The 55,476-nt window shown below is 64.6% G+C and carries 57 protein-coding genes and 1 pseudogene (1 of these 58 only partly in view); 21 read left to right on the top strand and 37 right to left on the bottom strand.

Annotated elements, in window-relative coordinates; all coding sequences use genetic code 11:
• The 5 genes from ureC to ureG all read left to right on the top strand — a co-directional run.
• On the top strand, positions 1-180 hold the 3' portion of the coding sequence (gene ureC, locus GL284_RS11810) for an urease subunit alpha (RefSeq protein WP_155044834.1). Its footprint begins 1,521 nt before the window's first position; the window shows 180 of its 1,701 coding nt (coding positions 1,522-1,701); its start codon lies beyond the left edge, outside the window; its stop codon occupies positions 178-180.
• 105 nt (positions 181-285) lie between these two features.
• Complete coding sequence (locus GL284_RS11805; protein WP_196216769.1) at positions 286-495, top strand: hypothetical protein; 210 nt, start codon at positions 286-288, stop codon at positions 493-495.
• 19 nt (positions 496-514) lie between these two features.
• Positions 515-961: an urease accessory protein UreE gene (locus GL284_RS11800; protein WP_155044833.1), complete on the top strand. Its 447-nt coding sequence runs from the start codon at positions 515-517 to the stop codon at positions 959-961.
• Positions 958-1,584, top strand: a complete 627-nt coding sequence (locus tag GL284_RS11795; RefSeq protein WP_196216770.1) for an urease accessory protein UreF — start codon at positions 958-960, stop codon at positions 1,582-1,584. Before GL284_RS11800 ends, GL284_RS11795 begins: the two co-directional genes overlap by 4 nt.
• Entirely contained in the window at positions 1,581-2,204 is a 624-nt protein-coding gene (gene ureG / locus GL284_RS11790) for an urease accessory protein UreG (RefSeq protein WP_155044831.1), read from the top strand. Before GL284_RS11795 ends, ureG begins: the two co-directional genes overlap by 4 nt.
• Positions 2,205-2,251: 47 nt before the next feature.
• Here the strand turns inward: ureG and GL284_RS11785 are convergent, their stop codons facing one another.
• The 4 genes from GL284_RS11785 to recA form a co-directional block, all read right to left on the bottom strand.
• Positions 2,252-3,046: a class II glutamine amidotransferase gene (locus GL284_RS11785; RefSeq protein ID WP_155044830.1), complete on the bottom strand. Its 795-nt coding sequence runs from the start codon at positions 3,044-3,046 to the stop codon at positions 2,252-2,254.
• Positions 3,047-3,113: 67 nt separating this feature from the next.
• Positions 3,114-3,398: a DUF1330 domain-containing protein gene (locus GL284_RS11780; protein WP_155044829.1), complete on the bottom strand. Its 285-nt coding sequence runs from the start codon at positions 3,396-3,398 to the stop codon at positions 3,114-3,116.
• The gene (gene alaS / locus GL284_RS11775) at positions 3,395-6,052 is read right to left on the bottom strand and encodes an alanine--tRNA ligase (protein WP_155044828.1); all 2,658 of its coding nucleotides are present in this window, start codon (positions 6,050-6,052) and stop codon (positions 3,395-3,397) included. The genes GL284_RS11780 and alaS overlap by 4 nt, the downstream gene beginning before the upstream one ends.
• 162 nt (positions 6,053-6,214) lie before the next feature.
• Entirely contained in the window at positions 6,215-7,285 is a 1,071-nt protein-coding gene (gene recA / locus GL284_RS11770; RefSeq protein WP_155044827.1) for a recombinase RecA, read from the bottom strand.
• 244 nt (positions 7,286-7,529) lie between these two features.
• Here recA and GL284_RS11765 point away from each other — a divergent pair, with 244 nt between their 5' ends.
• Entirely contained in the window at positions 7,530-8,141 is a 612-nt protein-coding gene (locus tag GL284_RS11765; RefSeq protein WP_155044826.1) for a hypothetical protein, read from the top strand.
• On the opposite strand, the gene GL284_RS11760 is transcribed toward GL284_RS11765, so the two are convergent.
• The 4 genes from GL284_RS11760 to guaB form a co-directional block, all read right to left on the bottom strand.
• Positions 8,130-10,175 carry an ATP-binding protein gene (locus GL284_RS11760; protein ID WP_155044825.1) on the bottom strand — a complete coding sequence of 682 codons (2,046 nt, stop codon included), beginning with the start codon at positions 10,173-10,175 and terminating at the stop codon, positions 8,130-8,132. The two genes, GL284_RS11765 and GL284_RS11760, sit on opposite strands and share 12 nt — an antisense overlap.
• A gap of 60 nt (positions 10,176-10,235) precedes the next feature.
• Positions 10,236-11,381 carry an RsmB/NOP family class I SAM-dependent RNA methyltransferase gene (locus GL284_RS11755; protein WP_155044824.1) on the bottom strand — a complete coding sequence of 382 codons (1,146 nt, stop codon included), beginning with the start codon at positions 11,379-11,381 and terminating at the stop codon, positions 10,236-10,238.
• Positions 11,382-11,444: 63 nt separating this feature from the next.
• On the bottom strand, positions 11,445-12,212 hold the full coding sequence (locus GL284_RS11750; RefSeq protein ID WP_155044823.1) for a lysozyme family protein: 768 nt from the start codon (positions 12,210-12,212) through the stop codon (positions 11,445-11,447).
• A 99-nt stretch (positions 12,213-12,311) separates the two neighbouring features.
• On the bottom strand, positions 12,312-13,760 hold the full coding sequence (guaB, locus tag GL284_RS11745; protein ID WP_155044822.1) for an IMP dehydrogenase: 1,449 nt from the start codon (positions 13,758-13,760) through the stop codon (positions 12,312-12,314).
• Between the two features lie 258 nt (positions 13,761-14,018).
• On the opposite strand from guaB, the gene GL284_RS11740 reads away from it, so the two are divergent.
• Positions 14,019-15,155, top strand: a complete 1,137-nt coding sequence (locus GL284_RS11740; RefSeq protein WP_155044821.1) for an OmpP1/FadL family transporter — start codon at positions 14,019-14,021, stop codon at positions 15,153-15,155.
• A 94-nt stretch (positions 15,156-15,249) separates the two neighbouring features.
• On the opposite strand, the gene GL284_RS11735 is transcribed toward GL284_RS11740, so the two are convergent.
• The 10 genes from GL284_RS11735 to GL284_RS11690 form a co-directional block, all read right to left on the bottom strand.
• The gene (locus GL284_RS11735; protein ID WP_155044820.1) at positions 15,250-15,951 is read right to left on the bottom strand and encodes an aspartate/glutamate racemase family protein; all 702 of its coding nucleotides are present in this window, start codon (positions 15,949-15,951) and stop codon (positions 15,250-15,252) included.
• Between the two features lie 126 nt (positions 15,952-16,077).
• Positions 16,078-17,481 (bottom strand): UDP-N-acetylmuramoyl-L-alanine--D-glutamate ligase, encoded by a 1,404-nt coding sequence (murD, locus tag GL284_RS11730; protein ID WP_155044819.1) that lies wholly within the window; start codon positions 17,479-17,481, stop codon positions 16,078-16,080.
• Positions 17,482-17,567: 86 nt separating this feature from the next.
• Positions 17,568-18,650 (bottom strand): phospho-N-acetylmuramoyl-pentapeptide-transferase, encoded by a 1,083-nt coding sequence (mraY, locus tag GL284_RS11725; RefSeq protein WP_155044818.1) that lies wholly within the window; start codon positions 18,648-18,650, stop codon positions 17,568-17,570.
• Positions 18,650-20,035, bottom strand: a complete 1,386-nt coding sequence (locus tag GL284_RS11720) for a UDP-N-acetylmuramoyl-tripeptide--D-alanyl-D-alanine ligase (RefSeq protein WP_155044817.1) — start codon at positions 20,033-20,035, stop codon at positions 18,650-18,652. The genes mraY and GL284_RS11720 overlap by 1 nt, the downstream gene beginning before the upstream one ends.
• Positions 20,032-21,501: a UDP-N-acetylmuramoyl-L-alanyl-D-glutamate--2,6-diaminopimelate ligase gene (locus tag GL284_RS11715; protein WP_155044816.1), complete on the bottom strand. Its 1,470-nt coding sequence runs from the start codon at positions 21,499-21,501 to the stop codon at positions 20,032-20,034. Before GL284_RS11715 ends, GL284_RS11720 begins: the two co-directional genes overlap by 4 nt.
• Positions 21,502-21,530: 29 nt before the next feature.
• Complete coding sequence (locus GL284_RS11710; RefSeq protein WP_155044815.1) at positions 21,531-23,339, bottom strand: peptidoglycan D,D-transpeptidase FtsI family protein; 1,809 nt, start codon at positions 23,337-23,339, stop codon at positions 21,531-21,533.
• Complete coding sequence (ftsL, locus tag GL284_RS11705) at positions 23,336-23,725, bottom strand: cell division protein FtsL (RefSeq protein ID WP_155044814.1); 390 nt, start codon at positions 23,723-23,725, stop codon at positions 23,336-23,338. Before ftsL ends, GL284_RS11710 begins: the two co-directional genes overlap by 4 nt.
• Complete coding sequence (gene rsmH, locus GL284_RS11700; RefSeq protein WP_155044813.1) at positions 23,725-24,699, bottom strand: 16S rRNA (cytosine(1402)-N(4))-methyltransferase RsmH; 975 nt, start codon at positions 24,697-24,699, stop codon at positions 23,725-23,727. Before rsmH ends, ftsL begins: the two co-directional genes overlap by 1 nt.
• Before the next feature lie 3 nt (positions 24,700-24,702).
• Positions 24,703-25,209, bottom strand: coding sequence for a division/cell wall cluster transcriptional repressor MraZ (gene mraZ / locus GL284_RS11695; RefSeq protein ID WP_341870365.1), 507 nt, complete (start codon positions 25,207-25,209; stop codon positions 24,703-24,705).
• A 647-nt stretch (positions 25,210-25,856) separates the two neighbouring features.
• Positions 25,857-26,981: an Mrp/NBP35 family ATP-binding protein gene (locus GL284_RS11690; RefSeq protein WP_155044812.1), complete on the bottom strand. Its 1,125-nt coding sequence runs from the start codon at positions 26,979-26,981 to the stop codon at positions 25,857-25,859.
• A gap of 325 nt (positions 26,982-27,306) precedes the next feature.
• On the opposite strand from GL284_RS11690, the gene GL284_RS11685 reads away from it, so the two are divergent.
• Together GL284_RS11685 and GL284_RS11680 are read left to right on the top strand one after the other, a co-directional pair.
• The gene (locus GL284_RS11685) at positions 27,307-27,519 is read left to right on the top strand and encodes a DUF1127 domain-containing protein (protein WP_155044811.1); all 213 of its coding nucleotides are present in this window, start codon (positions 27,307-27,309) and stop codon (positions 27,517-27,519) included.
• A 621-nt stretch (positions 27,520-28,140) separates the two neighbouring features.
• Positions 28,141-28,917 carry a 23S rRNA (adenine(2030)-N(6))-methyltransferase RlmJ gene (locus GL284_RS11680; protein ID WP_155044810.1) on the top strand — a complete coding sequence of 259 codons (777 nt, stop codon included), beginning with the start codon at positions 28,141-28,143 and terminating at the stop codon, positions 28,915-28,917.
• On the opposite strand, the gene GL284_RS11675 is transcribed toward GL284_RS11680, so the two are convergent.
• The 4 genes from GL284_RS11675 to gatC are packed head-to-tail and all read right to left on the bottom strand — an operon-like array spanning position 28,912 to position 31,846.
• On the bottom strand, positions 28,912-29,523 hold the full coding sequence (locus tag GL284_RS11675) for an N-acetylmuramoyl-L-alanine amidase (RefSeq protein WP_341870366.1): 612 nt from the start codon (positions 29,521-29,523) through the stop codon (positions 28,912-28,914). The genes GL284_RS11680 and GL284_RS11675 overlap by 6 nt on opposite strands.
• A complete protein-coding gene (locus GL284_RS21870; RefSeq protein WP_155044808.1) occupies positions 29,520-30,053 on the bottom strand; it encodes a hypothetical protein in 534 nt (177 codons plus the stop codon). Before GL284_RS21870 ends, GL284_RS11675 begins: the two co-directional genes overlap by 4 nt.
• Before the next feature lie 24 nt (positions 30,054-30,077).
• Positions 30,078-31,562 (bottom strand): Asp-tRNA(Asn)/Glu-tRNA(Gln) amidotransferase subunit GatA, encoded by a 1,485-nt coding sequence (gene gatA, locus GL284_RS11665; RefSeq protein ID WP_155044807.1) that lies wholly within the window; start codon positions 31,560-31,562, stop codon positions 30,078-30,080.
• A complete protein-coding gene (gatC, locus tag GL284_RS11660) occupies positions 31,559-31,846 on the bottom strand; it encodes an Asp-tRNA(Asn)/Glu-tRNA(Gln) amidotransferase subunit GatC (protein WP_155044806.1) in 288 nt (95 codons plus the stop codon). The genes gatA and gatC overlap by 4 nt, the downstream gene beginning before the upstream one ends.
• 121 nt (positions 31,847-31,967) lie before the next feature.
• Here gatC and GL284_RS11655 point away from each other — a divergent pair, with 121 nt between their 5' ends.
• The gene (locus tag GL284_RS11655; protein WP_155044805.1) at positions 31,968-32,660 is read left to right on the top strand and encodes a metal-dependent hydrolase; all 693 of its coding nucleotides are present in this window, start codon (positions 31,968-31,970) and stop codon (positions 32,658-32,660) included.
• Positions 32,661-32,820: 160 nt separating this feature from the next.
• Here the strand turns inward: GL284_RS11655 and GL284_RS21785 are convergent, their stop codons facing one another.
• From GL284_RS21785 to GL284_RS11600, 12 genes are all read right to left on the bottom strand, one after another.
• On the bottom strand, positions 32,821-32,955 hold the full coding sequence (locus GL284_RS21785) for a hypothetical protein (protein ID WP_255453260.1): 135 nt from the start codon (positions 32,953-32,955) through the stop codon (positions 32,821-32,823).
• A gap of 108 nt (positions 32,956-33,063) precedes the next feature.
• Positions 33,064-33,846: a succinate dehydrogenase iron-sulfur subunit gene (locus GL284_RS11650; RefSeq protein ID WP_155044804.1), complete on the bottom strand. Its 783-nt coding sequence runs from the start codon at positions 33,844-33,846 to the stop codon at positions 33,064-33,066.
• 57 nt (positions 33,847-33,903) lie between these two features.
• Complete coding sequence (locus GL284_RS11645) at positions 33,904-34,215, bottom strand: hypothetical protein (RefSeq protein ID WP_155044803.1); 312 nt, start codon at positions 34,213-34,215, stop codon at positions 33,904-33,906.
• Between the two features lies 1 nt (position 34,216).
• Positions 34,217-34,570 carry a hypothetical protein gene (locus GL284_RS11640; RefSeq protein ID WP_155044802.1) on the bottom strand — a complete coding sequence of 118 codons (354 nt, stop codon included), beginning with the start codon at positions 34,568-34,570 and terminating at the stop codon, positions 34,217-34,219.
• A complete protein-coding gene (gene sdhA / locus GL284_RS11635) occupies positions 34,570-36,372 on the bottom strand; it encodes a succinate dehydrogenase flavoprotein subunit (RefSeq protein ID WP_155044801.1) in 1,803 nt (600 codons plus the stop codon). The genes GL284_RS11640 and sdhA overlap by 1 nt, the downstream gene beginning before the upstream one ends.
• Before the next feature lie 9 nt (positions 36,373-36,381).
• The gene (locus tag GL284_RS11630) at positions 36,382-36,771 is read right to left on the bottom strand and encodes a succinate dehydrogenase, hydrophobic membrane anchor protein (RefSeq protein WP_155044800.1); all 390 of its coding nucleotides are present in this window, start codon (positions 36,769-36,771) and stop codon (positions 36,382-36,384) included.
• Between the two features lie 12 nt (positions 36,772-36,783).
• Entirely contained in the window at positions 36,784-37,179 is a 396-nt protein-coding gene (gene sdhC / locus GL284_RS11625; RefSeq protein ID WP_155044799.1) for a succinate dehydrogenase, cytochrome b556 subunit, read from the bottom strand.
• A 369-nt stretch (positions 37,180-37,548) separates the two neighbouring features.
• Entirely contained in the window at positions 37,549-38,583 is a 1,035-nt protein-coding gene (locus GL284_RS11620) for a MaoC family dehydratase (protein ID WP_155044798.1), read from the bottom strand.
• A complete protein-coding gene (locus GL284_RS11615) occupies positions 38,580-38,786 on the bottom strand; it encodes a DUF1737 domain-containing protein (protein WP_155044797.1) in 207 nt (68 codons plus the stop codon). Before GL284_RS11615 ends, GL284_RS11620 begins: the two co-directional genes overlap by 4 nt.
• 1 nt (position 38,787) lies before the next feature.
• A complete protein-coding gene (locus tag GL284_RS11610; protein WP_155044796.1) occupies positions 38,788-39,336 on the bottom strand; it encodes an NnrU family protein in 549 nt (182 codons plus the stop codon).
• Positions 39,337-39,378: 42 nt separating this feature from the next.
• Entirely contained in the window at positions 39,379-40,218 is an 840-nt protein-coding gene (locus GL284_RS11605; protein ID WP_155044795.1) for an HpcH/HpaI aldolase/citrate lyase family protein, read from the bottom strand.
• Positions 40,219-40,300: 82 nt separating this feature from the next.
• Entirely contained in the window at positions 40,301-41,035 is a 735-nt protein-coding gene (locus GL284_RS11600) for a sulfite exporter TauE/SafE family protein (protein WP_155044935.1), read from the bottom strand.
• 189 nt (positions 41,036-41,224) lie between these two features.
• Between GL284_RS11600 and mdh the strand changes: the two genes are divergently transcribed.
• The 11 genes from mdh (at position 41,225) to GL284_RS11545 (ending at position 53,165) form a co-directional block, all read left to right on the top strand.
• On the top strand, positions 41,225-42,187 hold the full coding sequence (mdh, locus tag GL284_RS11595) for a malate dehydrogenase (RefSeq protein WP_155044794.1): 963 nt from the start codon (positions 41,225-41,227) through the stop codon (positions 42,185-42,187).
• Positions 42,188-42,438: 251 nt separating this feature from the next.
• Complete coding sequence (sucC, locus tag GL284_RS11590; RefSeq protein WP_155044793.1) at positions 42,439-43,632, top strand: ADP-forming succinate--CoA ligase subunit beta; 1,194 nt, start codon at positions 42,439-42,441, stop codon at positions 43,630-43,632.
• A 4-nt stretch (positions 43,633-43,636) separates the two neighbouring features.
• Positions 43,637-44,251, top strand: coding sequence for a hypothetical protein (locus GL284_RS11585; protein WP_155044792.1), 615 nt, complete (start codon positions 43,637-43,639; stop codon positions 44,249-44,251).
• Positions 44,252-44,253: 2 nt separating this feature from the next.
• On the top strand, positions 44,254-45,138 hold the full coding sequence (sucD, locus tag GL284_RS11580) for a succinate--CoA ligase subunit alpha (RefSeq protein WP_155044791.1): 885 nt from the start codon (positions 44,254-44,256) through the stop codon (positions 45,136-45,138).
• Positions 45,139-45,309: 171 nt separating this feature from the next.
• Entirely contained in the window at positions 45,310-45,633 is a 324-nt protein-coding gene (locus tag GL284_RS11575; RefSeq protein WP_155044790.1) for a hypothetical protein, read from the top strand.
• Positions 45,634-45,751: 118 nt separating this feature from the next.
• Positions 45,752-48,721: a 2-oxoglutarate dehydrogenase E1 component gene (locus tag GL284_RS11570; protein ID WP_155044789.1), complete on the top strand. Its 2,970-nt coding sequence runs from the start codon at positions 45,752-45,754 to the stop codon at positions 48,719-48,721.
• A 1-nt stretch (position 48,722) separates the two neighbouring features.
• Positions 48,723-50,264 (top strand): 2-oxoglutarate dehydrogenase complex dihydrolipoyllysine-residue succinyltransferase, encoded by a 1,542-nt coding sequence (odhB, locus tag GL284_RS11565; protein WP_155044788.1) that lies wholly within the window; start codon positions 48,723-48,725, stop codon positions 50,262-50,264.
• Between the two features lie 126 nt (positions 50,265-50,390).
• Entirely contained in the window at positions 50,391-50,648 is a 258-nt protein-coding gene (locus GL284_RS11560) for a hypothetical protein (protein WP_155044787.1), read from the top strand.
• Positions 50,648-51,037: an MAPEG family protein gene (locus tag GL284_RS11555; protein ID WP_155044786.1), complete on the top strand. Its 390-nt coding sequence runs from the start codon at positions 50,648-50,650 to the stop codon at positions 51,035-51,037. The genes GL284_RS11560 and GL284_RS11555 overlap by 1 nt, the downstream gene beginning before the upstream one ends.
• Before the next feature lie 97 nt (positions 51,038-51,134).
• A complete protein-coding gene (lpdA, locus tag GL284_RS11550; RefSeq protein WP_155044785.1) occupies positions 51,135-52,529 on the top strand; it encodes a dihydrolipoyl dehydrogenase in 1,395 nt (464 codons plus the stop codon).
• A gap of 144 nt (positions 52,530-52,673) precedes the next feature.
• The gene (locus tag GL284_RS11545) at positions 52,674-53,165 is read left to right on the top strand and encodes a lytic transglycosylase domain-containing protein (RefSeq protein ID WP_155044784.1); all 492 of its coding nucleotides are present in this window, start codon (positions 52,674-52,676) and stop codon (positions 53,163-53,165) included.
• A gap of 45 nt (positions 53,166-53,210) precedes the next feature.
• Here GL284_RS11545 and GL284_RS11540 read toward each other — a convergent pair.
• The 3 genes and pseudogenes from GL284_RS11540 to GL284_RS11530 all read right to left on the bottom strand — a co-directional run bounded on the left by GL284_RS11540 (position 53,211) and on the right by GL284_RS11530 (position 55,320).
• A pseudogene (locus GL284_RS11540) lies at positions 53,211-53,980 on the bottom strand (isocitrate lyase/PEP mutase family protein).
• A gap of 66 nt (positions 53,981-54,046) precedes the next feature.
• Positions 54,047-54,484 (bottom strand): GNAT family N-acetyltransferase, encoded by a 438-nt coding sequence (locus GL284_RS11535; protein ID WP_155044783.1) that lies wholly within the window; start codon positions 54,482-54,484, stop codon positions 54,047-54,049.
• A complete protein-coding gene (locus GL284_RS11530) occupies positions 54,481-55,320 on the bottom strand; it encodes an AAA family ATPase (RefSeq protein ID WP_155044782.1) in 840 nt (279 codons plus the stop codon). The genes GL284_RS11535 and GL284_RS11530 overlap by 4 nt, the downstream gene beginning before the upstream one ends.
• Positions 55,321-55,476: the final 156 nt, after the last annotated feature.

The raw sequence follows: 55,476 nt of genomic DNA, 5'->3' as shown, positions 1-55,476 counted from the left end.
AAAACGGCGGTCGCGGTGCGCGGCACGCGCGGCATCGGCAAGGCCGACATGGTGCTGAACAACGCGATGCCCGCAATCGAGGTCGACCCCGAAACCTATGAAGTGCGCGCCGATGGCGAGTTGCTGACCTGTCAGCCCGCGACCGAGCTGCCTTTGACGCAGCGCTACTTCCTGTTCTGACGCTGCAACGCAGCATTGCAAATTTTGAAATGGTTGGCAGGGCTTACATGCGCTATCTATCACTCTATGGGAGGAAACCGTCAGATTATACCGACAGGGTTTCCAATGCACACGACCGAATTTACCCCCGCCCTTCCGCGTTTCTTCGATGGCATGATCGCTGCGATGCAGCGCGCGTTCCGGCATTATGTGAACGTTCATTCGCGCCGCGATCAGATCGCCTCGCTGGAAGCACTCAGCGATCAACAACTGGCCGCCATGGGTCTGACCCGCGACCGGATCGTTCAGCACGTCTTCCGCGACCGTCTTATCTGAACCGCTTTGGGGGTGGGTCATGAACCTGCCCCTGCAAGCCCGCGCGGGTTCCATCCTGCGCGCAACCCCTGCGGACGACGCGGTGGTTTTGGACTATGAAGGCCGCTTTCTGCGCCGCAAACGCCTGACCTCGCGCGCGGGCGTGTCGTTTCTGGTCGATCTGGCCGAAACGATCAGCCTTGAAGCGGGCGATGCCTTCCAACTGGATGACGGCCGGCTGATCGGCGTCGTCGCCGCGATGGAGCCGTGCCTGCGGATCCACGGCCCTCTGCCGCGGCTGGCATGGCATATCGGCAACCGCCACACCCCTTGCCAGATCGAAGCCGACCACCTGCTGATCCGCGCCGATCATGTCCTGGAAGGCATGTTGCGCGGCCTTGGCGCGCAGGTGACGCCGACCATGGCGGCGTTCAACCCCGAAGGCGGGGCCTATGGCCATGGCCGCACGATGGGACATTCGCATTGATGCAGGCGCGGCTTGCGCTGATCCAATGGCTGTCTCCGGCGTTTCCGACCGGGGGCTTTGCCTATTCGCACGGGCTGGAACAGGCGATGGCCGACGGGCTGCGCGATGCGGCGGGCGTTGGCGATTGGGTGGCGCAGGTGCTGCGCCATGGCGGCGGCTGGACCGATGCGGTGCTGCTGTCGCTGGTGCTGCGCGGCGGCGATGCGCAGGCGCTTGGCGACGAGGCCTGCGCCATGGCCGGATGCGCCGAACGCCTGACCGAGACGACGGATCAGGGCCGCGCCTTTGCCGCCACCGTATCGGCGACGGGCCATGACATGCCCCCCCTGCCCCTGCCGGTCGCGGTCGGGCTGGCGGCGCGTGGCCTTGATCTGCCGGTGGCCGAGGTCATCGCGCATTACCTGCACGCCTTTGCCGCAAACCTGATTTCTGCCGCCACGCGCTTCCTGCCTTTGGGTCAGGCGCAGGCGCAGGTGACGCTGGCCGGGCTGCACGGGGCGATTGCGGATATCGCGGCGCAAGCGGCCGTCGCCGGGCCCGAGGCGTTGACAACCACCTGCCTTGCCGCCGAACTGGCAGCGATGCGGCATGAAACACTGGACGTAAGGATATTCCGGACATGAGCAATGGCCCTCTGCGCGTCGGCATTGGCGGTCCCGTCGGTGCGGGCAAGACCACGCTGACCGAACAACTGGCCCGCGCGCTGGCGCCGCGCCTGTCGATGGCGGTCATCACCAACGACATCTATACGCGCGAGGATGCCGAGGCGCTGATGCGCGCGCAGGTTCTGCCCATCGAGCGCATCCGCGGCGTCGAAACCGGCGGCTGCCCGCATACCGCCATCCGCGAGGACGCCAGCATCAACCTGTCGGCCATCGCCGATCTGAATGCCGCGATCCCGGATCTGGACCTGATCCTGATCGAATCCGGCGGCGACAATCTGGCAGCGACCTTTTCACCGGAACTGGCGGATCTGACGATCTATGTCATCGACACCGCCGCCGGGCAGGACATCCCACGCAAGCGGGGACCGGGCTTGGCGCGCTCGGACCTGCTGGTGGTCAACAAGACCGATCTGGCGCCGCATGTCGGCGTCGATATCGCCTTGCTGGAAAGCGATGCCCGCGCGGCACGCGGCACGCGGCCTTTTGTGCTGGCGCAGATGCGCCATGGCAAAGGCGTGGCCGAGGTGGTGGATTTTCTGGTGACCGAGGGGGGGCTGGAATTGCGCGCGCCCGTTTGACGGCTGGCGGGCGGCGCGCTTGCATGAGTATTTGAGGAACGAAGAAATCAGGCGGCGGCGCGCAAGGCGGCGGGGTTGAACGGCGTGACCGTCAGGCTGTCGCCCTGAAACACGCAGAAGCTTTGGGCGGGGATTTCCTGCCAGCCTTCCTCATCGCTTTCCAAAGGCTCGGACACCACCGCGCGACCGCCCCGCGTATCCGACCAGCGGTGATAAAGCGTCGGCGCGTGATCGTCGCTGGCATAGCGCAGGGCATAAAGCCGCTGACCGTCCGAAAACGCGGCGGTCAGGCGGACATGTGGCGCGGTGCCACGATCGCGGGCCAGCGTCTCGAACTTGGCGGTGGCGCGGGACATGGCGGCGGCGGGGTCGGTTTCCAGTCCCTCGGCCAATGCCATCAGAAACAGCGCCTCACTGTCGGTGGCGCCTTTGCGGTGCTGGTAATAATCGTCGGGAATCAGCGCATCGGCATGGCGGCGATAGCTGTCATAACCGCCGAACTGGCCGTTATGCATGAAGCTCCATTTGCCGACGACAAAGGGATGGCAGTTGTTGCGGCTGGTCGCCGTGCCGGTCGAAGCGCGGACATGGGCCAGAAACAGATGCGATTTCAGCGTGGCGGTCAGGCTGCGCAGATTGCTGTCGGACCATGCCGGCATCACGTCGCGATATTGCCCCGGTTCGGGCCGGTCGCCATACCATGCCAGTCCGACGCCATCCGCATTCACCGCCGTATGGCAGCGTTGCGCGCCATGGCTTTGCCGGACCAGCGAATGCCCCGGCCTGCAGATCACATCCTCAAGATAGATAGGCCTGCCGATATAGGCTGCCCAGCGACACATGACCGTCCCCCGTGCTTTTTTGTAACTCTAGCACGAAAGTCGCAGGATGCACCCGAAACCGTCAGGCTTAGTTTTCCTCGACGATCACCAAATCGCGTTCTGCCGCATTTTTGGCATGTTCCAGCGCAGCCTGATATTCAGCCGAGCGATAGCAGGCCACAGCGTCTTCAACGCTGGGGAAGCGCGCGACGACATTGCGGGCGCGGTCATTGCCCTCGAGCTGGACGTAGCGCGAGCCGCGGGCCAGGAAGACCCCGCCATGCGCGGCAATCGCCGGGCCGGCCAGCTTGGCATATTCGCCATAAGCCTGGGCATCGGTCACGTTGACATGGGCAATCCACAATGCGGTCATGCTTTCTCTCCGATCAGCGTTTCAATGGCGGCGATGGCGCTGTCGGCGGCGTCAAGGCTGGGCGCGCCGCCCTGTGCGCGGTCCGGGCGGCCACCGCCGCCCTTGCCGCCAAGCGCTGCGGTCGCGGCCTGCACCAGCTCGACCGCGGTGACACGGGCGGTCAAGTCCGGCGTGACACCCGCAGCCACGGTGGCCTTGCCATCCGCATCGGCCAGAACGACCACGGCGCCCGAGCCAAGCCGCGCCTTCATCTCATCGACCAGCGGGCCAAGTTCCTTGCCGGACACGCCATCGACGCGGCGGGCGATCAGCTTGATGCCGTTGATTTCCTTGGGCGCGTCATCGTTGCCGCCACCCATGGCAAGCTGGCGCTTCAGCTGCGCCACCTCGTTGGCCAGCGATTTGCGTTCCTCGGCCAGCGCGCGGACCTTGGTCACCACCTCGCCCGCCTGCGCCTTCAGGACGCCCGCGATCTCGGACAGTTCACGGTCGACGCGGCGCAGTTCGGCCATGGCAGCCTGCCCGGTCAGCGCCTCGATCCGGCGGATGCCGGCGGCCGAGGCGGTTTCCGAGGTCAGCGCGAACATGCCGATATCGCCGGTGCGCCCGACATGCGTGCCGCCGCAAAGCTCTAGCGAATAGGTCGCGCCGTCATTGCCCTTGCCAGATCCGGGAAGCTGGCCCATCGATACCACGCGCACCTCGTCGCCGTATTTCTCACCAAACAGCGCCTGAGCGCCAAGGGCGCGGGCGTCGTCGGGGGTCATGATGCGGGTATCGACCGGGGTGTTCTGGCGGATGAAATCGTTCACCTCGGCTTCGACCTGGGCGATTTCTTCGGCCGTCAGCGCCTTGGTGTGGCTGAAATCGAACCGCAGCCGGTCGGGCGCATTCAGGCTGCCGCGCTGTGCGACGTGATCGCCAAGCGCGCGGCGCAGCGCCTCGTGCAGCAGGTGCGTGGCCGAGTGATTGGCGCGGATGGTGCTGCGTCGGTCGTGATCGACCGAAAGCTGCGCGCCCTGCCCCGCCGACAGCGTGCCCAGCGTGACCTCGGCCACATGGATGAAGACGCCGCCGGTCTTTTTCGTATCGGTGACGCGGGCCGCGCCGGTTTCGGTCTTGATCAGTCCGGTATCGCCGACCTGACCGCCGGATTCGCCATAGAAGGGCGTCTGGTTGACGACGATCTGGATCTGGCTGCCTTCTCCGGCCTGCTTGACGGGCGCGCCGTCCTGCACCAGCGCCAGAATCTGGCCCTCGGCGATTTCGGTGTCATAGCCCAGAAACTCGGTTGCGCCGTGCTGTTCGGCCAGATCCAGCCAGATCGCCGCATCCTTGGTTTCGCCCGAACCGGCCCATGCGGCGCGCGCCTTGGCCTTCTGTTCGGCCATGGCCGTGTCGAAGCCTGCCGTTTCCACCGCGCGGCCCTTTTCGCGCAGCGCATCCTGCGTCAGATCAAGCGGGAAGCCATAGGTGTCATACAGCTTGAACGCCGCCTCGCCCGGCAGATCGGCGCCTTCGGGCAGCCGCGCCAATTCGTCATCCAGCAGGCGCAGACCGCGGTCCAGCGTCTGCTTGAAGCGGGTCTCCTCAAGCTTCAGGGTCTCTTCGATCAGGGCCTGCGCGCGGCCAAGTTCGGGATAGGCCGTGCCCATCTGGCGCACCAGCGCCGGGACCAGCTTGTACATGACCGGATCCTTGGCGCCCAGAATATGCGCGTGGCGCATGGCGCGGCGCATGATCCGGCGCAGCACATAGCCGCGACCTTCGTTCGAGGGCATGACGCCATCGGCAATCAGGAAGCTGGTCGAGCGCAGGTGGTCGGCGATGACCCGGTGATGCACCTTGCCGGGTCCATCGGGATCGTTGCTGGTGGCATGGGCGCTGGCCTCGATCAGGCTGCGCATCAGGTCGGTGTCGTAATTGTCGTGCTTGCCCTGCAGAAGCGCGCCGATGCGCTCCAGCCCCATGCCGGTGTCGATCGACTGCATGTCCAGCGCGCGCATCGAGCCGTCCTCGAACTGCTCGTTCTGCATGAAAACGAGGTTCCAGATCTCGATGAAGCGGTCGCCGTCTTCGTCGGGCGAGCCGGGCGGACCGCCCCAGATGTGATCGCCGTGATCGAAAAAGATCTCGGTGCAGGGGCCGCAGGGGCCGGTCGGACCCATGCGCCAGAAGTTGTCGTCGGTGGGAATGCGGATGATGCGGTCATCGGTCAGGCCCGCGACCTTTTTCCAGATATTCGCGGCCTCATCGTCGGTGTGATAGACGGTGACCAGCAGCTTGTCCTTGGGGATGCCGAAATCCTTGGTCAGCAATTCCCAGGCAAAGGGGATGGCATCGGATTTGAAATAGTCGCCAAAGCTGAAATTGCCCAGCATTTCAAAGAACGTGTGGTGGCGCGCGGTATAGCCCACATTGTCCAGATCGTTGTGCTTGCCGCCGGCGCGCACGCATTTCTGCGACGTGGTGGCGCGGTTGTAATCGCGCGTCTCGACCCCGGTGAACAGGTTCTTGAACTGCACCATGCCCGAGTTCGTGAACATCAGCGTGGGATCGTTGCGTGGCACCAGCGGGCTGGATTCCACGACGCGGTGGCCGTTGCGTTCAAAAAAGTTCAGAAAGGTCGAGCGGATATCGTTCAAGCTGGGCATGGCGGGCCTTATCGCAAAGCGGTCTGTCCGGGCAAAACCGGTTTGCCGCCCGGTCTAGCCCCAGCATCGGCCTAAGTCCAGCAATCCCGGCATCGGACGCCACCCAGAAATGCAGACGCGCGGAGCAATTCCCGCGCGTCCCTGTCTGGCCTGTCGCCCGCCTTAATCCTCGGTCAGCGAGTCGTCGCCTTCATCGCTGGCCCCGAAATCCAGACCATGACTGGCGCGGATCTTGTCCTCGATCGCCAAGGCGGCGGCGGGGTTGTCGCGCAGGAACTGCTTAGCGTTTTCCCGGCCCTGCCCGATGCGTTCGTCGCCATAGGAATACCAGCTGCCCGATTTCTCGACCACGCCGGCCTTGATGCCCAGATCGATCAGCTCACCGACCTTCGAGATGCCTTCGCCATACATGATGTCGAATTCCACCTGACGGAACGGCGGCGCGACCTTGTTCTTGACGACTTTGACCTTGGTCGAGTTGCCCACGACCTCATCGCGATCCTTGATCGAGCCGGTGCGGCGGATGTCCAGACGCACCGAGGCATAGAATTTCAGCGCATTGCCGCCCGTCGTGGTTTCGGGATTGCCGAACATCACGCCGATCTTCATGCGGATCTGGTTGATGAAGATCACCATGCAGTTGCTGCGGCCGATGCTGGCGGTCAGCTTGCGCATCGCCTGGCTCATCAGACGGGCCTGGCTGCCCATCTGCATGTCGCCCATATCGCCTTCGATTTCGGATTTCGGCGTCAGGGCCGCGACCGAGTCGACAACGACAAGGTTCACCGCGCCCGAACGCACCAGCGTATCCACGATCTCCAGCGCCTGTTCGCCGGTATCGGGCTGGCTGATCAGCAGCTCATCCAGATTGACGCCCAGCTTGCGGGCATATTGCGGGTCAAGCGCGTGTTCGGCATCGACAAAGGCGCAAACGCCGCCTTTTTTCTGTTCCTCGGCCACGACATGCAGCGTCAGCGTGGTCTTGCCCGAGCTTTCCGGCCCGAAGATCTCGATGATGCGGCCCTTGGGCAGACCGCCGATCCCCAGCGCGATGTCCAGACCCAGCGACCCGGTCGAGGTCGCCTCGATCTCGGCCACGGGATTGTCCGCGCCCAGCTTCATGATCGAGCCCTTGCCGAACTGGCGTTCGATCTGCGCCAATGCGCTGTCCAAAGCCTTCTGCTTGTCTGCCGTGCGCTTGTCGTTCATGTCGAAAAGTGTTGCCCCTGCCATGCCGTCCTCATGCTTATTTCACACCCCGACTGCCGGGGCAATCATTGCCCAACCGCAAAATGTTCACGGCTTGTTCTATTTGCACGCATTTGCCGGAAAAATGCAAGGCCGCTTGATGATTCGCGGCATCTGCCTGCACCGGCCGATGCGGTAATGGTGGCGCAGACTGGTTAAGAAACGGTTTACAGCTTTGGTGCCCGCATGTATCCCTTGCCGCCAAGCGAAATGGGCTGGAAACTGCAACATGCTGATTTTCTGGGAAAAGCGCCTTGTGTTTCTGGCGACCCCAAAGGCCGGATCAACGGCGATCGAGGCGGCGCTGGATTCACTTGCCAATGTGTCCGTTCAGCGGCCTGCCCCGTTGAAGCATACCGATCTGAAAAGCTATCGCAGCCATATCGCGCCATGGTTGCTTGCGGCGACGGGCGAACACTTCACAACCGTGGCGCTGATGCGCGAGCCGATCGACTGGCTGCGCAGCTGGTATCGTTTCCGGCTGCGCGACGATATCGACGACCCCGATCACCACATGGTCGGGGTCAGCTTTGCCGATTTCGCCCGCGACTATGCCGGGCCGCGCAGCCTGACCTCGGGGATCGAGCCGCAGGCGGCGTTCCTGACCGATGGGCCGGATCAGGTGGATTGCATCTTCCGCTATGAGGACATCGCCGAATTCACCGACTTTCTTGAGGACCGGCTGGATTGCGTCATCAGCCTGCCGCGCGTGAACGTGCCGCCCGCCGTCGATGTGTCGCTGGACAGCACCGCCGAGGCCGGATTGCGCGATGCCCTGCGCCCCGATCTTGCGCTTTATGATCAGCTGACAGCCCCCGTGGCGGGCCGATCAGCCCTCTGACGCGGGCGCCATCTCAAGCTGGCGACAGACCAGCGCGGTCAGATCGGACAGCGAAAACGGCTTGGCCAGAAACACCGAGTTGGGAACGGGCTGGTGGCCGTCGGCAAAGACATCCTCGGCATAGCCCGACATGAAGATCACGCGCGTCTGCGGCCGGTCGCGCAAGGCGGTGCGCACCCAAGCCGGCCCGTCCATGCCGGGCATCACGACATCGGTGACGAACACATCGACCTGAAGGCGCTGATCCGTCAGCAATTGCAGCGCATCCTCGGCGCAGGCGGCCTCAAGGACGTTGAAGCCCTGCAGCTTCAGCGCGCGGCTGGCAAAGGCGCGGACCGGGGCCTCATCCTCGACCAGCAGCACGGTCGCGTCGATCTCGCGCCGCGGACGTGCGGCGGGGCGGGCGGGCTCGGGCACCGGCTCCTCGACCATATCGGCGCGGTCATGCACCGGGAAGAACAGCAGGAACGTGCTGCCTTCGCCCACCGTGCTGTCGCAGAAGATATAGCCGCCGGTCTGTTTGACGATACCATAGGCCGTCGAGAGGCCCAGCCCCGTGCCCTCGCCCAGACGCTTGGTGGTGTAGAACGGCTCAAAGATCTTGGCCTGATCGTCGGGTGAGATACCGCAGCCCTCATCGCGGACCTGCACGCGGACATATTCGCCCGGCGGCAGGATCGCCTTGCCGATCTCGGTCGGGGTGGCCAGCGACATGTTGTCGGTCGTGACCGTGATATCGCCGCCCTGAGGCATCGCATCGCGCGCATTTACCACCAGATTCATGATGACCTGTTCCAGCTGCCGCCGGTCGGCGCGGATCATCCGCAACGAGGGATCGTGATCAAAGGTCAGCACGATGCGTTCGCCCACCAGACGGTTCAGCAGATGCGTCAGGTCCGACAGCGTGTCGCGCAGGTCCATGATCTGCGGCTTCAGGGTCTGCTTGCGCGAAAACGCCAGCAACTGCCGCACAAGGGCCGCCGCGCGGTTGGCGTTCTGGCTGATCTGGTCCAGATCGGCATAATCCGGATCGGCCTTGTCGTGGCGCAGCATCAGCAGATCGCAATGCCCGGTGATGGCAGTCAGCAGGTTGTTGAAATCATGCGCAATTCCCCCTGCCAACTGGCCGATGGCCTGCATCTTCTGGCTTTGCACGAATTGCGCCTCAAGCGTCTTCATGGCGCTGGCATCCGACAGAACCGCCGTCACCAAAGACCCGTCGCACCGTCCCAGCGTAACCTGCACGAACCGGTCGGGACCGTCGCCCTTCAGATGCAGCACCTCTGCCGCTCCGGCGCTGCGGCCCGCCGCCACATCCGAGATCCAGTCGCGGATATCGCGGCCCAGACCGTCCAGCACGGCGGAAAGCTGCGTGCCTTCGGCCAGATCGCCCAGCAGATCGCGCGCGGCGTCATTTGCCCGCAAGATCAGCCCGGTCTGATCCAGCGTCAGCAACGGAACCGGCAGCCCGTCGAAGCCACCGCCCACGGATGCTGGCATTTCGGGCGCGGGCCGGGTGTCTGACAGTTCGGCCAGCCACAGCTGCACCTCGGCCCCTTGCGGGCGCGAGACATGGAACCGCCCCGCCTGCCCCAGATCCAGCGCCGAGCGGCCATTGCGCGCCAAGGCGATCGACAGCTCTTGCCAGGCGCGACCCGGCTCGGCGTGGCGGCGCGACAGCAGCCCGTCGACGGAATTTCCCAGAAGATCGCCAAGGTGACGCAAAGCCGGATCGTTCTGCGCCAGGACCCGCCCCTCGGCCGAGATGACCAGCGCCGGACTGGCGTGATCGCCCAGGACGCTGCCCAGCCGCCGCAGATCGCGCCGCACGCCCAGATTGCGCCGCAGATGCAGCGCCGAGATCACACCGCCCAGCAGATACCACGCCATCGCCACGCTGCCCAAAACCAGCAGCAGCGGACCGGCCTGCCCGCGGGGCGCCATCGCCAGCCATGCCGCACCGATCAACAGTGGCAGGGCAAGAAACGGCACCAGAAGCGGCGCTGTCCGCGAAAGCTCGGTCCGTTGGGACATGTTTGACCCTCCCGTGTCGGTTCTTGCCAACCTGCTTATCCGGCGAGGGTTAATCACGGGTTAACGCCGGCGCATCAGGGCAAGAAAGAACCCGTCCGAGGCATCCAGCGGCGTGAACCGCCGCATCGCCACCGGATCAAAGCCCGCACGCTGCACAAAGGCATCCGCCTGCCGCTGGTTTTCCCCCTCCAGCAGCGAGCAGGTCATATAGGCCAGATGCCCGCCCGGCGCGACATGAGCCGCCACGCGATCCAGAATCTGCGCCTGCACCGTCAGCAGATGCTGCAAGGCCGCGTCGTCAAAGCGCCATTTCGCGTCCGGCGTGCGTCGCCATGTGCCGCTGCCCGAACAGGGCACGTCGGCAACCACCAGATCGAACAGGCCCTGCACCTGTCCGGGCTGGGCAAGCCGGATCGCGGCCCCCGCGCGTTTCGCGCGCGCGGGCAGGTCGGACATGCGGCGGGCGTCGATGTCATGCGCCGTGACCTGCGCCCCCTTGGCGGCAAGCGCCAGCGCCTTGCCGCCGCCGCCCGCGCAATAGTCCAGCACGGTTCGGGCCTCGGGCAGCGCCGCGCAGGCCAACTGCGGCGACAGATCCTGCAATTCGACCAGCCCGTCGTGATAGGCCCGCGAATTCGCGACCCGCCGCGCGCCCTCGGTCACGCGCAGGGCCGTGGGCAGATCGCTGGCGGGCTGCGTCTCAATGCCATCCTTTGCCAATGCCTCCTGCGCCTTGGCAGGGGTCGCGCGCAGCGTGTTGACCCGCAGCCAGACCGGCGCACGATCCCGCATCGCCAGTGCAATGGGCGCGGCGTCCTTGCCAAGCGCGTCCTGCCACACAGGCAAAAGCCAATCCGGAAGGTCCAGAGCCTCGGCACCATCGGGCTGACGACCCGCCGTCAGTTCGGCGGCAGACAGCGGCGCGGGCGCATGGCCCTGTCCTGAAAACAGCGCGGCGGGATCCGTGCCCTCATCCCGGCACAGGCCCAGCAGCAAGCCGCGGCCCGTCATCGCCCCACCCAGCGCCGCGCGCGAGCGCAGGCGGCGCAGGCTGTCAAACACCAGATCGCGCACCGCCGCACGGTCCCCCGAACCGGCGAAGCGGCTGTCGCGCGACCAGCGCAGCAACGCGGCCTCGGCCGGGTCGCCGCCCAGAATGCGGTCAAGAATGTCGATGGCGGCTGCAGCGCGGGCGGCGGGGGTCATAGGGTTCGGCCTTGGGTCATCCCCATCCTAGAGGCCAGCGCGGCATCGCTTGTCAATCCCGCGCTAGGGCGGCGGGGCCGCGGCAGTCCCGAAAAGCGGGCCGCGTGTTGCCACCAGCAGCGGCCCTCGTGTGGCCGTCAGCGGCGCGGCCCCGGTGCCGATGGCCGCAAGCGACCCCGGCGTACCGGTCACCCCTGTTCCCAAAGGCGCGCCCAGCAGCATCACCCGTTCCCGCACGCGCACCCGCTTTTCGGACGTGATCGAGGCAAAGCTGTTATAGGTCTCGGGCGAGCCGGTCATGCCCTGAAAGCCCCGGTCGCGCAGCATCGCGCGCAGCGTGTCGAACCGTTCCAGATAGCGCGTGGCATAGACCTGCGTGCGGGAATGAAACATCCCCGCCGCGCGCCGCCAATCGCCGCTTTCGGCATAAAGCCCGGCGACGAAACGCGCGGCATAGCGGGCGTTTTCCAGCGGATCGAACATCTGCGCGACCGAGGCGAAATTCTCTCCGTGCCAGCGATAGTTCAGCTGGAAACAGCCGATGTCGATATTGGTGCGCCCCTGCGCCACGCGATCCTCGGCAAAGGCCACGGCGCTTTGCGGATCGTCGAACCATGTGCCTTCGCCTTCGGCATTCGCGCTCCAGGCCCAGGGGCGGACGACGCCGTCCATGCGGCGTCCGGTTTCGGTCAGCGTCAGCGCCCCCAGGATGTCGATGGGCACGCCATATTCCTGCGCCGCCTGCGCCGCCGCCCATTCGCAGACATCCGCCGAGGGCGCGGCAAAAGCGCGCCATGGCAAAAGCAGAAGAAGAAGGCAAAGGAAGCGCATGGCGGCCCGGATGGATGTCGAATCCAAGCCTTACGCGCGAAGGTTTAAGAAACCCTCAAGACGCCCGGAAAAAAGGGCGGCCGAAGCCGCCCCGAATGCTTAGCCCAAGCGGTAGTTCGGGCTTTCGCGGGTGATCTGCACGTCGTGGACATGGCTTTCCTTCAGCCCCGCGCCGGTGATGCGCACGAACTGGCAACCGCCGCGCATCTCGGCGACGGTGGCATTGCCGGTATAGCCCATGGCGGCGCGCAGACCGCCGACCAGTTGATGGATGACGGTTCCGGCGGGGCCTTTATAGGGCACCTGCCCCTCGATCCCTTCGGGGACCAGCTTGTCGGTCGCCGCATCCTTCTGGAAATAGCGGTCGGCCGAGCCGCGCGCCATGGCGCCAAGGCTGCCCATGCCGCGATAGGATTTGAAGCTGCGGCCCTGATACAGGATCACCTCGCCCGGGCTTTCATCCGTGCCCGCGATGGCCGAGCCGACCATGGCGCAGCTTGCGCCCGCCGCAATCGCCTTGGCGAAATCGCCCGAGAACTTGATGCCGCCATCGGCGATGATCGGCACATCGCCCGCGCCCGAAACCGCATCCATGATGGCCGTCAATTGCGGCACACCCACGCCCGCCACGATGCGCGTGGTGCAGATCGAGCCGGGGCCGATCCCCACCTTCACCGCATCCGCACCTGCATCGACCAAGGCGCGCGCCGCCTCGGCGGTGGCAACGTTGCCCGCGACGACCTGCACCTCATTGGAATGGGACTTGATGCGGGCGACGGCGCGGGCCACGCCTTCGGAATGGCCATGCGCGGTGTCGATCACCACCATGTCGACGCCGGCATCCACCAGTGCCAGACTGCGCTCGAAGCCTTCATCGCCGACGGTCGAGGCGGCGGCGACGCGCAGGCGGCCCAGATCGTCCTTGCAGGCCAAGGGGTTCAGCACGGCCTGTTCGGTGTCCTTCAGCGTCAGCAGGCCGGTCAGCTTGCCGTCGCGATTGGTGATCAGCAGCTTTTCGATCCGGCGTTCCTTCATCAGGCTGATCGCCTGAGCGCGGTCGGCGGGCTCATTCAGAATGGCCAGATTTTCGCCGGTCATCACCGCGCTGACCGGCGTGCGGTCGTCGCTGGCGAACCGCATGTCGCGGTTGGTGACGATGCCCACCACGCGGCCGGTTTCGTCGACGACCGGAAAGCCGGTGACGTTATAGCGGTCCTGCAACGCGCGCGCATCGCCAATGGTCTGATCGGCGCGCAGCGTGATCGGATTGTAGACGATGCCGGATTCAAACCGCTTCACGCGGCGCACTTCCGAGGCTTGCTGATCGGCGGTCAGATTGCGGTGGATCACGCCGATGCCGCCCGCCTGTGCCATGGCAATCGCCATGCGGCTTTCGGTCACGGTATCCATCGCACTGGACAGCAGCGGGATGTTCATCCGGATCTGCTTGGTGACATAGGTCGTCACATCGGCGGTCGAGGGCATCACCGAGGAAGCCGCAGGAACGAGAAGAACATCGTCGAAGGTCAAAGCCTCACGAATCTGCATGGGTGCATCCTATCAGGGGTTCGTTTGGCAGTTTCCCATTTCACGGGTCGCGCGGAATGTCCAGCCTGTGCGCGCAGCATTTCCGGCCTGTCCGAAACGGCCACTGTCACCCGAATGTGACGGGTCGCGCGGAACACTCGTTAAAATTGAATAACCTTAGGACGCTGCGTCAAAGCACAGCTACGATTGACGCAGACGGACCTGCTGCATCACGCTTGGCCCAAGGCCCCTGCAAGGGGCCGGACATGGGAGGAAGACATGAAATATTTTCTGGCCGGGATCGGCGCGCTGTTGACCAGCGCCGCCCCCGTTTGGGCTGGGGGGATCGAGCGCGCGCCACAATCCTTGGGCGTGATGTTCGAGAAGGGCAATTATGTCGAGCTGAGCTTCGGTGGCGTCAGCCCCGAGGTGTCGGGCCGCGATGAGCCGATCTTCGGCGGGCGCGAGACGGGCGATGTGGCCAAGGGCTATGGCTTCGTGGGTCTGGCTTATAAGCACCAGTTCAACGACAATCTGTCGGGCGTGTTCATCATGGAACAGCCCTTCGGTGTGGATGTCGCCTATAACCCGGCCGATTCGATCGCCTTCGGCGGCACGCAGGTCGAGGTGAATTCGACCACCTATACCGCCCTGCTGCGTTACAAGTTCGACAACAACTTCTCGGTGCATGGCGGGATCCGCGGCTCGCATGCCGACGGCAATGTCACACTGAACGGTGCAGCCTATGGCGCGCTGTCGGGCTATAACGTCGATCTTGACGGCGCGTGGGGCGTGGGCTGGGTCGCAGGCGCGGCCTATGAGATCCCCGATATCGCGGCGCGCATCTCGTTGACCTATAACTCGCCGGTCGAACATGATTTCGACACGACCGAGACGCATCCCGCCCTGCCCTTCAACATCGACAGCGAGACCACGGTCAAGACGCCGCGGAGCTGGGTGCTGGAAGGCCAGACCGGCGTTGCGCCTGATACGTTGGTCTTCGGCTCGATCCGCTGGGTGAAATGGTCCGAGTTCCGGGTGAACCCCGCCGCTCTGGTCGGCACGCCGCCCGCAGGCTTCGGCGTCGATGGCGGTCTGGTCGAGCTGGACAACACGACGACCTATACCATCGGCGTCGGCCGCAAGTTCACCGAGAACTGGTCGGGTCTGGCCTCGCTGACCTATGAGCCCTCGACGGGCGACGACCTTGTGTCGCCGCTGGCGCCGACCAACGGGCGCAAGGGCATCTCGCTGGCGGCGATCTATACGATGGACAACATCAAGATCACCACCGGCGTCAGCTACATGAAACTGGGCGATGCCTCGGCCGAGACCGGCACGCCGGATGTCGCGCGCGCCAAGATGGAGGGCAACGATCTTTGGGGCGTCGGCGTGCGCGTCGGCTATTCCTTCTGATCGTCAGACCATATCCTGCGAAGGCCCCGCATCTGCGGGGCCTTTTCGTATCGGCAGATGCGTGCCATCACTTAGGCACCACTGCCGCACAGGGTCAGGACGGAGGATCCTGAAGCGCCAGATCCAGCGCGGCTTCGCAATGGATCAGCGTGGTGTCAAAGACCGGGACGGCGACATTGGTCTGGTTCAGCAGCATCCCGATCTCGGTGCAGCCAAGGATCAGGCTGTCGGCGCCGCGCGCGATCAGGCGCGTTGCGATGGCTTCAAACATCTGGCGGCTTTCGGGCCGGACGATATCCCGGCACAGTTCGTCATAGATGATGCGATGCGTCGCCTGGCGGTCGTCGGGTTCCGGGATCAGGACCGCAAGACCCGCGTTCCGCAACCGGCCGACATAGAAATCCTGCTGCATCGTGAAAGCCGTGGCCATCAGCGCGGGCGCCTTGCAGCCCGCGGACAGGATGCGGGCCGCCGTCGCATCCGCGATATGCAGGAGCGGGATCGAGACGCCCTGCATCACCGGCCCGGCAAGCTTGTGCATCGTATTGGTGGCCATCAGCAGCAGATCGGCGCCGCCCGCCGCGAGCGCGCGGGCTTCGGCATTCAGGATCGCGGCGGCGCTGTCCCAGTCACCTGCCGCCTGCAGCGCCTCGATCCGGGCGAAATCCAGCGAGCGGATCAGCAGTTCCGGCGAATGAAGCCCGCCCAGCCTTGCGCGGGTCAGATCGCACAGCGTCCGGTAATAGATCTGCGTCGAGGCGGCGGACATGCCGCCAAGGATGCCAATCATGCGCATGGTCTTTTCGCCCCTGCGGTAAAGGTTCCCGCGCCGCCCGGAAAGCCAGTGTTCCGGTGGGGCGAGAGGTCTGAGCCATGCGTGCCGTGGCGATGTCGCATGGGTATTTGGAAAACAAGGAGAGCCTTAGCCCTGCGCGAGGGCTGCGACCAGTGCGGCGAAATGTTCGCCGCGTTTTTCGAAATTGGGGTATTGGTCGAAGCTGGCCGCTGCGGGGGCGAGCAGCACGGTTTCGCCGGGCTGGGCCTCGGCTGCGGCGCGGGCCACGGCTGCTTCCATGGTGTCGACGATCTCATGCGGGGTCGCGGCGGCCTGAAGGGCGAAATCGCGCGCGGAATGTCCGATGAAATAGGCCTTGATGACCTGATCAATGAAGGGCACGAGGGATTCGATGCCGCCATCCTTGCCCATGCCGCCCGCGATCCAGCGGATGTTTCTGAACGCAGTCAGTGCCTTGGCCGCCGCATCGACATTGGTGGCCTTGCTGTCATTGACCCAGCGCACGCCGTTGATCTCGGCTATGGTCTGGCTGCGATGCGGCAGGCCCGAGAAGCTGTGGAAGGCGCGCTCAATCTCGCGCGGGGCAAGGCCAAGGGCGCGGGTTGCGGCATAGGCCGCGCAGGCGTTCTGGTGATTGTGTTCGCCCGGCAGGCCCGTCATCTCGCGCAGGTCGATCGAGGCCACCTGACGGGTCTTGCGGTATTCCGACAGGAACCCCTTGCGGGCGAAAACCGACCAGCCGAAGTCTTCGAGCTTCTGGCCCGAGGAGATGCGGATGACGCGATCATCCTGCGGCGACATGGCCAGTTGGCCGGCAAGATAGCGGCCTTCGACCTCATCGACGCCGATCACCGCGCGGTCGGGGCCGCCTTCGGCAAAGAGCCGGCGTTTGGCCACGAAATAGCCGCCCGGCCCGCCATGGCGGTCCAGATGATCGGGCGAGAGATTGGTGAAGACCGCGATGTCGGGGGTCAGGGCGCGGGCAAGGTCGGTCTGGTAGCTGGAGAGTTCCAGCACCACCACCTCGCCGTCATGGGCGGGTTCCAGCGACAGAACGCCGGTGCCGATATTGCCGCCAAGCTGGGTGGGGCGGCCTGCCTCGCGCAGGATGTGGTGGATCAGCGCGGTGGTGGTGGATTTGCCGTTCGAGCCGGTGATGGCGATCACGCGGGGCGGGGTGTCGTAATTCTCCCAGTCGCGCGTGGCGAAGCTGCGAAAGAACAGGCCGATATCATTGTCGACCGGGATGCCCAGCTCATAGGCCTTGGCGATGACCGGATGCGGTTTGGGATAGAGATGCGGAATGCCCGGGCTGGTGATCAGGGCCGAGATACCCTGCCAGTTCGCGTCCCGCGTCAGATCCAGCACGGTCATGCCGTCGGCCTGTGCCTGCGTGCGGGTATCGACGCCATCATCCCAGACCACCACCTGCGCGCCGCCTGCGGCCAGTGCCGCAGCGGTGGCGCGCCCCGAACGGCCAAGGCCCAACACGGCAATGGTCTGGTTTTCGACGCCTTGGACGGGGATCATGGCATGTCCTTTGTTGAGAAGCCGGGGGCGCTTCGCCCCCCGGACCCCCCGAGAGTATTTTGGGAACAGAGAAGTTGCGAGAGGCCTTAGCGCAGCTTCAGCGTTGCCAGACCGATCAGCGCCAGAATCAGCGCGATGATCCAGAAGCGGATGACGATCTGCGCCTCGCCCCAGCCCTTCTTTTCGAAATGGTGGTGGATCGGGGCCATCAGGAAGACGCGCTTGCCGGTGCGTTTGAAGTAGAGGACCTGAATGATGACGCTGAGCGCCTCGACTACGAAAAGGCCGCCGACGATGGCCAGGACGATCTCGTGCTTGGTGACGACAGCGATGGCGCCCAATGCGCCGCCAAGCGCGAGGCTGCCGGTATCGCCCATGAAGACGGCGGCAGGCGGGGCGTTATACCACAGAAAGCCCAGGCCTCCGCCCAGAAGGGCTGCGACGAAGACCGCAAGCTCGCCCGTGCCGGGGACGAAGTGGACGCCCAGATAGTTGGCGAAGTTCACGTTGCCGACCATATAGGCGATGACGGCGAAGGTGGCCGCCGCGATCATCACCGGCATGATCGCCAGCCCGTCCAGACCGTCCGTCAGGTTCACGGCATTCGCCGCGCCAAGGATCACCACCACCGCGAAGGGCACATAGAGGATGCTGAGATTGATCAGCGCATCCTTGAAGAAGGGCAGCGCCAACTGTCCGCTGAGCGCCGCCGGATGCAGCCATGACGCCGCCATCCCTGCCCCTGCCGCGATGACCAGCCCGATCGCCAGCCGCACCTTGCCCGAGAGCCCCGCGTGATGCTGTTTCGTGACCTTGGCATAGTCGTCGGCAAAGCCGATCGCAGCGAAGCCCAGCGTCACGATCAGCACGATCCAGACATATCCATTGTCGAGCCGCGCCCAAAGCAGCGTGCCGAAGGTCAGCGCCGCAAGGATCAGCAGACCGCCCATGGTCGGCGTGCCCGCCTTCGAGAAATGGTTCTGCGGCCCGTCATCGCGGATCGGCTGGCCCTTTTTCTGCTTGCGGCGCAAGAGGTCGATCAGCGGGCGTCCGAACAGGAAACCAAAGATCAGCGCCGTGAAGAAGGCTCCGCCTGCGCGAAAGGTGATATACCTGAAAAGGTTGAAAAAATCCCCGCCATCCGAGAGGGAGGTCAGCCAATACAACATTAAGAAACCCCTTCGCCTGGCTGCGTGCTTTGCCGCGTCCGGCGCAGGGCGTCAACCACCGTCGAGACCTTGGAGGACTTCGACCCCTTCACGAGCACGATATCGCCCATCGCGACCAGTTCACCGATCCGCGAGGCCAGCTCGGCGGCGGTTTCGGCGTGCAGGCCGCGGCGCGCTTCGGGCAGCGCCTGATGCAGCGCCCGCATCCGTGGCCCCGCGGTATGGACCAGATCGACCAAGGCCATCGCGGCATCTTCGGCCATGGCCGCGTGCATCGCCAGTTCGTCCGGGCCCAGTTCCAGCATGTCGCCAAGGATCGCCACGCGGCGACCGCCCGTCAGCCGCGCCAGCGTCGCCAGCCCCGCCGAAAGCGATGTCGGGTTCGAGTTATAGGCGTCGTCGATCAGGCGGATGCCGCCCAGATCCTCAAGCGCGCCACGTCCCAGGGGCGGGCGCCAGTCGGACAGCGCACGGCCCGCCGCCGCAAGATCGGCACCCGCCGCCGACAGGGCCGCGAGCACGCCGACCGCGTTCATCACGAAATGCGTGCCTGCGGTGGCAAGGGTAAAATAGACGGTTTCGCCAAGGATGCGGGCGCGGACCTGTGTGATGCCGTCCTGCGTGTCGGCCTTGACCGGGCGCGCCATGCCATGCGCGCCGAAGCCCACGACGATGGCGCCAGAGGCGTCGGCGAAGTCGCGCAGGATCTGGGTGACGGGCAGGTCTTCGGGGATGATCGCCGTGCCGGGCTGGACCAGACCGCGAAAGATCGACCCCTTTTCGCGGGCGATGCCTTCGATGGCGCCGAACGCCTCGAGATGCGCGGCGGCGACGGTGGTGATCATGGCGACATGCGGGCGGGCAAGGCGGGCCAGCGGCTCGATCTCGCCGGGATGGTTCATGCCGATCTCGATGATGGCGAAATCGGTGTCGGCGGGCATGCGGGCAAGGGTCAGCGGCACGCCCCAGTGGTTGTTGTAGCTGGCTTCGGCGGCATGGATCACGCCTTGGCCGGTCAAAGCGATGCGCGCCATTTCCTTGGTCGAGGTCTTGCCGACCGAGCCGGTGATGCCGATGACGCGGCCCTGCATCCGGGCGCGGCCCGCGCGGCCCAATGCCTCGAGCGCGGTCAGCACATCGTCCACGACCAGAAGCGGCGCATCGGCAGCGACGCCCTCCGGGATGCGGCTTACCAGCGCGGCTGCGGCCCCTGCGGCCAGCGCGGCTGCGACGAAATCATGCCCGTCGCGTGCGGCTTGCAGCGCCACGAACAGATCGCCCTGCCGGATCGTCCTTGTGTCGATGGAAACGCCGGTCACGGCAAAGTCGCGGGTGGCCCGCCCGCCCGTGGCGGCGGCGGCATCGGCCGAAGTCCAAAGTATCATATGCGTCCATCCAGTGCCGCGACGGCGACCGAGGCCTGTTCGGCATCGTCGAAGGGGTAAACGTCATGGCCGATGATCTGGCCGGTCTCATGCCCTTTGCCGGCGATCAGCAGCGCATCGCCCGGCTGCAGGGCATCGACGCCGCGCAGGATCGCCTCGGCCCGGTCGCCGACCTCGATGGCGTCGGGACCGGCCCCTGCCATCACCTCGGCGCGGATCGCGGACGGGTCTTCGCTGCGGGGGTTATCGTCGGTGACAAAGACCAGATCGGCGTGATCGCGCGCCGCCTGCCCCATCAGCGGACGTTTCAGCCGATCGCGGTCGCCGCCCGCGCCAAAGACCACGATGATGCGGCCCATCACATGCGGGCGCAGCGATTGCAGCGCCGAGGCCAGCGCGCCGGGCTTGTGGCTGTAATCGACAAAGACCGCCGCGCCGTTTTCGCGCACCGCCGCCAACTCCATGCGGCCGCGCACGGTGGTCAGGCCGGGCAGCGTCTCGATCACGCGGGCGGGGTCGTCGCCTGCGGCAATGACCAGACCGGCAGCGGCCAGCACGTTTTCCACCTGAAAGCCGCCGATCAGCGCCAGCCGCACCAGATGCGCCTGCCCCTGATAGCTGAAGCGCAGGTCCTGCCCGGTCGAATCGTAGCGCTGGCCAAGGATGCGCAGATCGGCGCTGTTATCCTTGCCGATGGTGGTCAGCAGCAAGCCGCGTTCCCGCGCGATCTGCGCCATCTGCACGCCGCGCGGATCGTCGATATTGATGACCGCCGTATCGCCTTCGTCAAGGATATGCGTGAACAGCAGCGCCTTGGCTGCGAAATATTCATCGAAATTCTTGTGATAATCCAGATGGTCCTGGCTGAAATTGGTGAAGGCCGCGGCTTTCAGCGACACGCCGTCCAGCCGCCGCTGGTCCAGCCCGTGCGACGAGGCCTCCATCACCGCATGGGTGACGCCCGCCGCAGCCGCCTCGGACAGGACGCGGTGCAGGGTCAGGGGGTCGGGCGTGGTATGGGCGAGCTTGGCCTCATGATCGCCCTGAACGCCCATCGTGCCAAGGCTGATCGCCTTGTGCCCCAGCGCCTGCCAGATCTGGCGGGTGAAGGTCGCGACCGAGGTTTTCCCCGAAGTGCCGGTGACGCCCACCATGATCTCGGGCTGGGCCTTGAACCACAGGGCGGCGGCCATCGACAGGGCAGCGCGGGGATCTTCGGCCACGATCAGCGCGGCATCCGATCCCTCCAGCAGGTCGGCGGCGATCTCGGCGCCCTTGCGGTCGGTCAGGATCGCCTGCGCGCCCTGACGCAGCGCGTATTGGATGAAGTCCGCGCCATGCGTCGCCGATCCGGGCAGCGCCGCGAACAGATGTCCGTCGCGCACCTGCCGGCTGTCCACCGAAATCCCCGACACTTCGGGATCGCGGCCCTTGTCCCCTCGTAGCCCCAGAAGGGACAGTCGCATCGCCCTGTCAGTCACAAAACCCCCGCTTGTCAGTTGGAGACGAGCTTTAGCTCATCCGTCAGGGGGCGATCAATCATCGGCAGGGGCTTTTCGACCTGCGGGCGCAGACCAAGCAGCGGCGCGACGCGGCGGATCACCTCGGCCGCGACCGGGGCCGAGGTGGCCCCTGCCGTCCGGCTTTCGCCGCCTGCGGTCGAGCTGGAGGGTTCGTCCAGCGACAGCACCAGCACATATTTCGGATCGCTGGCCGGGAAGGTCGAGGCGAAGGTCGACACCACCTTGTTGCCGTAATAGCCGCCCGTCGGACGCGGCTTGTCGGCGGTGCCGGTCTTGCCCGCGACCTCATAGCCTTCGACATTGGCGCTGCGGCCGCTGCCGCGCACGACGACCTGCCGCAGCAGCTGCACGGCGGTATGGGCGGCGGCGGGCGACATGACCGCCGGGCCTTCGCGGCGCGTGCGGCTGTGCACCAGCGTCGGTTCGACCTTGTGGCCGCCATTGGCCACCGTGGCATAGGCGGTCGCCAGATGCAGCGGGCTTGCGGCAAGGCCATGGCCGAAGGCGACGGTGGCCGAGGTGACGGCGGGCCAGCGCTTGGGCACCAGCGGCTTGCCGGTCGGGCCTTCGCTCAGCTCGATCGGGGTCGGCTCGAAAAAGCCCAGCTTCTCAAGGAAATCCTTCTGGCGTTCCGGCCCCAGCAGTTGCGCCACGCGCACCGTGCCGACGTTCGAGGATTTCACCAGAATATCCGTCACCGACAGCATCGGGCCGTAATTGTGGCCGCGGAATTCGTTGATCAGGTATTTACCGATCTTCATCGGCGCATTGGCGTTGATCATCGTGGTCGGGCTGACCAGCTTCAGGTCGATGGCCTGCGCCACCGGGAAGATCTTGAAGGTCGAGCCCAGCTCATACTGGCCCTGCACCGCGCGGTTGAACAGCGGGCTGTCCGAGGGATCGCCCTTCAGCAGCGGACGCGGGCGGTCATTGGGATCGAAATCCGGCAGGCTGGCCATGGCCACGATCTCGCCGGTATCGACCTCCATCAGGATGCCGGTGGCGCCCTTGGCGTTCATGACCTTCATGCCATTGGCCAGCACTTCCTCCATCGCGGCCTGTGCAGACAGATCCAGCGACAGCGTCAGCGGCGCGCCGTCATTGGCGGGATCGCGCAGCCAGCGGTCAAAGGCCTTTTCCACGCCCGCGATGCCCACCAGTTCGGCCGAGGCCACGCCTTCCTTGCCGAAGGTGGCGCCTCCAAGGATATGGCTGGCAATGCGGCCATTGGGATACAGCCGCATTTCGCGCGGTCCGAACAGCAGGCCCGGCTCGCCGATATCATGCACGGCCTGCATCTGCTCGGGCGAGATCTTGCGCTTGATCCACAGGAAGCTGCGCTTGCCCGAGAAATCCTCGCGCAGGCGTTCTACCTTCAGATCGGGGAAGATGGCGGCCAGCTTTTCGGCGGCGCCTTCGGGATCGACCATCTGGCGGGGATGGGCATACAGCGAATGCGTCAGCAGATTCGTCGCCAGCACCCGGCCATGACGGTCGGTGATGTCGGCGCGCTGCGACATGATCTGCGCGCTGCTGGCCAGAACCGCCGGTTCCGAGGGCTGGCTGGCGGCCAGCGTGCCCATGCGCATCCCGACCGCACCAAAGGCGCAGACGAAGGCCAGCGCCATGATCGACAGCCGCGCCTGCGCCCGGCCCCGCGCGGCGTCCTGAATGACCGCATGGCGCTGTGCGAGGTTTTCGGCCTCGATCACGTCTGGGTTCTCGCCCGTTTCCCGTGCCCGCAGAATGCGGGCCAGGGGGCGCAGCGGGGTGCGGATCATGGCGTCCTCTCCTGTGGTCTGATGGGCGGGAAACCCGCGGGGCGTTCAATGGGCAAAAGCGCCGGATCGGTTCCGGCAAGGTTCGGGGCCGGGGCCTTGGGCGGCGGAAAGGCCACCTGCCCCACCTCGACGAACTGATCCGAGGTGAAGGGCACCAGCTTCAGCTTGTCGAAATTCATGTTGGTCAGTTCCCGCAGGCGGTCGGGGCGGTTCAGAAACGCCCATTCCGCCCGCAAGACGCCCAGATCTTCGCGCAGACTGCCGATCTGGCGCTGCATATGCGTCATGTCCTGCAAGGCGGCCTGCGTGCGATAGTTTTCGCGGTAAGCCCAGAAGGCCATGCCCATGACCACCAGCGTCGTCAGCAGATAAAGGACCGAGCGCATCACGCCCCCCTTTCGTTCAGGCGCGGCAGACCCAGCGCCTCGGGATCGATCTGGCCTGCGGGCGCGTCGGTGCGGATGCCGACCCGCAACAGGGCCGAGCGCGACCGGGGGTTGACGGCAAGCTCGGCATCGTCGGGGCCGATGGCGCGGCGGAAGGGCAGCTTGAAGGCGGGCGCGTCCTGCGCGACCTCGGGCGCATAGCGGCTGCCGCCGCCCGCGCTGTTCGAGCGCGCCTGCATGAACCGTTTGACGATGCGGTCCTCCAGCGAATGGAAGCTGACCACCGCCAGTTGCCCGCCCGGACGCAGCGCGCGTTCGGCGGCGGCAAGCCCCGCGACCAGCTGGCCGAATTCGTCATTGACCCAGATGCGGATCGCCTGAAAGGCGCGGGTCGAGGGATGGCTTTGCCCCGGCTTCGGACGCGGCAGGCACGCGCCGATCACATCCGACAGCTGCCCGGTCCGGGTCAGCGGGCGTGCGGCGACAATCGCCTTGGCGATCCGGCGCGAGGCACGTTCTTCGCCGTAAAGATACAGCACATCGGCAATCACGCCCTCGGGGGCGGTGTTCAGCAGATCGGCGGCGCTGGGGCCGTCGCCGCCCATGCGCATGTCCAAAGGCCCGTCGCGCATGAAGGAAAAGCCGCGCTCGGCCTGATCAAGCTGCATCGAGCTGACGCCCAGATCCAGCACCACACCGTCGACCTGCTGGCCTGCCAGCGTATCCAGATCGGAAAACCTGCCCTGCACCAGCGTCAGCCGGTCGCCATATTCACCCGCCCAGCCCTGCGCCATGGCAAAGACCGACGGATCGCGGTCGATGCCGATCACGCGGTCCGCGCCCTGCGCCAGAAGCCCGCGCGCATAGCCGCCCGCGCCGAACGTGCCATCCACCCAGACGCCTTCGACGGGCGCCACGGCCCGCAGAAGCGGGCCGAGCAGAACCGAGATATGGGGATCGGTCGCGCTGGACATGACCTAGCCCTCCGCCGCTCTGGCCGTGGCCAGCAGGGACAGGGGATCGGCGCCCGGTTCGAAATTCGGCACCAGCGATTCCAGACGCTGTTCTTCGTCGGCGTAATTCTCGGGGGTCCAGACCTTCAGGCTGTCGCCGGCCGAGATGAAAAAGGCGCTGTCGGTAAGCCCGATGCGTTCGCGCAGCTTTTGCGGCAGGACCAGGCGGCCGTCGCCGTCGATCTCGGCCTCTTCGGCGTGACCGTGATACAGGTTTTCCAGCAGGTTGCGTTCGGCACTGCCGCGCGGCATCTGCGAAATGCCCTCGTCGATCTCGTCCATGGCCTGAATGGTGTAAAGCTGAAGATGCTTCCAGTCGCGCATGCCGAAGACGATGATCAGCTGGGCGCGCTTTCCGGCCTGCCAGTCGGGGTCGCAGGATTCGAAAACGCGGCGGAACTTGGCCGGGATCGACACGCGACCCTTGGCGTCCACCTTTACGTCTTCGGATCCTCTGAACCTGCGCGCCACTGGCTCGCGCTCCTTCCACTGTCCCAGCCCTTCCGGTGTCCCGAAAAGGAAAGGGCGGATCGGGCTGCTGCCACTGCCCGATCCGCCGCCCTCGTTCCCATCTCTGGGCCCCGTAGTTTCGGGGATCTTGCCCTGCCTTGGCGCCACCTGGGGGAGGTGCTGCTCGCGCGCGGCCGGTGCATGTTCGGAAGCGGGTGCCTGTATGAGTTCTGCGTCTCGCCTTTGGGGTCTTGCTGCCCCTTGAGCCCGTCTCCGTGATCAAAGGGATGCCATGGGATTTCATGGGAAGCAATGGGTTTCATCGTGGCGATGACGGGCGCAGGCGACGTTCCGCCCGTGAACGCGCACGGAACATTGCAATAGCAAAGATTAACGCATGGCAGGTCTGGATCTTCTTTCCGATCACACCACTACATGTGGTAGCTAGAAAGGGGTGAGATAAAAATCCCACATAATCCCATAAACCGCGTAAAACACTCTGCCACCGTCGCGGCAGGGCTGTTTCACGCTTTCGGATTATGCTGAGGGGGCGGGCGATTCTGCGGCTGCTCACAGCAATTCACGCCCGAGTGATTCGTGGGAACGGGCATATTCCCGTGATTTCCCAGCCGTTCCGCGGGCACCCAAGGATGCCCACGGCGGGTGATTCAGGCCATACCGCCGCCGATCAGGCGATCGGCAAGGCGCGCGAAGGCATCCGGGACCGGACCTTCACCTGCGGCGACCGGCGTTCCGGCATCGCCCGCCAGCCGCACATCCAGATTCAACGGGATCTCGCCAAGGAAAGGCAGGCCAAGCTGCTGCGCCTCGGCGGCGACGCCGCCATGCCCGAACAGATGCGCCTCATGGCCGCAATTCGGACAGATATACGAGGACATGTTCTCGACCAGCCCCAGAACCGGAGTTTTCAGCTTGTCGAACATGTCGATGGCGCGGCGGGCATCGATCAGCGCCACGTCCTGCGGGGTCGAAACGATGATCGCGCCGCTGACCTGCGCCTTCTGGCACAGCGACAGCTGCACATCCCCGGTGCCGGGCGGCAGGTCGACCAGCAGAACGTCAAGCTCGCCCCACTTCACCTGATTCAGCATCTGTTGCAGCGCGCCCATCAACATCGGGCCGCGCCAGACCAGCGCCTCGCCTTCCTTCATCATCAGGCCGATCGACATGACCGTGACGCCAAAGGCGTGCAGCGGCTCGATCATCTGGCCGTCGGTGCGCGGGCGCTGGCCGGTCAGGCCCAGCATCCGCGGCTGCGAGGGGCCATAGATATCGGCATCCAGCAATCCGACCCGCCGACCCGCACGGGCCAGCGCCACGGCAAGGTTCGAGGTCAGCGTCGATTTCCCGACCCCGCCCTTGCCCGAACCAATGGCCAGAATGCGCGCGACCCCGCTGACCGGCAGCGGCCCGGCCTGCGGCGTCGGATGACGGCCGATCTTCAGACTGGGCGGCGGCTCGGCCCCGCCCGAAGCCGAAGCACCACCTGAGCGCGCGGCGACCTGCGGCGGCGCGCCACGCGGGGCTGCTGGGGCCGTCAGGACGATCTGCACCTTTTCGACGCCGGGCAAGGCCAGCAGGCGGGCCCTGGCCTCGGCCTCCAGCGGCGCAAGGGCGCGAGCTGCATCGGCATCCTTGGCCTCGATAACGAATCGGATCGTGCCCGCATCTATGGAAAGCGCGCGCACCAGATCGTCGGAAACCAGATTTCCGCCGCCCGGGACCGCGATTCCCTGTAGCGCCAAAAGCACATTTTCACGTGATATCGCCATCTTTACCCCCGATTTAGAAGCGCGGGCAGCATGTCAAGTTCGGGACGGCTCGGCAAGGCACGGAAAGCCCGGTTTCGTTAAAGCCCTGAAACTCTAGGCATCTTGTCGTGGATTGCCAACGATATGTTGAAACTGACGCGAGTTGAGCCGGAAAAATACTGCCAAATTAGACGCTTGTGTGACGGGCTTTAACCAAGCCATGCGGTTTCTGCATGGCAGCATCACGGCTTCGGCTATTGTGCAGTCGCAGCACAATAGGCATGTTGGCCCTAACAAAGCGACGGGCTGACCGAAGCTGACGACCAAAGACGCAAGAGTGAATGAAATGGCTGTTCTTGATCTGAACCACGGCACTGCAGGCAACCAAGCTGGTTTTGCGGTCCTGATGGGCAAGATCCGCACCCACTTCGCACGCCGCGCGCTTTATCGCCAGACGGTTCGCGAACTGAATGATCTGAACGGCCGCGAACTGGCCGATCTGGGCATCAGCCGGTCGATGATCCGCCGGGTGGCTTTGGAAGCCGCCTGGGGCAAGTAAGAATAGAATACCCGACCCCCTCCTCCTCCCTGGGGTCTGGGTTCAGGCGGCATCCTCCCTCCTCCTCCCTGAGGATGCCGCCGCAAAGATACGGTGAAGCCCCTCCTCCTCCCTGGGCTTCGCAGTAAAGGCGACCTTCCCCTCCTCCTCCCTGGGAAGGTCGCCACACTCACACCGCGGGCCCCCTCCTCCTCCCTGGGGCACGCAGTTCAGGCGGCGACCTCCTCCTCCTCCCTGAGGTCGCCGCCGATCAGATACGGTGAAGCCCCTCCTCCTCCCTGGGCTTCGCAGTAAAGGCGGCCTTCCCCTCCTCCTCCCTGGGAAGCCGCCATCCCATACCGCGGGCCCCCTCCTCCTCCCTAGGGCGCGCAGTTCAGGCGGCACCCTCCCTCCTCCTCCCTGAGGGTGTCGCCGCCAGATACGCCGAAAAGGCGAAACGGTTGCAACGGCCCCTCCTCCTCCCTGGGTCGTCGCACGCGGTGATGGCCTCCTCCTCCCTGCCGTCGCCGCATCCCATACGCGGCCCCTCCTCCTCCCTGGGCCGGCGTTACGCGGCGGTGCCCCTCCTCCTCCCTGGGCACCGCCGCTTTTCATTTCAGGGCAGACGGGTTATCGCGGGGCATGTTGTCCTATCAGCACGCCTATCACGCCGGGAATCTGGCCGATTTCCACAAGCATGCCCTGTTGGCGTGGATGCTGGACTATCTGACGCAGAAGCCAAAAGCCCTCAGCTATCTGGAAACCCATGCCGGGCGCGGGCTTTACGACCTGTCTGGCCCCGAGGCGGCAAAGACCGGCGAGGCCCGGGCGGGCATCCAGCGCGCGCTGCAGCAGGACTGGCTGCCGCCCGATCATCCGCTGCTGCAGGCGCTGGACCAGATCCAGCACATGCACGGGCCGGATGCCTATCCCGGCTCGCCGCTGATCGCGCGCTATTTCCTGCGCCCCGAGGATAACGCCCATCTGGCCGAACTGCACCCGACAGAACACGAAGCCCTGGCGCAGGTCGGCGGCTTTGCGCATCTGCACCGGCAGGACGGCTTTGCCATGGCGCAGGCGGTCTGCCCGCCGACGCCGCGCCGGGGGCTGCTGCTGATCGACCCCAGCTATGAGGTTAAGGCCGATTACGACGCCATCCCGCGCCAGATCGCCCAGATCGCGCGCAAATGGAATGTCGGCGTCATCGCGCTGTGGTATCCCCTTCTGACCGACGCCCGGCATGTTCCCATGCTGGAGGCGCTTCGGCAGGCCCACCCGCAGGCGCTGCTGTCCGAGGTCGGCTTCCCCCCGGCCCGTCCCGGCCATGGCATGATCGGCTCGGGCATGTTCGTGCTGAACCCGCCTTATGGGCTGGAAGAGGAATCGCGTCGCATCGAAAAGCTGTTCGCCCGGCTATAGACCCGCCGCCAGAATGCGATCCGTCGCATCCTCGGGGCCCTCGGCCCATGGCCGAAAGCGCAGCCGGAACGCCGCCAGCGTCGCCGGTCCCGCCGGATAGCCGATCCGCGCCAGACTGGCCGCCAAGGGCTGCTCATCCCCCCCCTCGGGCCAGATCGCCAGCCCCTGCAGCGCAAGGCGGCGCCAGTCGAATCGCGGGCCGGGATCGATCTTGCGGTCAGGTGCCATATCGGAATGCGCGATCACCCCCGCGGGCACGATGTCCCAGCGGGTCATGATCCGGCGCAGCAACGCCTCAAGTGCGGCCATCTGCGGTTCGGGAAAGGGGCGCGCGCCGGTATTGACCAGTTCGATGCCGATGCTGCGGGAATTCACGTCGCCGCTGCCCCGCCATTCGCCCGCGCCTGCGTGCCATGCGCGGCGATCCTCGGGGACCAGCGCCTCGGTGGTGCCGTCCTCATGGATCAACCAATGCGCGCTGACCTCGGCCAAGGGATCGCACAGACGCGCGCGGGCCGATGCGCCATCCGCCATGCCGGTATAGTGCAAGACGATCAGCTCGGGCCGCTGGCCGCGCCGGTCGCCGTGATTGGGCGACAGGCTCACCGCAGCGGGCGCGGATCCCAGCCGCAGACATAGCCATCGCCATCGGGATCCATGCCGCGCGGATCAAGGATCGGGCCACCCGCCGCGATAAAGGCGCGCTGCGCATGATCGGCCGAGCTATAGCGCGAACACTGGCTTGCCGCCGACACGACCGAGCCGCCGGTGCGGGTATAGGCCGAGGTGCCGGGATTTTGCCGTTCCTGCCGGGCATAGCGCACCAGCACCGGGGTCGATCCGGGATAAGGCCCGCCCGCCGTCACCGGCTGCGCATTCGCCGGAACCACCGCCACTGTCGCCGGGACCACCTTGCGCCCCGGCTGCACGACCTGCGGCGCCTGTGCAGGCAGTTGCACCGGGATCGTCTGCGGAACCCCGCCCCGGCCATGCAGCGCGGCTTCGCGCTGCTGCCAGTATTGCGCATAGTCCGACCCATTGTGCATGGCGCTGTAATTCGGGTTCCAGCCCGCATTCTCGCCGCAGGCGGCCAAAGCCAGAACGGGGCTAAGGGCCAGCATCACATGTTTCCGCATCACACCTCTCCCCGGTTCGTCATCTTACCACCAGCGCGGCGGCTTCGCCCCGAACCCTGCCGCAGTTTCCAGTGCCTGCGCAAGGTTCAACAGACCGCCTTCATCCCATGGCCGCCCGATCAGCTGCATCCCCAGAGGCAGCCCCTGACGGTCCAGCCCGACCGGAACCGAGATCCCGGGCAGACCGGCAAGGTTCAGCGTCACGGTAAAGACATCGTTCAGATACATCTCGACCGGGTTCGAGCTGTCTGCCGATCCCAGCGCAAAGGCGGCGCTGGGTGTGGTCGGCGCCAGAATCGCGTCGATCCCGCTGGCATAGGCCTGATCGAAATCGCGCTTGATCAGCGCACGCACCTTGCGGGCACGGTTGTAATAGGCGTCGTAAAAGCCCGCCGACAGCACATAGGTCCCGACCATGATGCGGCGCTGCACCTCGGGGCCGAAGCCTTCGGCGCGGGTCTTTTCATACATCTCGACCACGCCATCGCCTGCCCCCAGCTTGGCGCGGCGGCCATAGCGCACGCCGTCATAGCGTGCGAGGTTCGACGACGCCTCGGCCGGGGCGATGACGTAATAGGCGGGCAGCGCATATTTGGCATGCGGCAGGGAAATATCCACCACCTCGGCCCCGGCATCGCGCAGCATCTGCGCGGTCTTGCCCCACAGCGCGTCGATTTCATCCGACAGGCCATCGATGCGGTATTCGCGCGGAATACCGATGCGCTTGCCGCGGATATCGCCGGTCAGCGCGGCCTCATAATCCGGCACCGGACGTTCGGCGCTGGTCGAGTCCTTGGGATCGACCGAGGCCATCGCCCCCAGCATGATCGCCGCATCGCGCACGGTCTTGGTGATCGGCCCCGCCTGATCCAGCGAGCTGGCATAGGCGATCACGCCCCAACGGCTGACCCGGCCATAGGTCGGGCGCAGGCCCACCGTGCCGGTAAAGGCCGCAGGCTGCCGGATCGAGCCACCGGTATCCGTGGCCGTCGCCCCCAGACACAGATCCGCAGCCACCGCCGCCGCCGATCCGCCCGACGACCCGCCCGAGGTCCGCGCCACGCCATCATCCAGCTTCCACGGGCTGACGGTCGGGCCATAGACGCTGTTCTCGGTCGAGGAGCCCATGCCGAATTCATCCTGGTTCAGCTTGCCCAGCATCACCGCGCCCTGATCCCACAGGTTCTGCGTCACGGTGGATTCGTATTGCGGCAGAAACCCCTCAAGGATCCGGCTGGCCGATTGCGACGGCACGCCGCGCACGCAGAACAGATCCTTCACCCCGACCGGAATGCCGGTCATCGGCGCGGCATCGCCCGCCTTCAACCGACCGTCCGCCGCCGCAGCCATCTGCCGCGCCATGTCTGGCGTGTTATGCACAAAGGCGTTCAGCGCGCCCGACGCGTCGATCGCCGCAATGCAGGCCTCGGTCAGTTCCACGGCGCTGGTGTCGCCCTTGGCCAGCGCGTCGCGGGCCTCGGCAATGGTCAGCTTGTTCAGATCGCTCATTCCACCACCTTCGGCACGGCAAAAAACCCTTCGCGCGCATCGGGCGCGTTCTTCAGGACCAGATCCTGCTGCTCACCATCGGTCACGACATCTTCGCGCCGTTTCAGGCGCATGGGCTCGACGCCGGTCATCGGCTCGACGCCCTCGACATCGACCTCGTTCAGCTGTTCCATGAAATGCAGGATGCCGTTCAGTTCCTGCGCCAATGCGGGCAGCGCCGCGTCGTCAACCGCGATGCGCGCCAGATGCGCGACCTTGCGGGCGTCGTCCTGAGTGATGGCCATCGGAGGCTCCTTTTCGCTTGGGGGCGGTTTACCGCCCGCATCGGGTCGGGGCAAGCGGACCTTGGAACTTTACGCTGGCTGCCGGTCTTGGCAGGATGCCCGCATATCGCAAGGAGCCCCCATGAAACTGACCTGGCTTGGCCATTCCGGCTTTCGTCTTGAAATCGAACAGGCCGTCATCCTGATCGACCCCTGGATGTCCGGCAATCCGGCATTCCCGGACGGCGCACGCGACGACGCCATCAAGGGCGCGACCCATGTGCTGCTGACCCATGGCCACGGAGATCATTCAGGCGATACGCTGGCCATCGCGCGAGAGTTGAAAATCCCGGTCGTCGGCATTTTCGACCTGATCAGCACATGGCAGACGCATCAGGGCATTGAAGGCATCGGCTTCAACAAGGGCGGCACGGTCGATCTGGGCGGTGCCAAGGTGACGATGGTTAACGCCTCGCACAGCTCATCCATCGAAGGGAATGAAGGCCCGATCTATGCAGGCCACGAATCCGGCTACATGATCGCGGGCGACGGCCATGTGATCTATGTCTCGGGCGATACCGACATCATGGCCGACATGGCATGGATGGGCGAATACCATCAGCCCGATATCGGCATTCTGTGCGCCGGCGGCCATTTCACCATGGACATGAAACGCGCGGCATGGGCGGCAAAAAAATACTTCGACTTCAAGACGGTCGTGCCCTGCCACTACAAGACCTTCCCCTTGCTGGAACAAAGCGCCGCTGCCTTGATCGAAGGCTTGCCCGGCGTCAATGTCATCGAGCCCGAGGTGATGAAGCCCATCGCTTTCTGAACGGTCTTTTGGGTATTTGGGAAACAAGGAAACCAGGCGCCGCGCCAAATGCCTCCTTGTTTTTCAAATACCCATGCGGCCCATCCACCGGCGTGTCGCAAAAAGCAAAGCGCGGCGTTGACAAGCCGCGCTGCCTGAAATTTTTGGAGGATTGCGTGCCTTAGGCCGCCAGACGCTCTTCTTCGCGTTCGGTCGGCATCGGCTGGAACGAGAAATAGCCGAACATCTGCTCCAGCGCCGCCTGAGCGGCGGGCGTCGGTGCGGCTTTCTTGGCGTCTTTGCGGTCGGTGGTCATCGGGTTTCTCCGGGGCTGATATGACGATCTCCCCGCCGGAAAATATAACGCCGCGCCGCAGCAAATTCCAGCTGCGGCGCGGCATATCGGCCATGACCTGACGACAGATCAGACGATCCGGTCGACCATCATGTGCTTGATCGAGGCGATGGCCTTGGCCGGGTTCAGGCCTTTCGGGCAGGTATTGGTGCAGTTCATGATCGTGTGGCAGCGATACAGCTTGAAGGGATCTTCCAGCGCATCCAGCCGCTCACCCGTGGCTTCGTCGCGCGAATCGATGATCCAGCGATAGGCATGCAGCAGCGCGGCCGGGCCAAGATAGCGATCGCCGTTCCACCAGTAGCTGGGACATGCCGTCGAGCACGAGGCACACATCACGCATTCATAAAGCCCGTCCAGCTTCTTGCGGTCCTCGATCGACTGGCGCCATTCCTTGGCGGGCGCGGGCGTTTCGGTCTGCAGATAGGGCTGCACGGATGCATGCTGGGCATAGAAATGCGTCAGGTCGGGGATCAGGTCCTTGACCACGGGCATGTGCGGCAGCGGGTAGATGTTCACATCCTTGCCCTTCACCTCGTCGATGCCGAAGATGCAGGCCAGATGGTTGCCGCCGTCGATATTCATGGCGCAGGACCCGCAGATGCCTTCGCGGCAGGACCGGCGGAAGGTCAGCGTCGGGTCGATCTCGTTCTTGATCTTGATCAGCGCGTCCAGAACCATCGGGCCGCATTTGTCCAGATCGATGAAATAGGTGTCGATCCGCGGGTTTTCCCCGGTATCGGGATCCCAGCGATAGATATTGAAGCGGCGGACGTTTTTCGCGCCCTCGGGCTTGGGCCAGGTCTTGCCGACCCGCATCCGGCTGTTCTTGGGGAGGGTAAGTTGGACCATTGGGTTACTCCTGGTGGTCGGACCGCCGCGTCGCGGTAGGCGCTGGGGCGAAGGGCATCACCGCGCCCTCCAGCCGGGTTGGTCGTAAAGCGGCACCGTGGGCATCTGCCCAGAGCGGCGCAGCACGCAATCCTGATAGACCCGCGACGGATCGCGGCCCATGATGTAATCCGACGACATGCCGACCGAGACATAGCCGCCCCGCGCCCCGTGCGAGCCGAAGCCCACGCCCATTTCGGTGCGCGGACTGCGGGCATCGCGGGCGCTGTCAAGGCAGACACGTTCGGCCCGCTCGACCGGGATCGGCGCGCAGGCCTGCAACCCCAGCAAAGCCGGAGCCATGGCCAGAAGCGCGCCGCGCCCGTTCATCTTATGCCGTCCCGCGGGCCGCAGCGGCGGCCCCGGCGATGCATTGCGTCGTGGCCGGGCGACCGACGATCGCCGCAACCGCGCCGCTGGCATTGGCCGATTGCGAGATGTCGGCAAGTTCCGCCGTCGTGGCGTTCTGCAACACGCAATCGGTATAGGGTGCGACATTCGCCCCCGGCAGACGGCGGGCCATTTCGCGGTTCACGACCACGCGGGCCGAACTGCGTACGGCAGCATCCGGATTGGGCACGGCCACCGGCGGCAGCGTCGCCGCAGGCGGGATCGCTGCGGGATTTTGATAGACACAGCCCGACAGGGCCAGTGCAGCAGCGGTCAGGATCAGGGGAAGACGCATTAGTAAACCCTTGCTTTAGGAGCGATTTTCTTCAAATCAATCCCGCCGTCCTCGTGCTTGGTCAAAGGATCGAGGTGAACGGGCCGATAGGCCAGTTTAACATCGTTGCCTTCGATCCACGCAAGCGAGTGCTTGCGCCAATTGGCGTCATCCCGCTCGGGCCAGTCTTCATGGGCATGCGCGCCGCGGCTTTCCTTGCGCGCCTCGGCGGCGACGATGGTGGCCAGCGCGTTCGGCATCAGGTTGGTCAGTTCCAGCGATTCCATCAGGTCGCTGTTCCAGATCAGGCTGCGGTCGGTGACTTTCAGGTCATTCATCTTGGCGGCGATGACCTTCATCTTTTCCATGCCCTCGGCCAGCGTCTTGTCGGTGCGGAAGACGGCGGCATCGGCCTGCATGGTCTTTTGCATCTCAAGGCGCAGCTCGGCGGTCGAGGTGCCGCCATCGGCATTGCGGATGCGGTCGAAGCGGTCCAGCGCGCTTTGCACGCCTGCGACATTGGTCGGCGGAATCGGCGCGGCGCGGTCGATGACCTCGCCCGCGCGGATCGCGGCGGCGCGGCCGAACACCACAAGGTCGATCAGCGAGTTCGAGCCAAGCCGGTTCGCCCCATGCACCGAGGCGCAGCCGGCCTCGCCCACGGCCATCAGACCGGGGAACACGGCGTCGGGCTGGTCTTCGGTGGGGTTCAGCACCTCGCCCCAATAGTTCGTGGGGATGCCGCCCATATTGTAATGCACGGTCGGCAAAACCGGGATCGGCTCGCGCGTCACGTCCACACCGGCAAAGATCTTGGCCGATTCCGAAATCCCCGGCAGACGCTCGGCCAGGCTTTCCGGCGGCAGGTGCATCAGGTTCAGGAAGATGTGGTCCTTGTGGTCGCCCACGCCACGGCCTTCGCGGATCTCGATGGTCATGCAGCGCGACACCACATCGCGCGAGGCCAGATCCTTGTAGGTCGGGGCATAGCGTTCCATGAACCGCTCACCTTCCGAGTTGGTCAGATAGCCGCCTTCGCCGCGCGCGCCCTCGGTGATCAGGCAGCCCGAGCCATAGATGCCGGTCGGGTGGAACTGCACGAATTCCATGTCCTGCAGCGGCAGGCCCGCACGCGCCACCATGCCGCCGCCATCGCCGGTGCAGGTATGGGCGCTGGTCGCGCTGAAATAGGCGCGGCCGTAACCGCCGGTCGCCAGCACCACCATCTTGGCGTTGAAGACGTGGATCGTGCCATCATCCAGTTTCCAGCAGACGACGCCGGTGCATTTGCCATCGGTGATGACCAGATCCAGCGCGAAATATTCGATGAAGAATTCGGCCTTTTCCTTCAGCGACTGACCATACAGCGTGTGCAGAATGGCGTGGCCGGTGCGGTCGGCGGCGGCGCAGGTGCGCTGCACCGGGGGGCCTTCGCCGAATTCGGTCGTATGGCCGCCGAAGGGGCGCTGATAGATCTTGCCCTGCTCGGTGCGCGAGAACGGCACGCCGTAATGTTCCAGCTCATAGACCGCCTTGGGGGCCTCGCGCGCCAGATATTCCATGGCGTCGGTGTCGCCCAGCCAGTCCGAGCCCTTGACGGTATCGTAAAGGTGCCACTGCCAGTTGTCGGGGCCCATATTCGCCAGCGAGGCCGCGATGCCGCCCTGCGCCGCAACCGTGTGCGAGCGCGTCGGGAACACCTTGGTCACGCAGGCGGTGCGCAGGCCCTGTTCGGCCATGCCCAGCGTCGCGCGCAGGCCCGCACCACCGGCACCCACAACCACGACGTCATAATCATGCGTTTCGTATTTGTAATCAGCCATTGCGGAACCTCAAAGCACGACGATCGCGCCAAGGCCCATGCGGACCAGCGCGTAAACGGCACAGGCGATGACCGCCCAGCCAAAGATGACGGAAGCGATGATGGCGCCCTTGCGCACGCCACCCTGAAAATAGTCGTCGATCATGATGCGCGTGCCCTTGATGAAGTGCAGCATGCCAACGATGACGAAAAAGCCGGTGATCAGCGCCTGAAACGGACGGGCGAAATAGGCCAGCACCAGTTCGCGCGGCAGACCGATGGCGCGGGCGATCACGATCAGGAAAAGCGGCGTCAGGATCGCCAGCGCGATGCCGGTGACGGTCATGGCCCAATGGTGCTGCGTGCCTTCATGGGCCGAACCCAGACCTTCGGCGGCTTTGCGGGGTGTGATGTAACGCATGATCCTTGCCCCTCAGAACGCGAAGAAGATGATAAGCGTCAGCACGGCCAGCGCGACAGAGCCCGCGATCAGGATCTGGCTGGAGCGTTCCGCCTGCCCGATCTCAAGCCCGTGGCCCGCGTCATACAGGAAGATGTGGCGCAGGCCGGACAGCAGGTGATACCACAGCGCCCACATCGAGCCGGTCAGCACGATGAAGCCGATCCACGACCGCATGACCCAATCGGCACAGGCGAACGCGCCGGGCGAGGCGACGGCGGCGACAAGCCACCAGACGATCAGCACGATACCGGCCACCAAGGCATGGCCCGTGATGCGGGTCATGATCGACGTGATGGCGGCGAGTGGCAGGCGGTAAACCTGCAGATGCGGTGACAGCGGCCGGTTGCCCCGGTTTACGTCAGCCATGGTGCGCTCTCCTGCGTTCAGAGGCCCTCACAGCACAAGGCGGCTGGCGGCAAGGGCTGGCCGAGAAATTTGGGTTGCTTCTAGTCGTTTTCCCTCCTCTGTCACGGGTCGAGACAAGACGAAAGGGGGATACGGCAAGTTTTTCAGCTTTTGTGATCACGGCAGCGATACCTGTGATCACATGGTTGCGGTATCAGTCAGCCTCCCATAAAACCTGAGCGATTTCGTCACGATAGGAAGAAAAAGCCGCCCGCTTGACGCGGACCCTGCCCGGCGACCACAGGCAGGGCCGGATGCCCCTGCCCCGCCCATGCGATGCCGCGTCTTGCGGGGCCGCTGGACAATTCGCCGGGGCTGCGTGCGGACCGCTCATGCCGGGATCAGGGCCCAGTAATCCAGATCCAGCAGCACATGCGGCGCGTATTTGCCATCCGTGCCCAGCAGCGCCCGGTCCCCGGCAGCGCCCTTATGCGCCACCAGCCGCAGCCGGATCGCCGCGATGCCCGGCACCTCGGTTTCGGCCTTTTCCAGCACCTCGGACCATGCCCGGATCGTATCGCCGGCAAAGCAGGGATTCGCATGCGCCCCGCCGTTCAGCGCCACCATGATCTGCGCATTGGCCAGACCGTTGAAGGACAGCGCGCGGGCCATGCTGATGACATGCCCGCCATAGATCAGACGGCGGCCGTCTTCGCGGAAGGTGGCATCGAAATGCACCTTGGCGGTGTTCTGCCACAGGCGGGTGGCCAGCATATGCTCGGCCTCTTCGATGGTGACGGCATCCACATGGTCGATCACCTCGCCCACGGCATAGTCGCCGCAGCGATAGGGTTCTCCGGCCAGTTGATCATCGTAATTGCTGAAATCCAGCCCCTCGGGGACGATCAGCTGGTGCGGATCCACGGTGCGGGCCAGATCCGGAACCACCGGGTCGGGCGCGGGCGCATCGGGATCGGCTTTGCGCACCATGACCCAGCGCACATATTCCAGCACCGGCAGATCCATCTGGTTGATGCCGCGCGTGCGCACCCAGACCACGCCCGATTTGCCGTTCGAGTTCTCCTTGAGACCGATCACCTCGGATTCGGCGCGCAGCGTGTCGCCGGGCCAGACCGGAGCCAGCCAGCGCCCCTCGGCATAACCCAGATTGGCCACGGCGTTCAGGCTGATATCGGGCACGGTGCGGCCAAAGACCGTGTGAAACACGATCAGATCGTCCATCGGGCTGCCGTCCAGCCCGCAATCCACCGCGAATTCATCCGAGGAATGCAGCGCATGACGCGCCGGATACAGCGCGTGATACAGCGCGCGTTCGCCCTCGGCGATGGTGCGCGGGGTGGCGTGGCGGATCACGTCGCCGATGCGGTAATCCTCGAAGAAGCGGCCGGGATTTGTCTTGCTCATTGCTGGCCCAGCTTCATGTCGGGGTGATAATCGGTCTCGATCTCTTTGGTGACGGCCTGCGCACAGCGCATCACGCCGCGCGCCGCGTCGAAGGCGATCGAGGGCGCGCCGTGCAGTTCCCAGCCCTTGGACAGCGCAAGGCTGACCTTGTGGCAGAATTCGGACGTGTCGTCCTCGGTCAGCAGGCGATAGATCCTGGGCATGTCAGCCTCCGAACGGGTTGTAGCCAAGCCATGTGTGGATCAGGCCGACCACCAGCATGACGATGACGGCACCGGCAAGTGCCATGATTTCCTTGCGTATCGGAAACGGCCCGGCGGGCGGAACCCAGGGCGCGGCGCGGCCAAGCACCGCCATTTCCACCAGCGCCCAGACCAGCAGCCCGCCGAACAGGATCAGGCTGGGCAGATCGCCATTCACGATCAGATGCGCAAAGGCCCACAGCGAAACCGCGGTCAGTTGCGGATGCCGCACATGGCGGGTGATGCGCGTCTTCATGCCATCGGCGGCGAACAGATAGAACGCCGCCAGCACCAGCAGATTGTTGATCCCCTTGAGCGGCGCCGAGGCCCCCCACCAATACGGCCCGTCGCTGATGCGATAGCCCCAGATCATCAGCAGCACCGCCACGACCAGCACGGCAGCGATCAGCCCCCGGCCGCCCTTGCCCAGATCGGCCCGCGCCTGCGGTGCCAGCCGCTTGAAGAAATGCGCGCCCCACCACAGCGCCATGCCAAGGATCAAAGGTAACATCTGGCCATTCCCTTGCTGGATGCGTTCGGGCGCAGCCTGCACCTAGCCGGCCATCCTTGCAATCGCCTCGGCCTTGGCGATGGTGGCGCGGGCGGTTTCGACATGCAGGTTTTCGACGATGCGGCCATCGACGACCGCCACGCCCTTGCCCTGTGCCTTGGCCTCGGCGAAGGCGTCGATCTGACGGCGCGCCAGTTCGGTTTCGGCCTCGGTCGGGGCAAAGACGGCATTCGCCACGGCAAGCTGGGCGGGATGGATCAGCGTCTTGCCGTCAAAGCCCATATCGCGGCCCTGTTCACATTCGGCGCGCAGCCCGTCCTCATCCTTGAAGGCGTTGAACACGCCGTCGATGATGACAAGCCCATGCACCTTGGCGGCCAGAACGCACATGCCCAGACCGGCCATCAGCGGCAGACGGTCGGGCCGGAAGCGCGCGCCCAGTTCCTTGGCCAGATCGTTCGTGCCCATGACCATGGCCTGCAACCGCGGATGCAGGGCGATTTCATGGGCGTTGAGCATGCCCTCGGCGGTTTCCATCATCGCCCAAAGCGGGGCGTCGGGGACCAGATCGGCCACCCGGTCCAGATCGGCGGCGCGGCTGACCTTGGGGATCAGAACCGCATCGGCACTGCGCGCAAAGGCGCGGGCATCGCCTTCGCCCCATTCCGTGTCCAGACCGTTCATCCGCACGATGCGCGCCCGGTTGCCGTAATCGGCCAGCAGCGCCGCCGTCAGCAGATCGCGCGCAGGCACCTTTTCCGACGGCGCCACCGCGTCCTCCAGATCGAAGATGATGGCATCGGCTGGCAGATCCCGCGCCTTTTCCATCGCGCGCGTATTGGCCGCGGGGATGTAAAGGACCGAACGATAGGGACGGATCATGGCGCACCTTTGGGTAATAATCTTGCGCGAAGCTGCCCGGAAACAATGCGAATCGCAAGCCCTCTTTCGCTGCGCTGCGGCGTTACAGGGCGACCCAGATCAACCGCAGCGACACGATCAGCAGCGCCCATGTGATGAAGCGGTAAAACACCTGCGCCGACATCCGCCGCAGCAGCCACAGCCCGCAGATGACCCCCAGCAGCGCGGGCAGCATCAGCACGGCGGCCACGCCAAGATTGTGCGGCGACAGCTGGCCCAGCAAGGCATAGGGCACCAGCTTCACCGCGTTGCAGATGGCAAAGAAGATCGTGGTGGTTCCGGCAAAGCTCATCGGGTCCAGCCGCAAGGGCTGGGCATAGATCTGATAGGGCGGCGCGCCGGAATGGCTGACAAAGCTGGTATAGCCCGACAGCAGCCCCCACAGATTGCCCGCCCTGGCCGAGGGCTGGCGCGGCGGACGCCCCCGCCCCGGCCGAAAGATCGCGTTCAGCGCGAAGGCCAGCCCGATCAGCCCGACGATCAGCCCGACCGTCGCATCATCGACCAGATGCGCCGTGGCCCAGCCCAGCCCGATCCCCGCCATCGCGCCGGGCAGGATCGTCGCCAGCACGCGGCGGTCGAAGCTGCGGCGAAAGGCGATCAGCCCGCCGATATCCGAGACGACATAGACCGGCAGCAAAATCCCCGCCGCCTGCACCGGCGACATGACCAGCGACATCAGCGGGACCGAGATCACCCCCACCATCGCCAGCCCGCCCTTGGCCAGACCAACCGCGAATGCCGCAATCGCCGCCAGCACCCAGCCCCAAAGATCCAGTCCCATGCGTCTCTCCTGCCCCGGGGCCATGGCTAGGCCATGCCCGGCTTTTGCGCAATGCGCGGGTGCTAACGCTAACCTGACGAAAGCAGACGGGAATCGGTTGGATTTGACCGGCCGCTCTCTTGCGCTTCCCATACCAAGGGGCTAGGCCAACGCCCGAAGCATCATGGAAATCGGAGGTTGACCATGGCCCGACCCAAGATCGCACTTATCGGTGCGGGGCAGATCGGCGGCACGCTCGCGCATCTCGCAGCGATGAAGGAACTGGGCGATGTCGTCCTGTTCGACATTGCCGAGGGCACGCCCCAGGGCAAGGCGCTGGACATCGCACAATCCGGCCCGTCCGAAGGATTCGACGCCGTCATGAAAGGCGCGAACGACTATGCCGACATCGCAGGCGCCGATGTCTGCATCGTGACCGCTGGCGTGCCGCGCAAGCCGGGCATGTCGCGCGACGACCTGCTGGGCATCAACCTGAAGGTCATGAAATCGGTCGGCGAAGGCATCAAGGCCCATGCGCCCGACGCGTTCGTGATCTGCATCACCAACCCGCTGGACGCGATGGTCTGGGCGCTGCGCGAATTCAGCGGCCTGCCGCATGAAAAGGTCGTCGGCATGGCTGGCGTTCTGGACTCGGCACGGTTCCGCCACTTCCTGTCGCTGGAATTCGGCGTCTCGATGCGCGACGTGACGGCCTTCGTGCTGGGCGGCCATGGCGACACCATGGTGCCGCTGACCCGCTATTCCACCGTCGCCGGCATCCCGCTGCCCGATCTGGTCAAGATGGGCTGGACCTCGCAGGAAAAGCTGGACAGCATCGTGCAGCGCACCCGTGACGGCGGCGCCGAGATCGTTGGCCTGCTGAAAACCGGCTCGGCCTTCTACGCCCCGGCCACCTCGGCGATCGAGATGGCGGAAGCCTATCTGAAAGACCAGAAGCGCGTCCTGCCCTGTGCGGCCTATGTCGACGGCGCTTACGGCCTGAACGGCCTTTACGTCGGCGTGCCGACCGTCATCGGCGCGAATGGCATCGAAAAAGTCATCGACATCACGCTGAATGCCGATGAGCAGGCGATGTTCGACAAGTCGGTCGACTCGGTCAAGGGTCTGGTCGAGGCCTGCAAGGGCATCGACGGCTCGCTGGCCTGATCGGTCCGCAATCCGGCATCGGGCCCGCAGGGAAACCTGCGGGCCTTTTGCGTTTTGGCCGGTGCGATCCAGAATCGTGACCTGTGCGAACTGCTTGCGTTAACGGCTGTAATTTCGTGATCACACCCTGAAATCCTGTGATCACGAACCCGGAAATCTGACGGGTTTCACGATATCTTCACCTCATAATGCTTTGGAGGCGTGTCGGGGTATGGCACAAGCCCGGCAACCGATAATTGCGGGGAAGTATTATGAACATCCACGAATACCAGGCCAAGGCGCTGCTGCGCCAATACGGCGCGCCCGTCTCGGACGGTCGCATCGTGATGAAGGCCGACGAAGCCAAGGCCGCCGCAGGCGAAATGGACGGCCCGCTTTGGGTCGTCAAGGCGCAGATCCACGCAGGTGGTCGCGGCAAGGGCCACTTCAAGGAAGCGGCTGCCGGTGAAAAAGGCGGCGTCCGCCTGGCGAAGTCGGTCTCGGAAGCCGAGGAACTGACCCGCCAGATGCTGGGCCGCACGCTGGTCACCCATCAGACGGGTGAAGCGGGCAAGCAGGTCAACCGCATCTATATCGAAGACGGCAGCGACATCGCCCGCGAGCTGTATCTGGCGCTGCTGGTTGACCGTCAGACCTCGCGCGTGTCGTTCGTCGCCTCGACCGAAGGCGGCATGGACATCGAGGAAGTCGCGGCCCACACGCCCGAGAAAATCGTCAGCTTCAGCGTCGATCCGGCGTCGGGCCTGTCGGATTTCCACGGCCGCCGGGTGGCCTTCGCACTGGGTCTGACCGGCGGTCAGGTCAAGCAATGCGTGGCGCTGGTGAAAAACCTGTATCGCATGTTCATCGAAAAAGACATGGAGATGCTGGAGATCAACCCGCTGATCGTGACGCCCGAAGGCAATATCAAATGCCTCGACGCCAAGATGGGCTTCGACAACAACGCGCTGTATCGCCAACCCGACATTCTGGCGCTGCGCGATGAAACCGAAGAAGACCCCAAAGAGCTGGCAGCGTCGAAATTCGACCTGAACTACATCGCTCTGGACGGCGAAATCGGCTGCATGGTCAACGGCGCGGGTCTGGCGATGTCCACCATGGACATCATCAAGCTGTATGGTGCCGAGCCCGCGAACTTCCTTGACGTCGGTGGTGGCGCCACCAAGGAAAAGGTCACCGAGGCGTTCAAGATCATCACCTCGGACCCGAACGTCAAAGGCATTCTGGTCAACATCTTCGGCGGCATCATGCGCTGCGACATCATCGCGGAAGGCATCATCGCCGCCGTGAAGGAAGTCGGCCTGCAGGTTCCGCTGGTCGTCCGTCTGGAAGGCACGAATGTCGAGCTGGGCAAAGAGATCATCCAGAAATCCGGCCTGAACGTGATTGCAGCGGATGACCTGAAAGACGGCGCCCAGAAAATCGTGAAAGCGGTGAAGGGCTGATCGGGTGATTGTCACCATGCATTCCGGGGACAAACTCGTTTCCATCGAAGCTTATCCCGCTCCCAAGCGGGATAGGATCGATGTGGAAGCGGCGTCTCATGCGTATAGTCTCGCTCGCGATTACGCGCAGCGAATGGCTTCGCGCAGGGGCCAAGCTGTAGGGCTTGAGAACGCGCAAACCTTCGTCTCGGCAATGGATGACTTCATCATCTTCTGTCTTTTCTGCCGCCGCTATGTTGAACTGATCCCTCAGTGTAAACTGGGCGGGCACTCGATCGTTGTTGTCGAGGTTCCCGAAGAGGAGCCGCACTTCGGCTTTTCCCGGAACGGAACACAGAAAAACCTAAGCCTAAAGACACTGCTAGAGCGGGTCATTCACTGTATCTTTCACTACCCGCTCTACAAAACACATCCCAACGGAGACGACACGATCATTGCCGGTTGCGAGGTCAAGTCTGACCGCGAGCAGGTCTATCAGATCGGTTTCGATAGCGTCGTTGATGCTTTTCTTAGCCACGTTCCGTCGGAACTCGAAGCGCAGCGAGTTGAACATCTCGCTCAGGATCGGATCGAGCGCGATCAGATGATCGCCGAGTATAAGCAAAGGGGGCATGTTTAATCATGGCCGTTCTCGTTAACAAAGACACCAAAGTCATCTGTCAGGGCCTGACCGGCTCGCAGGGGACATTTCACACCGAACAGGCGATCGCTTACGGCACCAAGATGGTCGGCGGCGTGACGCCCGGCAAAGGCGGCACGACGCACCTGGACCTGCCGGTTTTCAACTCGGTCCACGAAGCCGTGGCCGTGACCGGCGCCAATGCGACCGCGATCTATGTTCCGCCGCCCTTCGCGGCGGATTCGATCCTGGAAGCCATCGACGCCGAAGTGCCGCTGATCGTCGCGATCACCGAAGGCATTCCGGTTCTGGACATGATGCGGGTGAAACGCGCGCTTCAGGGCTCGAAATCGCTGCTGATCGGTCCGAACTGCCCCGGCATCATGACGCCGGACGAATGCAAGATCGGCATCATGCCGGGCAGCATCTTCAAGCGCGGCTCGGTCGGCGTCGTGTCGCGTTCCGGCACGCTGACCTATGAGGCCGTGAAGCAGACCACCGATGTGGGTCTGGGCCAGTCCAGCGCCGTCGGCATCGGCGGCGATCCGATCAAGGGGCTGGAGCATCTGGACGTGCTGCGCATGTTCCTGGACGACCCGGAAACCGAATCGATCATCATGATCGGCGAAATCGGTGGTTCGGCCGAAGAGGAAGCCGCCGAGTTTCTGGCGGAACAGAAGCGCAAGGGCAAATGGAAGCCGACCGCCGGTTTCATCGCGGGCCGCACGGCGCCTCCGGGCCGCCGCATGGGTCACGCCGGTGCGATCGTCTCGGGTGGCAAGGGTGATGCGGAATCCAAGATCGAGGCCATGAAATCGGCCGGGATCATGGTTGCCGACAGCCCCGCCGGTCTGGGCGAAGCCGTGCTGAAAGCTCTCGGGAAGTAACGTCTTCGTAAGACTTTTGACTTAGGCGTAGCCCCTGCCTACCTTGTGGGGGCCACGCCAAAACCGCCGCAGGTGGATGAATTGGACCGCAACGCGATCATAGCCGCTCTGCCCCAGCCCGCGCCTTCGCGCCGGGCCGTGGCTTGTGCGGGGGGCCATCAGCGGGGTGCTTTGCCCGCCCTGGTGCTGCTTGTGCTGGTTGCGGCCTGTGGGCGCGCGCCCACCGACGACATCCTGCGCGGCGGCGTTCCGGCCAATACCAATCTGCATCACAGCACCGGGCTGCCTGCGGAATCCGTGCGCACCGTGAACCGCAACGATGCCGGATGGCGGCTGATCTATCGGCCCCATACCGCGCCCGCCGGTGCCGAACAGCAGGCCGCACATGCGCTGTGCAGCCTTGAACGCAAGCGCGTCGCACAGATCGTGCGCCTGCCGCTTGAGGCGCCCTATGACGATCCCGGTGCCGCGAAAATTGATGTGATCTGTGCATGAGAACGATGATGAGCCCTTGCGCACAGCCCGCCTACGACCCCTACCGCGCGTCCCCTCGCGCCACAGCGCCAATTTCCCAGCCGCCAGAGCGCGACGGCAAGCAACTGGACGATCAGAGATGAACGATCAATCCCCCAACTCGACCTTTCACGATTCAAGCTTCCTGCAAGGCCATAACGCTGCCTATGTCGAGCAGCTTTACGGCCAGTGGGCGCAGAACCCCGGGGCTGTCGATGAGGCATGGGATGCCTTTTTCCGCAGCCTAGGCGATGACGAAGCCACCGTCACCCGCGAAGCCAAGGGCGCCAGCTGGCTGCGCGCCGACTGGCCGCCGGTGCCGTCGGATGAAAACACCTCGGCGCTGACCGGCGAATGGCCGATGCTGCCCAAGGGCGAAGCCAAGGCCGCGCTGGACAAGATCGCGGCCAAAGCGGGCGAAAAAGGCGTGCAGCTGTCCGATGACCAGCTGAAGCGCGCCGTGCTGGACAGCATCCGCGCCATCATGCTGATCCGCGCCTTCCGCATCCGCGGCCACCTGCATGCCGATCTGGACCCGCTTGGGATGCGCGACATCCCCGACCATGGCGAGCTGAACCCGGCGACCTATGGCTTTACCGAAGCCGATCTGGACCGCCCGATCTTCATCGACAATGTGCTGGGTCTGCAGATCGCCTCGATCCGCCAGATCGTCGATCTGATGCGCCGCACCTATTGCGGCACGTTCGCGATCCAGTTCATGCATATCTCGAACCCGGAAGAAGCCGCATGGCTGAAAGAGCGGATCGAGGGTTATGGCAAGGAAATCCAGTTCACCCGCGAAGGCCGCCGCGCCATCCTGAACAAGCTGGTCGAGGCCGAGGGCTTTGAAAAGTTCCTGCATGTCAAATACATGGGCACGAAACGCTTTGGCCTTGACGGGGGCGAGGCGCTGATCCCGGCGCTGGAGCAGATCATCAAGCGCGGCGGCGCGCTTGGCGTCAAGGAAGTCGTCTTCGGGATGCCGCACCGCGGCCGTCTGTCGGTGCTGGCCAATGTGCTGAACAAGCCCTATCGCGCGATCTTCCACGAATTCCAGGGCGGCAGCTACAAGCCCGACGACGTGGATGGCTCGGGCGATGTGAAATACCACCTTGGCGCATCCTCGGACCGCACCTTCGACGACAACACCGTCCACCTGTCGCTGACCGCGAACCCCAGCCACCTCGAGGCGGTGAATCCCGTCGTGCTGGGCAAGGTCCGCGCCAAGCAGGACCAGCTGTCCGACCAGACCCATCGCATGGCGGTTCTGCCGATCCTGCTGCATGGCGATGCGGCCTTTGCCGGTCAGGGCGTGGTTGCGGAATGCTTCCAGCTTTCGGGCATTCGCGGCCACCGCACCGGCGGCACGGTCCATGTCGTCGTGAACAACCAGATCGGGTTCACCACGGCGCCGCATTTCAGCCGCACCTCGCCCTATTGCACGGATATCGCGCTGATGGTCGAAGCGCCGATCTTCCACGTCAACGGGGACGATCCGGAAGCCGTGGTCCATGCCGCGCGCGTCGCCATCGAGTTCCGGCAGAAGTTCCACAAGGACGTGGTTCTGGACATCATCTGCTATCGCCGCTTCGGTCACAACGAAGGCGATGAGCCGATGTTCACCAACCCGGCGATGTACAAGAACATCAAAAGCCACAAGACCACGCTGCAGCTTTACACCGACCGTCTGGTCGCCGACGGGCTGGTCCCGGAAGGCGAGATCGAAGAGATGAAGGCCGCCTTCCAGGCGCATCTCAACGAGGAATTCGAGGTCGGCAAGAACTTCAAGCCGAACAAGGCCGACTGGCTGGACGGCAAATGGTCGGGCCTTGAGATCGAGGGCGAGGAATACAATGCCGGCACCACCGGCATCTCGCCCGACACGATGGCGGACATCGGCACCGCGCTGACCCGCGTGCCCGACGGGTTCGAGCTGCACAAGACCGTGGGCCGTCTGCTGGAATCGAAAAAGCAGATGTTTGAAAGCGGCAAGGGCTTCGACTGGGCCACCGCCGAGGCGATGGCCTTCGGCTCGCTTCTGGTCGAAGGCAGCCCGGTGCGTCTGGCAGGTCAGGATTCGACCCGCGGCACCTTCTCGCAGCGCCATTCGGCCTTCATCAATCAGGTGACCGAGGAACGCTATTATCCGCTGAACCACATCCGGGGCGGGCAGGCGCGTTACGAAGTCATCGATTCGATGCTGTCGGAATACGCGGTGCTGGGCTTTGAATACGGCTATTCGCTGGCGGAACCGAACACGCTGACCCTGTGGGAAGCCCAGTTCGGCGACTTCGCCAACGGCGCGCAGATCATGTTCGACCAGTTCATCAACTCGGGCGAAAAGAAATGGCTGCGGATGTCGGGCCTCGTGGTGCTGATGCCGCATGGCTATGAAGGTCAGGGCCCCGAACACAGCTCGGCCCGGCTGGAACGCTGGTTGCAGATGTGCGCCGAGGATAACTGGATCGTCGCGAACTGCACCACGCCCGCGAACTATTTCCACATCCTGCGCCGTCAGCTGAAGCGTCCGTTCCGCAAGCCGCTGATGCTGATGACGCCGAAATCGCTGCTGCGTCACCCGCTGGCGATTTCGCAGGCGGATGAGTTCCAGACCGGCTCGAATTTCCACCGCGTGCTGTGGGACAGCGCCGAATATGGCGGCGGCTCGGAGACCAAGCTGAAGGCGGACAATGAGATCCGTCGCGTCGTCCTGTGCTCGGGCAAGGTCTATTACGATCTGCTGCAGGCACGGGATGCGGCGGGCATCGACGATGTGTATCTGATGCGGCTTGAGCAGTTCTATCCCTTCCCGGCGCAATCGCTGTCGAAAGAGCTGGAGCGCTTCAAGGACGCCGAAATCGTCTGGTGTCAGGAAGAGCCCAAGAACATGGGCGGCTGGAGTTTCGTCGAGCCGAACATCGAATGGGTTCTTGGCCGGATCGGCGCCAAGCATGGCCGCCCGCGCTATGTCGGTCGCGCCGCCGCCGCCTCGCCCGCCACGGGTCTGGCATCGCGTCACAAGGCCGAACAGCAGGCGCTTGTCGACGAAGCCATCACCGTCGGGGCGTAACATGGCCGTTGAAGTCCGCGTCCCCGCACTGGGGGAGTCAGTCTCCGAAGCGACCGTCGCCACCTGGTTCAAAAAACCGGGCGACACGGTCGCGGTGGATGAAATGCTGTGCGAGCTGGAAACCGATAAGGTGACGGTCGAAGTGCCGTCCCCTGTCGCCGGCAAGCTGGCCGAGATCGTCGCGTCCGAGGGCGAGACGGTCACGCCGAACGCCCTGCTTGCCCAGATCGCAGAACAGGGGAATGCAGGCCCCGAGGAAATGTTGCCCAAGGCAGAGACGGGCGCCGAGCCCCAGGAAGGACAAAAGAAGATGAGCGGAAAATCCGTTGACGTGATGGTGCCCACTCTGGGCGAAAGCGTGACCGAAGCCACCGTGGCAACCTGGTTCAAGAAGGTCGGCGATGCCGTCCAGCAGGACGAGATGCTGTGCGAGCTGGAAACCGACAAGGTGTCGGTCGAGGTTCCGGCCCCCGCCTCGGGCGTGCTGGCCGAGATTCTGGCCGAAGAAGGCGCCACGGTCGATGCCACGGCCAAGCTGGCCATCATCACCGAAGGCGCGGCTGGCGCAGCCACGGCGAAGTCCGAGCAGAAATCCGAACCGAAGGCAGAAGCCGAGGCCCCTGCCCCCGCAGAGAAATCCGCATCCAAGGATGTCGAGGATGCGCCCTCGGCCAAGAAAGCCATGGCCGAAGGCGGCATCTCGCGCGATGCCGTCACCGGCACCGGCCGCGATGGCCGCGTGATGAAGGAAGACGTGGCGCGGGCGGGCTCTGCACCGGCTTCGTCCTCCTCGGCCCCGGCTCCGGCAGCGGCACCGCGTGCGCCCTCGTCGGCGGATGATGCCGCCCGCGAAGAGCGCGTCAAGATGACCCGCCTGCGTGCCACCATTGCCCGTCGCCTGAAGGACGCGCAGAACACCGCCGCCATGCTGACCACCTATAATGAGGTGGACATGTCGGGCGTCATGGACCTGCGCAACGCCTACAAGGACCAGTTCGAGAAGAAGCACAAGGTCAAGCTGGGCTTCATGTCCTTCTTCGTGAAGGCCTGCTGCCACGCGCTGAAAGAAGTGCCCGAGGTCAATGCCGAGATCGACGGCGGCGATGTCGTCTACAAGCATTTCGTCCATATGGGCGTGGCTGTCGGCACGCCGAACGGTCTGGTGGTTCCGGTCGTGCGCGATGCCGACCAGAAGTCCTTTGCCCAGATCGAAAAGGAAATCGGCGCATTGGGCGCGAAGGGCCGCGACGGCAAGCTGACCATGGCGGAAATGCAGGGCGGCACCTTCACCATCTCGAACGGTGGCGTCTATGGCTCGCTGATGTCCTCGCCCATCCTGAACCCGCCGCAATCGGGTATTCTGGGCATGCACAAGATCCAGGACCGTCCGGTCGTGGTGAACGGTCAGATCGTCATCCGCCCGATGATGTATCTGGCGCTGAGCTATGACCACCGCATCGTCGACGGCAAGGGCGCCGTCACCTTCCTCGTGCGCGTCAAGGAAGCGCTGGAAGACCCGCGCCGCCTGCTGATGGATCTGTGATCCCGGCCGGGGGCGCGCATGACGTGCCCCCGCCTTCTCCCCTTGGGGCCGCAACTCTTTCGGGGCTCCCTTGGTTGAGCCGATATGCCGCCCGTTCTGGTCGGCCCGCCAAGGAAAGAGTGAACCATGACCCAGATGATCGCCCGCTACACCATCAGCGACTTCGCCCGCTTCAAGACCCAGTTCGACGCCGATGCCGAAGACCGCGGCAATAACGGCCTGTCGCTGCTGCAGCTTTGGCGTGAGGGCGATGGCAGCGCATGGGCGCTGTATCAGGTCGGCAATGCCGCAAAGGCGCAGGAATATCTGGGTCAGGCCGCCGCCGTGTTCAACAGTCAGGCCGGCGTGTCGGATGCCGAATTTCACCTTGTGGAGACCGCCTGATGGCAGCAGAAACCACCGCCCTTGCCTTGGCCGCGCTGCTGCAGGCGGCGCAGATCGGCATTGCGGCGATTTCGATGAACGGCGATGTCGGCCCGAAGTGGAATGCCGGGCCGCGCGACACCCAGCCGCAGCTTTCCGCCCGGACGGGGCGGCTGCGGCGGGCGGTGGACAACCATTTCGAGGGGCTGATCCTGTTCACCATCGCCGTCGTGCTGGTGGCCCTGACGGATAATGGCAGCCCGCTGACCGTGCTGTGCGCATGGCTGTATCTGCTGGCCCGCATCGCCTATGTCCCGGCCTATGCCTATGGCTGGACGCCGTGGCGTTCGGTGATCTGGGCGGTGGGCTTTCTTTCGACCATGACCATGATCGTGGCGTCTTTGATGTAAGGGACGGCTGCGCCAGCCGACCCGGCCCGCGATCAGACCTGCAAGATTTCTTAACAGTGGCCAGATGCCACAAGACCTGCTGAACGAGGATAAACTGATGTCCACCTATGATCTGATCGTTATCGGCGCCGGCCCCGGCGGCTATGTCTGCGCGATCCGCGCGGCCCAGCTGGGTCTGAAGGTCGCCTGCGTTGAAGGGCGCGAGACGCTGGGCGGAACCTGTCTGAACGTGGGCTGCATCCCCTCGAAGGCCATGCTTCATGCCAGCCACATGCTGCATGAAACGCATGAGAACTTTGAAAAGATGGGCCTGATGGGCGCGCATGTCGAAGTCGATTGGGCCAAGATGCTGGGCTACAAGGCCGAAACCGTCGGCACGAACACCAAGGGCATCGAATTCCTGTTCAAGAAGAACAAGATCGACTGGCTGAAAGGCTGGGCCAGCATCGAGGCAGCGGGCAAGGTCAAGGTCGGCGAGACCGTTTATGAGACCAAGAACATCGTCATCGCCTCGGGGTCGGTGCCGTCGTCGCTGAAGGGCGTCGAGGTCGACAATGCGGGCGGCGTGGTCGTCGACAGCACCGGCGCGCTGGAATTGCCGAAGATCCCCAAGTCGATGGTCGTCATCGGCGCGGGCGTGATCGGGCTTGAGCTTGGCTCGGTCTATGCGCGTCTGGGCGCCGAGGTCACGGTGGTCGAATATCTGGACGCCATCACCCCCGGCATGGACGGCGAGGTGCAAAAGCAGTTCCAGAAGATCCTGACCAAGCAGGGCCTGAAATTCGTGCTGGGCGCCGCGGTTTCGGGCGTCGCCACCGACAATGGCACGGCAAAAGTCACCTACAAGCTGCGCAAGGATGACAGTGAACAGACCATCGAGGCCGAAACGGTGCTGGTCGCCACCGGCCGCCGTCCCTTCGTCGAAGGTCTGGGGCTGGACAAGCTGGGCGTCGAGCTGACCGAGCGTGGCTTCGTCAAGATCGACGATCACTGGCAGACCTCGGTGAAAGGCGTCTATGCCATCGGCGACGCCGTTCCCGGCCCGATGCTGGCCCACAAGGCCGAAGATGAGGGCATGGCGGTCGCCGAAGTCATCGCGGGCAAGCATGGCCATGTGAATTACGCGGTCATCCCCGGCGTGATCTATACCACGCCCGAAGTGGCCAGCGTCGGCCTGACCGAAGAAGCCGCCAAGGAAACCGGCCGCAAGGTCAAGGTCGGCAAGTTCCCGTTTCTGGGCAATGCCCGCGCCAAGGCGGTGTTTCAGGGCGACGGCTTCGTCAAGCTGATCGTCGATGCCGATACCGACCGCGTGCTGGGTTGCCATATCATCGGCCCGAATGCCGGTGAGATGATTCACGAGATCTGCGTGGCAATGGAATTCGGGGCCTCGGCGCAGGATATCGCGCTGACCTGCCACGCCCATCCGACCACCTCGGAAGCGGTGCGCGAGGCGGCTTTGGCCTGCGGCGATGGTGCGATCCACGTCTGATCGGCGGTTTTTCACCTAAACCCCGAAATACAACCGGCGATTTATTGCCGAAGGGCCATCCGACCTCGGGTGGCCCTGTTCTTTTGATTTCCTGAAATTCCCGACCTGTGGCTTATCGGTGACAACAAGAAACACGAGGGCAACATGATCTGGACGATCCGTTTGATGCTGGTGGGCAGCGTCATTGCGCTAAGCGCCTGTGGCGACAACACTGTTGATCCCGACAAGCGCTATCTGGTCGAGCCGCGCGCCGCGCAGGCGCAGACCGCGCTGCATCCGAACGAGACGCCGGAGCTGCGTGGGCTGATCCAGAAATACGCCGCCGAGTATCAGGTTCCCGTCGATCTGGTGCAACGCGTGGTTGTGCGCGAATCGACCCATCGCCCCGGCGCCCGCAACGGCCCCTATTACGGGCTGATGCAGATCCTGCCCGCGACCGCGCGCGGCATGGGCTATCAGGGCTCGGCCAACGGCCTGCTGGATGCGGAAACCAACCTGAAATACGGCGTCAAATATCTGCGCGGCGCCTATATGGTTGCCGAAGGCGACAAGGACGATGCCGTGAAGTGGTATTCGCGCGGTTACTACTATGAGGCGAAGAAGAAGGGCCTTCTGGACGCCACCGGCCTGCGCTGAACGCGGCCATTGCCACGATGACGGGCGCCCCTTGGGGCGCCCTTTTCATACGCGGTCGCGGCCCGGGCTGTCTGCCATGATCGCGGCTATTCTTGCCCCCGGCAGTGCCGCATCGGCATAGCCGAAGGTGCCGTGCTGGCGCACTTCCTCGGCGGCGCGCATCAGCCCGGCCAAGGCGGCGCGCGCGAATGAGCCGCCGACGCTGACCCGGCGCACACCCGCGCGGGCCAGTTCATCCACCGTATAGACCGGCCCCTTCAGCCCCATCACCACATTGACAGGGCGGTCCAGTTCAGCGCAGACCGTGCGGATCGCGTCCAGATCGGGCAGGCCCGGCGCATAAAGCACCTGCGCGCCCGCCGCCGAAAAGGCTTGCAGCCGGCGGATCGTGTCGTCCAGATCGGGCCGGTCCCACAGAAAATTCTCGGCCCGCGCCGTCAGCAGAAACGGCAAGCCGTCGACAGCCTCGGCTGCGGCCTGCACGCGCTCGACCGCCAGCGACAGATCGTGGATCGGCGCATCAGGATCGCCCGTCGCATCCTCGATCGAGCCGCCGACCAGCCCGATGTCGCAGGCCAGCCGGACGGTCTGCGCGCAGGCCTCGGGCAAGATGCCGAAGCCGTTTTCAAGATCGCCGAGACCGGCAGATCCGTCGCCGCCACGATCTGGGCGGCATTGGTCAGGATCTGATCGCGCGTCATCGCGCCGTCGCGACAGCCCTTGGAGAATGCCAGCCCGGCACTGGTCGTGGCCAAAGCGTCAAAGCCAAGACTGGCCAACAGCCGGGCCGAACCCGCATCCCATGGATTGGGCATGACGAATGCCCCCGGCCCGTCATGCAGCGCCTTGAAGCGCGAAAACCGGGCCTGCTGGTCCACCGTCTAGACCGGGCGATTATAGCGGATAAAGGGCGATTTGCGGCCCACGCGGTCGTAAAGCATCCGCCCGGCATAATTGTCCTCGGCCGTCAGCCAATAGACAGTCGGCACGCCCGCCGCATCCGCCGCGTCATAGACGGACTGGATCAGCGCGCGCCCGACCCCCTTGCCGCGCGCCGCCTGCGAGGTGAACAGGTCCTGCAGATAGCAGACCCCCTCATCGCGCCACAGGTTCGGGTGAAAGACGTAATGCACCAGCCCCAGCAAGCCGCCGTCGTCATAGACAAGCCCGTGGAAATCCCCCGCCTGACCCGAGATCAGCCGCGCAAAGGCCCGGTCATAGAACTCTTGCGGGCGGTCGTGGAAACCGTAAAAGCCCTGATAGCCCTGATAAAGCGCCTGCCACGCGGCGCGATCGTCGGGATGCAGCGGACGAATCATCGTTGCCTCCGTGCCATGAAGGCCAGCCGTTCAAACATCGACACATCCTGTTCGTTCTTCAGCAAGGCCCCGTGCAGCTTGGGCAGCATCTGATCGGCGGGCCGCTTCAGATCCTCGGGCGACAGATCCTCGGCAAGGATCAGCTTCAGCCAGTCCAGGAGCTCGCTGGTCGAGGGCTTCTTCTTCAGCCCCTGCACCTCGCGCAGGTCCAGAAACTGGCTCAGCGCCTCATCCAGCAGCCGCAGTTTCAGGCCGGGATAATGCACATCGACGATGCGTTTCAGCGTCTCGGCATCGGGAAAGCGGATGTAATGGAAAAAGCAGCGGCGCAAAAAGGCGTCCGGCAATTCCTTTTCATTGTTCGAGGTGATGATGACCACTGGCCGGTGCCGGGCGCGAATCGTCTGGCCGGTCTCGTAGACGTGAAATTCCATCCGATCCAGTTCCTGCAGCAGATCGTTGGGAAATTCGATATCGGCCTTGTCGATTTCGTCGATCAGCAGCACGACTTTGCCTTCGGCCTCGAAGGCCTGCCACAGTTTGCCTTTGCGGATATAATTGGCGATGTCATGCACGCGGGCATCGCCCAACTGGCTGTCGCGCAGGCGCGAGACGGCATCGTATTCGTAAAGCCCCTGCTGGGCGCGGGTGGTTGATTTTACATTCCATTCCAGCATCGGCAGGCCAAGGCTGGCCGCAACCTGCCGCGCCAGCTCGGTCTTTCCGGTGCCCGGCTCACCCTTGACCAGCAGCGGACGCTCCAGCGTGATGGCTGCGTTGACCGCCACAGCCAATTCCGGTGGCGCCACGTAATTGTCTGTCGAGGAAAACCGCATCGCCCATCCCTTCATATAGGACGAAAGCCGATAGTGCCCCGCGGCGTGGTGTAGGAGCGCCGACCCTCGGAGAGGTCAGGGCTTGTTCAGGTGGCCACGGCGGGCAGCCTGACGGTTGGATTGTCGGTCACACGGGCGAGCGTTTCAAGGCTCATG

The sequence above is a fragment of the Paracoccus shanxieyensis genome (assembly GCF_009711265.1).
In the GTDB taxonomy this organism is placed as follows: domain Bacteria; phylum Pseudomonadota; class Alphaproteobacteria; order Rhodobacterales; family Rhodobacteraceae; genus Paracoccus; species Paracoccus shanxieyensis.
This window is presented reverse-complemented; position numbering and strand designations above follow the sequence as displayed.

Excerpts from the sequence above, each read along its gene's own strand:
- GL284_RS11805 (WP_196216769.1), top strand. The coding sequence starts at position 286 with ATGCACACGACCGAATTTACCCCCGCCCTTCCGCGTTTCTTCGATGGC.
- GL284_RS11800 (WP_155044833.1), top strand. The coding sequence starts at position 515 with ATGAACCTGCCCCTGCAAGCCCGCGCGGGTTCCATCCTGCGCGCAACC.
- ureG (WP_155044831.1), top strand. The coding sequence starts at position 1,581 with ATGAGCAATGGCCCTCTGCGCGTCGGCATTGGCGGTCCCGTCGGTGCG.
- GL284_RS11785 (WP_155044830.1), bottom strand. The coding sequence starts at position 3,046 with ATGTGTCGCTGGGCAGCCTATATCGGCAGGCCTATCTATCTTGAGGAT.
- GL284_RS11780 (WP_155044829.1), bottom strand. The coding sequence starts at position 3,398 with ATGACCGCATTGTGGATTGCCCATGTCAACGTGACCGATGCCCAGGCT.
- alaS (WP_155044828.1), bottom strand. The coding sequence starts at position 6,052 with ATGCCCAGCTTGAACGATATCCGCTCGACCTTTCTGAACTTTTTTGAA.
- recA (WP_155044827.1), bottom strand. The coding sequence starts at position 7,285 with ATGGCAGGGGCAACACTTTTCGACATGAACGACAAGCGCACGGCAGAC.
- GL284_RS11765 (WP_155044826.1), top strand. The coding sequence starts at position 7,530 with ATGCTGATTTTCTGGGAAAAGCGCCTTGTGTTTCTGGCGACCCCAAAG.
- GL284_RS11760 (WP_155044825.1), bottom strand. The coding sequence starts at position 10,175 with ATGTCCCAACGGACCGAGCTTTCGCGGACAGCGCCGCTTCTGGTGCCG.
- GL284_RS11755 (WP_155044824.1), bottom strand. The coding sequence starts at position 11,381 with ATGACCCCCGCCGCCCGCGCTGCAGCCGCCATCGACATTCTTGACCGC.
- GL284_RS11750 (WP_155044823.1), bottom strand. The coding sequence starts at position 12,212 with ATGCGCTTCCTTTGCCTTCTTCTTCTGCTTTTGCCATGGCGCGCTTTT.
- guaB (WP_155044822.1), bottom strand. The coding sequence starts at position 13,760 with ATGCAGATTCGTGAGGCTTTGACCTTCGACGATGTTCTTCTCGTTCCT.
- GL284_RS11740 (WP_155044821.1), top strand. The coding sequence starts at position 14,019 with ATGAAATATTTTCTGGCCGGGATCGGCGCGCTGTTGACCAGCGCCGCC.
- GL284_RS11735 (WP_155044820.1), bottom strand. The coding sequence starts at position 15,951 with ATGCGCATGATTGGCATCCTTGGCGGCATGTCCGCCGCCTCGACGCAG.
- murD (WP_155044819.1), bottom strand. The coding sequence starts at position 17,481 with ATGATCCCCGTCCAAGGCGTCGAAAACCAGACCATTGCCGTGTTGGGC.
- mraY (WP_155044818.1), bottom strand. The coding sequence starts at position 18,650 with ATGTTGTATTGGCTGACCTCCCTCTCGGATGGCGGGGATTTTTTCAAC.
- GL284_RS11720 (WP_155044817.1), bottom strand. The coding sequence starts at position 20,035 with ATGATACTTTGGACTTCGGCCGATGCCGCCGCCGCCACGGGCGGGCGG.
- GL284_RS11715 (WP_155044816.1), bottom strand. The coding sequence starts at position 21,501 with ATGCGACTGTCCCTTCTGGGGCTACGAGGGGACAAGGGCCGCGATCCC.
- GL284_RS11710 (WP_155044815.1), bottom strand. The coding sequence starts at position 23,339 with ATGATCCGCACCCCGCTGCGCCCCCTGGCCCGCATTCTGCGGGCACGG.
- ftsL (WP_155044814.1), bottom strand. The coding sequence starts at position 23,725 with ATGCGCTCGGTCCTTTATCTGCTGACGACGCTGGTGGTCATGGGCATG.
- rsmH (WP_155044813.1), bottom strand. The coding sequence starts at position 24,699 with ATGTCCAGCGCGACCGATCCCCATATCTCGGTTCTGCTCGGCCCGCTT.
- GL284_RS11690 (WP_155044812.1), bottom strand. The coding sequence starts at position 26,981 with ATGGCGATATCACGTGAAAATGTGCTTTTGGCGCTACAGGGAATCGCG.
- GL284_RS11685 (WP_155044811.1), top strand. The coding sequence starts at position 27,307 with ATGGCTGTTCTTGATCTGAACCACGGCACTGCAGGCAACCAAGCTGGT.
- GL284_RS11680 (WP_155044810.1), top strand. The coding sequence starts at position 28,141 with ATGTTGTCCTATCAGCACGCCTATCACGCCGGGAATCTGGCCGATTTC.
- GL284_RS21870 (WP_155044808.1), bottom strand. The coding sequence starts at position 30,053 with ATGCGGAAACATGTGATGCTGGCCCTTAGCCCCGTTCTGGCTTTGGCC.
- gatA (WP_155044807.1), bottom strand. The coding sequence starts at position 31,562 with ATGAGCGATCTGAACAAGCTGACCATTGCCGAGGCCCGCGACGCGCTG.
- gatC (WP_155044806.1), bottom strand. The coding sequence starts at position 31,846 with ATGGCCATCACTCAGGACGACGCCCGCAAGGTCGCGCATCTGGCGCGC.
- GL284_RS11655 (WP_155044805.1), top strand. The coding sequence starts at position 31,968 with ATGAAACTGACCTGGCTTGGCCATTCCGGCTTTCGTCTTGAAATCGAA.
- GL284_RS21785 (WP_255453260.1), bottom strand. The coding sequence starts at position 32,955 with ATGACCACCGACCGCAAAGACGCCAAGAAAGCCGCACCGACGCCCGCC.
- GL284_RS11650 (WP_155044804.1), bottom strand. The coding sequence starts at position 33,846 with ATGGTCCAACTTACCCTCCCCAAGAACAGCCGGATGCGGGTCGGCAAG.
- GL284_RS11645 (WP_155044803.1), bottom strand. The coding sequence starts at position 34,215 with ATGAACGGGCGCGGCGCGCTTCTGGCCATGGCTCCGGCTTTGCTGGGG.
- GL284_RS11640 (WP_155044802.1), bottom strand. The coding sequence starts at position 34,570 with ATGCGTCTTCCCCTGATCCTGACCGCTGCTGCACTGGCCCTGTCGGGC.
- sdhA (WP_155044801.1), bottom strand. The coding sequence starts at position 36,372 with ATGGCTGATTACAAATACGAAACGCATGATTATGACGTCGTGGTTGTG.
- GL284_RS11630 (WP_155044800.1), bottom strand. The coding sequence starts at position 36,771 with ATGCGTTACATCACACCCCGCAAAGCCGCCGAAGGTCTGGGTTCGGCC.
- sdhC (WP_155044799.1), bottom strand. The coding sequence starts at position 37,179 with ATGGCTGACGTAAACCGGGGCAACCGGCCGCTGTCACCGCATCTGCAG.
- GL284_RS11620 (WP_155044798.1), bottom strand. The coding sequence starts at position 38,583 with ATGAGCAAGACAAATCCCGGCCGCTTCTTCGAGGATTACCGCATCGGC.
- GL284_RS11615 (WP_155044797.1), bottom strand. The coding sequence starts at position 38,786 with ATGCCCAGGATCTATCGCCTGCTGACCGAGGACGACACGTCCGAATTC.
- GL284_RS11610 (WP_155044796.1), bottom strand. The coding sequence starts at position 39,336 with ATGTTACCTTTGATCCTTGGCATGGCGCTGTGGTGGGGCGCGCATTTC.
- GL284_RS11605 (WP_155044795.1), bottom strand. The coding sequence starts at position 40,218 with ATGATCCGTCCCTATCGTTCGGTCCTTTACATCCCCGCGGCCAATACG.
- mdh (WP_155044794.1), top strand. The coding sequence starts at position 41,225 with ATGGCCCGACCCAAGATCGCACTTATCGGTGCGGGGCAGATCGGCGGC.
- sucC (WP_155044793.1), top strand. The coding sequence starts at position 42,439 with ATGAACATCCACGAATACCAGGCCAAGGCGCTGCTGCGCCAATACGGC.
- sucD (WP_155044791.1), top strand. The coding sequence starts at position 44,254 with ATGGCCGTTCTCGTTAACAAAGACACCAAAGTCATCTGTCAGGGCCTG.
- GL284_RS11570 (WP_155044789.1), top strand. The coding sequence starts at position 45,752 with ATGAACGATCAATCCCCCAACTCGACCTTTCACGATTCAAGCTTCCTG.
- odhB (WP_155044788.1), top strand. The coding sequence starts at position 48,723 with ATGGCCGTTGAAGTCCGCGTCCCCGCACTGGGGGAGTCAGTCTCCGAA.
- GL284_RS11560 (WP_155044787.1), top strand. The coding sequence starts at position 50,391 with ATGACCCAGATGATCGCCCGCTACACCATCAGCGACTTCGCCCGCTTC.
- GL284_RS11555 (WP_155044786.1), top strand. The coding sequence starts at position 50,648 with ATGGCAGCAGAAACCACCGCCCTTGCCTTGGCCGCGCTGCTGCAGGCG.
- lpdA (WP_155044785.1), top strand. The coding sequence starts at position 51,135 with ATGTCCACCTATGATCTGATCGTTATCGGCGCCGGCCCCGGCGGCTAT.
- GL284_RS11545 (WP_155044784.1), top strand. The coding sequence starts at position 52,674 with ATGATCTGGACGATCCGTTTGATGCTGGTGGGCAGCGTCATTGCGCTA.
- GL284_RS11535 (WP_155044783.1), bottom strand. The coding sequence starts at position 54,484 with ATGATTCGTCCGCTGCATCCCGACGATCGCGCCGCGTGGCAGGCGCTT.
- GL284_RS11530 (WP_155044782.1), bottom strand. The coding sequence starts at position 55,320 with ATGCGGTTTTCCTCGACAGACAATTACGTGGCGCCACCGGAATTGGCT.